At 48.2% G+C, this 57,671-nt stretch carries 54 protein-coding genes and 1 pseudogene (2 of these 55 cut by a window edge); 28 read left to right on the plus strand and 27 right to left on the minus strand.

Annotated features, from left to right (window positions below):
* The 26 genes and pseudogenes from FYJ34_RS01010 to rsfS all read left to right on the plus strand — a co-directional run.
* Positions 1–768: the 3' portion of a leucine-rich repeat protein gene (locus FYJ34_RS01010; RefSeq protein ID WP_154475443.1), read on the plus strand. 3,660 nt of this gene lie to the left of the window's left edge; only the last 768 of its 4,428 coding nucleotides appear in the window; its start codon lies beyond the left edge, outside the window; its stop codon occupies positions 766–768.
* Positions 769–862: 94 nt separating this feature from the next.
* The gene (locus tag FYJ34_RS01015; RefSeq protein WP_154475445.1) at positions 863–4,690 is read left to right on the plus strand and encodes a leucine-rich repeat domain-containing protein; all 3,828 of its coding nucleotides are present in this window, start codon (positions 863–865) and stop codon (positions 4,688–4,690) included.
* Positions 4,691–4,752: 62 nt separating this feature from the next.
* Positions 4,753–6,885: a hypothetical protein gene (locus FYJ34_RS01020; protein WP_154475447.1), complete on the plus strand. Its 2,133-nt coding sequence runs from the start codon at positions 4,753–4,755 to the stop codon at positions 6,883–6,885.
* A 100-nt stretch (positions 6,886–6,985) separates the two neighbouring features.
* Positions 6,986–10,837 (plus strand): leucine-rich repeat domain-containing protein, encoded by a 3,852-nt coding sequence (locus FYJ34_RS01025; protein WP_154475449.1) that lies wholly within the window; start codon positions 6,986–6,988, stop codon positions 10,835–10,837.
* Between the two features lie 192 nt (positions 10,838–11,029).
* Positions 11,030–12,295, plus strand: coding sequence for a glycosyltransferase (locus FYJ34_RS01030; RefSeq protein ID WP_154475451.1), 1,266 nt, complete (start codon positions 11,030–11,032; stop codon positions 12,293–12,295).
* A gap of 40 nt (positions 12,296–12,335) precedes the next feature.
* Positions 12,336–13,354: pseudogene (locus FYJ34_RS15125) on the plus strand (aminoglycoside phosphotransferase family protein).
* An 86-nt stretch (positions 13,355–13,440) separates the two neighbouring features.
* Positions 13,441–14,667: a helix-turn-helix domain-containing protein gene (locus tag FYJ34_RS01040; RefSeq protein WP_154475453.1), complete on the plus strand. Its 1,227-nt coding sequence runs from the start codon at positions 13,441–13,443 to the stop codon at positions 14,665–14,667.
* Between the two features lie 199 nt (positions 14,668–14,866).
* Entirely contained in the window at positions 14,867–15,973 is a 1,107-nt protein-coding gene (locus FYJ34_RS01045) for a putative NPN-dependent ornithine cyclodeaminase (RefSeq protein ID WP_154475455.1), read from the plus strand.
* 31 nt (positions 15,974–16,004) lie between these two features.
* Positions 16,005–16,889 carry a DMT family transporter gene (locus FYJ34_RS01050; RefSeq protein WP_235899174.1) on the plus strand — a complete coding sequence of 295 codons (885 nt, stop codon included), beginning with the start codon at positions 16,005–16,007 and terminating at the stop codon, positions 16,887–16,889.
* Between the two features lie 166 nt (positions 16,890–17,055).
* Positions 17,056–17,466, plus strand: a complete 411-nt coding sequence (locus tag FYJ34_RS01055) for a DUF3842 family protein (protein WP_154475457.1) — start codon at positions 17,056–17,058, stop codon at positions 17,464–17,466.
* 192 nt (positions 17,467–17,658) lie between these two features.
* Positions 17,659–19,266: an ABC transporter substrate-binding protein gene (locus FYJ34_RS01060; protein ID WP_154475459.1), complete on the plus strand. Its 1,608-nt coding sequence runs from the start codon at positions 17,659–17,661 to the stop codon at positions 19,264–19,266.
* A 16-nt stretch (positions 19,267–19,282) separates the two neighbouring features.
* Positions 19,283–20,266, plus strand: a complete 984-nt coding sequence (locus tag FYJ34_RS01065; protein ID WP_154475461.1) for an ABC transporter permease — start codon at positions 19,283–19,285, stop codon at positions 20,264–20,266.
* Entirely contained in the window at positions 20,259–21,092 is an 834-nt protein-coding gene (locus FYJ34_RS01070) for an ABC transporter permease (protein ID WP_330582489.1), read from the plus strand. The genes FYJ34_RS01065 and FYJ34_RS01070 overlap by 8 nt, the downstream gene beginning before the upstream one ends.
* An 8-nt stretch (positions 21,093–21,100) precedes the next feature.
* Positions 21,101–22,021 carry an ABC transporter ATP-binding protein gene (locus tag FYJ34_RS01075; protein ID WP_154475465.1) on the plus strand — a complete coding sequence of 307 codons (921 nt, stop codon included), beginning with the start codon at positions 21,101–21,103 and terminating at the stop codon, positions 22,019–22,021.
* Positions 22,011–22,625 carry an ABC transporter ATP-binding protein gene (locus tag FYJ34_RS01080; RefSeq protein ID WP_154475467.1) on the plus strand — a complete coding sequence of 205 codons (615 nt, stop codon included), beginning with the start codon at positions 22,011–22,013 and terminating at the stop codon, positions 22,623–22,625. The genes FYJ34_RS01075 and FYJ34_RS01080 overlap by 11 nt, the downstream gene beginning before the upstream one ends.
* A gap of 5 nt (positions 22,626–22,630) precedes the next feature.
* Entirely contained in the window at positions 22,631–23,383 is a 753-nt protein-coding gene (gene larB, locus FYJ34_RS01085) for a nickel pincer cofactor biosynthesis protein LarB (protein ID WP_154475469.1), read from the plus strand.
* Positions 23,376–24,713, plus strand: a complete 1,338-nt coding sequence (gene larC / locus FYJ34_RS01090) for a nickel pincer cofactor biosynthesis protein LarC (RefSeq protein ID WP_154475471.1) — start codon at positions 23,376–23,378, stop codon at positions 24,711–24,713. The genes larB and larC overlap by 8 nt, the downstream gene beginning before the upstream one ends.
* Positions 24,714–25,538: an ATP-dependent sacrificial sulfur transferase LarE gene (gene larE, locus FYJ34_RS01095; protein WP_154475473.1), complete on the plus strand. Its 825-nt coding sequence runs from the start codon at positions 24,714–24,716 to the stop codon at positions 25,536–25,538.
* A 116-nt stretch (positions 25,539–25,654) separates the two neighbouring features.
* Positions 25,655–25,963, plus strand: coding sequence for a 50S ribosomal protein L21 (gene rplU / locus FYJ34_RS01100; RefSeq protein WP_154475475.1), 309 nt, complete (start codon positions 25,655–25,657; stop codon positions 25,961–25,963).
* Between the two features lie 17 nt (positions 25,964–25,980).
* The gene (locus FYJ34_RS01105) at positions 25,981–26,313 is read left to right on the plus strand and encodes a ribosomal-processing cysteine protease Prp (RefSeq protein WP_154475477.1); all 333 of its coding nucleotides are present in this window, start codon (positions 25,981–25,983) and stop codon (positions 26,311–26,313) included.
* Between the two features lie 4 nt (positions 26,314–26,317).
* Positions 26,318–26,602, plus strand: coding sequence for a 50S ribosomal protein L27 (gene rpmA / locus FYJ34_RS01110; protein WP_154475479.1), 285 nt, complete (start codon positions 26,318–26,320; stop codon positions 26,600–26,602).
* Positions 26,603–26,678: 76 nt separating this feature from the next.
* Entirely contained in the window at positions 26,679–27,965 is a 1,287-nt protein-coding gene (gene obgE / locus FYJ34_RS01115) for a GTPase ObgE (RefSeq protein WP_154475481.1), read from the plus strand.
* A 21-nt stretch (positions 27,966–27,986) separates the two neighbouring features.
* On the plus strand, positions 27,987–28,280 hold the full coding sequence (gene yhbY / locus FYJ34_RS01120; RefSeq protein WP_154475483.1) for a ribosome assembly RNA-binding protein YhbY: 294 nt from the start codon (positions 27,987–27,989) through the stop codon (positions 28,278–28,280).
* A 36-nt stretch (positions 28,281–28,316) separates the two neighbouring features.
* Positions 28,317–28,943: a nicotinate-nucleotide adenylyltransferase gene (gene nadD, locus FYJ34_RS01125; RefSeq protein WP_154475485.1), complete on the plus strand. Its 627-nt coding sequence runs from the start codon at positions 28,317–28,319 to the stop codon at positions 28,941–28,943.
* A 93-nt stretch (positions 28,944–29,036) separates the two neighbouring features.
* Positions 29,037–29,603, plus strand: a complete 567-nt coding sequence (gene yqeK, locus FYJ34_RS01130; protein ID WP_154475487.1) for a bis(5'-nucleosyl)-tetraphosphatase (symmetrical) YqeK — start codon at positions 29,037–29,039, stop codon at positions 29,601–29,603.
* A 72-nt stretch (positions 29,604–29,675) separates the two neighbouring features.
* On the plus strand, positions 29,676–30,032 hold the full coding sequence (gene rsfS / locus FYJ34_RS01135) for a ribosome silencing factor (RefSeq protein ID WP_154475489.1): 357 nt from the start codon (positions 29,676–29,678) through the stop codon (positions 30,030–30,032).
* Positions 30,033–30,270: 238 nt separating this feature from the next.
* On the opposite strand, the gene lexA is transcribed toward rsfS, so the two are convergent.
* Positions 30,271–30,894 carry a transcriptional repressor LexA gene (gene lexA, locus FYJ34_RS01140; RefSeq protein ID WP_154475491.1) on the minus strand — a complete coding sequence of 208 codons (624 nt, stop codon included), beginning with the start codon at positions 30,892–30,894 and terminating at the stop codon, positions 30,271–30,273.
* A 184-nt stretch (positions 30,895–31,078) separates the two neighbouring features.
* On the opposite strand from lexA, the gene FYJ34_RS01145 reads away from it, so the two are divergent.
* Together FYJ34_RS01145 and FYJ34_RS01150 are read left to right on the plus strand one after the other, a co-directional pair.
* Positions 31,079–31,465 carry a LysM peptidoglycan-binding domain-containing protein gene (locus FYJ34_RS01145; RefSeq protein ID WP_154475493.1) on the plus strand — a complete coding sequence of 129 codons (387 nt, stop codon included), beginning with the start codon at positions 31,079–31,081 and terminating at the stop codon, positions 31,463–31,465.
* Between the two features lie 382 nt (positions 31,466–31,847).
* Positions 31,848–32,912: a tyrosine-type recombinase/integrase gene (locus FYJ34_RS01150; protein ID WP_154475495.1), complete on the plus strand. Its 1,065-nt coding sequence runs from the start codon at positions 31,848–31,850 to the stop codon at positions 32,910–32,912.
* A gap of 144 nt (positions 32,913–33,056) precedes the next feature.
* On the opposite strand, the gene FYJ34_RS01155 is transcribed toward FYJ34_RS01150, so the two are convergent.
* The 26 genes from FYJ34_RS01155 to FYJ34_RS01280 all read right to left on the minus strand — a co-directional run.
* On the minus strand, positions 33,057–33,704 hold the full coding sequence (locus FYJ34_RS01155) for a cytidylate kinase-like family protein (RefSeq protein ID WP_154475497.1): 648 nt from the start codon (positions 33,702–33,704) through the stop codon (positions 33,057–33,059).
* A 159-nt stretch (positions 33,705–33,863) separates the two neighbouring features.
* A complete protein-coding gene (locus tag FYJ34_RS01160) occupies positions 33,864–34,706 on the minus strand; it encodes an RluA family pseudouridine synthase (protein ID WP_235899444.1) in 843 nt (280 codons plus the stop codon).
* Positions 34,707–34,725: 19 nt separating this feature from the next.
* Positions 34,726–35,244: a signal peptidase II gene (gene lspA / locus FYJ34_RS01165; RefSeq protein ID WP_154475501.1), complete on the minus strand. Its 519-nt coding sequence runs from the start codon at positions 35,242–35,244 to the stop codon at positions 34,726–34,728.
* Positions 35,245–35,325: 81 nt separating this feature from the next.
* Complete coding sequence (locus FYJ34_RS01170) at positions 35,326–36,735, minus strand: TIGR04283 family arsenosugar biosynthesis glycosyltransferase (RefSeq protein WP_154475503.1); 1,410 nt, start codon at positions 36,733–36,735, stop codon at positions 35,326–35,328.
* 10 nt (positions 36,736–36,745) lie between these two features.
* Complete coding sequence (locus FYJ34_RS01175; protein WP_416389709.1) at positions 36,746–37,369, minus strand: TVP38/TMEM64 family protein; 624 nt, start codon at positions 37,367–37,369, stop codon at positions 36,746–36,748.
* A 46-nt stretch (positions 37,370–37,415) separates the two neighbouring features.
* A complete protein-coding gene (locus tag FYJ34_RS01180; protein ID WP_154475505.1) occupies positions 37,416–38,567 on the minus strand; it encodes a heterodisulfide reductase-related iron-sulfur binding cluster in 1,152 nt (383 codons plus the stop codon).
* 88 nt (positions 38,568–38,655) lie between these two features.
* The gene (locus FYJ34_RS01185) at positions 38,656–39,363 is read right to left on the minus strand and encodes a TVP38/TMEM64 family protein (protein WP_330582490.1); all 708 of its coding nucleotides are present in this window, start codon (positions 39,361–39,363) and stop codon (positions 38,656–38,658) included.
* Between the two features lie 29 nt (positions 39,364–39,392).
* On the minus strand, positions 39,393–39,935 hold the full coding sequence (locus FYJ34_RS01190; protein WP_154475507.1) for a Holliday junction resolvase RecU: 543 nt from the start codon (positions 39,933–39,935) through the stop codon (positions 39,393–39,395).
* Positions 39,884–40,900 carry an RluA family pseudouridine synthase gene (locus tag FYJ34_RS01195; RefSeq protein ID WP_154475509.1) on the minus strand — a complete coding sequence of 339 codons (1,017 nt, stop codon included), beginning with the start codon at positions 40,898–40,900 and terminating at the stop codon, positions 39,884–39,886. The genes FYJ34_RS01190 and FYJ34_RS01195 overlap by 52 nt, the downstream gene beginning before the upstream one ends.
* Positions 40,901–40,912: 12 nt before the next feature.
* Positions 40,913–41,491: a hypothetical protein gene (locus FYJ34_RS01200; RefSeq protein WP_154475511.1), complete on the minus strand. Its 579-nt coding sequence runs from the start codon at positions 41,489–41,491 to the stop codon at positions 40,913–40,915.
* Positions 41,488–42,189, minus strand: coding sequence for an HAD family hydrolase (locus tag FYJ34_RS01205; protein WP_154475513.1), 702 nt, complete (start codon positions 42,187–42,189; stop codon positions 41,488–41,490). The genes FYJ34_RS01200 and FYJ34_RS01205 overlap by 4 nt, the downstream gene beginning before the upstream one ends.
* Complete coding sequence (locus FYJ34_RS01210) at positions 42,173–42,910, minus strand: pseudouridine synthase (RefSeq protein WP_154475515.1); 738 nt, start codon at positions 42,908–42,910, stop codon at positions 42,173–42,175. Before FYJ34_RS01210 ends, FYJ34_RS01205 begins: the two co-directional genes overlap by 17 nt.
* Positions 42,907–44,316, minus strand: a complete 1,410-nt coding sequence (locus FYJ34_RS01215) for an RsmF rRNA methyltransferase first C-terminal domain-containing protein (RefSeq protein WP_154475517.1) — start codon at positions 44,314–44,316, stop codon at positions 42,907–42,909. Before FYJ34_RS01215 ends, FYJ34_RS01210 begins: the two co-directional genes overlap by 4 nt.
* A 114-nt stretch (positions 44,317–44,430) precedes the next feature.
* The gene (locus FYJ34_RS01220; RefSeq protein WP_154475519.1) at positions 44,431–45,879 is read right to left on the minus strand and encodes an aminoacyl-histidine dipeptidase; all 1,449 of its coding nucleotides are present in this window, start codon (positions 45,877–45,879) and stop codon (positions 44,431–44,433) included.
* 44 nt (positions 45,880–45,923) lie between these two features.
* Positions 45,924–46,523: an ATPase gene (locus tag FYJ34_RS01225; protein ID WP_154478743.1), complete on the minus strand. Its 600-nt coding sequence runs from the start codon at positions 46,521–46,523 to the stop codon at positions 45,924–45,926.
* Positions 46,523–47,017 carry a pantetheine-phosphate adenylyltransferase gene (gene coaD / locus FYJ34_RS01230; protein ID WP_154475521.1) on the minus strand — a complete coding sequence of 165 codons (495 nt, stop codon included), beginning with the start codon at positions 47,015–47,017 and terminating at the stop codon, positions 46,523–46,525. The genes FYJ34_RS01225 and coaD overlap by 1 nt, the downstream gene beginning before the upstream one ends.
* Positions 47,011–47,580, minus strand: a complete 570-nt coding sequence (rsmD, locus tag FYJ34_RS01235; protein WP_154475523.1) for a 16S rRNA (guanine(966)-N(2))-methyltransferase RsmD — start codon at positions 47,578–47,580, stop codon at positions 47,011–47,013. Before rsmD ends, coaD begins: the two co-directional genes overlap by 7 nt.
* A gap of 109 nt (positions 47,581–47,689) precedes the next feature.
* Positions 47,690–49,393, minus strand: a complete 1,704-nt coding sequence (locus FYJ34_RS01240) for an ABC-ATPase domain-containing protein (RefSeq protein ID WP_334296363.1) — start codon at positions 49,391–49,393, stop codon at positions 47,690–47,692.
* Positions 49,394–49,484: 91 nt separating this feature from the next.
* The gene (locus FYJ34_RS01245) at positions 49,485–50,186 is read right to left on the minus strand and encodes a pentapeptide repeat-containing protein (protein WP_154475527.1); all 702 of its coding nucleotides are present in this window, start codon (positions 50,184–50,186) and stop codon (positions 49,485–49,487) included.
* Between the two features lie 84 nt (positions 50,187–50,270).
* A complete protein-coding gene (locus tag FYJ34_RS01250; RefSeq protein ID WP_154475529.1) occupies positions 50,271–50,807 on the minus strand; it encodes a prolyl-tRNA synthetase associated domain-containing protein in 537 nt (178 codons plus the stop codon).
* Between the two features lie 231 nt (positions 50,808–51,038).
* Entirely contained in the window at positions 51,039–51,626 is a 588-nt protein-coding gene (locus FYJ34_RS01255; protein ID WP_154475531.1) for a putative ABC transporter permease, read from the minus strand.
* 147 nt (positions 51,627–51,773) lie between these two features.
* Entirely contained in the window at positions 51,774–51,950 is a 177-nt protein-coding gene (gene rpsU / locus FYJ34_RS01260; protein ID WP_004054229.1) for a 30S ribosomal protein S21, read from the minus strand.
* Positions 51,951–52,106: 156 nt separating this feature from the next.
* Positions 52,107–54,752, minus strand: coding sequence for an alanine--tRNA ligase (gene alaS / locus FYJ34_RS01265; protein WP_154475533.1), 2,646 nt, complete (start codon positions 54,750–54,752; stop codon positions 52,107–52,109).
* Positions 54,753–54,801: 49 nt separating this feature from the next.
* Complete coding sequence (locus tag FYJ34_RS01270; RefSeq protein WP_154475535.1) at positions 54,802–56,310, minus strand: 4Fe-4S dicluster domain-containing protein; 1,509 nt, start codon at positions 56,308–56,310, stop codon at positions 54,802–54,804.
* Between the two features lie 27 nt (positions 56,311–56,337).
* A complete protein-coding gene (gene asnA / locus FYJ34_RS01275; RefSeq protein WP_154475537.1) occupies positions 56,338–57,345 on the minus strand; it encodes an aspartate--ammonia ligase in 1,008 nt (335 codons plus the stop codon).
* A protein-coding gene (locus FYJ34_RS01280; RefSeq protein ID WP_154475539.1) for a homocysteine S-methyltransferase family protein crosses the window boundary here: on the minus strand, positions 57,336–57,671 show its end. It continues 2,082 nt past the right edge of the window; only the last 336 of its 2,418 coding nucleotides appear in the window; the start codon falls outside the window, past its right edge — the gene reads right to left on this strand; the stop codon is at positions 57,336–57,338. Before FYJ34_RS01280 ends, asnA begins: the two co-directional genes overlap by 10 nt.

Here is a 57,671-nt window from a genome sequence, read left to right on the forward strand (position 1 = left end):
TTTCTGGCAGAGAGTGTATTTCCCAATAATGCAGGGGTCAACGGAGACTATGTGGTAGCGTGCTATACAAAGAATCCGGAACACAAAAATCTGAAGGCTTCCGACAAATCTCATCGCATTGTATATCAGGGAAGCGAGTCCGCAGGGCAGTGGATACAGGACGGAACCGGCTGGTGGTATCGCTTGGCAGACGGGTCCTATCCGGTGAATCAGTGGGAGAGGATTGATGGACAATGGTATTACTTTAATGGATCCGGTTACGCTCTTTGCGGACAGTGGCAGAGCTTTGGCGGCACCTGGTACTATTTTGACGGAAGCTGTAAGGCGGTGACCGGATGGCAGCTCGTGGGTGGTGCCTGGTATTACTTTGATCAGGAGACCTGTGCCATGAAAACGGGTTGGATCAAGGACGGAAGCACCTGGTATTTCCTTTCCGGCAGCGGGGCCATGCAGACCGGTTGGCTGAATCAGGGAGGCGCCTGGTACTATCTGAATCCGGCAGGCGGACAGATGATGATCGGCTGGATCAGCGTAGGCGGACAGTGGTACTTTATGGACAAAGAGACAGGAGCCATGCGTACCGGCTGGATTAAGGATGGAAGTACCTGGTACTTCTTAAACGGCAATGGAATCATGAAAACCGGCTGGCTGCAGAGCGGAACCATCTGGTACTATCTGAAGGCGGACGGAGCTATGGCGGAAAGTACAGTAGTAAATGTAGGCGGAACCAATTATCGGTTTGACGGATCGGGTGTGTGGATTGGATAAGAGATTCAATCCGGGAGAGATCTTTGACAGACAAAAAGGTCTGATGGAAAAGGTCTCTCCCTGCACTTATGTCAGATAACAGCAGGGGGAACATATGAAAAACGAAAGAGAAACAGGGAAGAGGATCCTTTCAGCAGCACTGGCTGCGGCATTGATGATTTCTTCCGTATGGTTTACAAAAGAAACAGAAGTCCGTGCGACAAACTGCGGCGGACTGGAGGAAGTGGACGTATATGTCCCGGGAGCCGAGGAAGTAGTAAAAAATCCGGCGTTGCACTGGGCGGTTAGAGCGTCTTTGAATGCAGTGAAAGAGCATGTTAAGATTACGCCGGAGGTTATGGAAGAAGTTAAACATTTGTCTTATGCCCAACTGAATCATCCGGAAAATTTTTCCAAGTGGAAACAGCAATACTGGATCGATGATCTGTCGGGGCTGCAGTATGCCACCAATATGGAAATCCTTGAGATCACATCCACCGCTTTCAAAGAAGGAGCCAGCCTTTCAGATCTGTCTCCTATTGAGAATCTGACCAAGCTGAAAAATGTACAGTTTCCCAATGACAATCTCACAAATATCGACAAACTGAAGAAGCTGACCAATATGGAGATCCTGTATCTGGACAGCAACAAGATTCAGGATGTGTCAGCTCTTTCCGGGATGAAAAAATTGACACAGCTGTCTCTTAGCAGAAATGAGATAAAAAATGTAGAGATGCTGTCCGGGCTGAAAAATCTGAAGTATATCAACCTTTCCTACAATCAGATTTCCTCGCTTCCGGATCTGTCGGCACTTTCCAATGCGGAAAGCTTCATTGTTAGCCATAATCAGCTGACAGATGCCACGCCGATCAGCAAGCTGCATAATCTCAGGGCATTGGATCTGACAGGGAATCCGAATCTGACGAATATCAAAGCTCTGGCGACCTTGACCAATCTGGACAAAGCTAGGACTATGCTGCCGGAAGGAACCAGTAAAGAAGATCTTTTTGCGGCTATCGATATCAACAAGCTGTTCGCCAATTTCAGTATCAGCAACATGAAAGCTTCTGACGTAGAAGCAGTGGAAAAATCGCTGAGCGCCTATGAGAAACTGACACAGGAGCAGAAAACCTATATTCCTTCCGAAAAAATCCAGGCGATCCAAAGCAATCTGGAAAAGGTGAAAAACGGAGGGACGCCGGATGCCTATCCCCAATGGGATGCAGATAATGTAAAAGTTCCGGTACTGGATCGTCTGGAAATCCATGTGGTAGATAAAAAGGGAAATCCTTTGTCCAATATTTCCTTTATCAAGCATGCCATGGGAACCAAGGAATATGTTTCGGATGAAAACGGTCTTTTGACGATAGATCATAGGTTAAATGATGATTATTGGGATACTTATGTGGAGATCAAGGGAAGTGATTATGTTGCATCTCCTGCCCGTATCGACTATAAGACCAAAGACGGAAGAACCTTTACGGTAAACGGAAAGATGGTGACCGGTCTGGAGGAATACACTATAGTAGTGGTGCCGGCGGCAGAATATGTCAATAAAGACAACCTGCAAAAGGCAGTAGAGGCCACCAAGGAGGTGGAGCACGAGACGCAGTATACGGCAGATAGCTGGAAACCTTATAAAAAAGCACTGGAAGAGGCGAAAGCTGTCCTGGAGAATGTGGATGCTACTCAGCTGCAGGCGGATCAGGCGGCAGAAGCTCTGAGCAAGGCGACAGCAGCCCTGACAAAATCCAGTGTCCTGCGAGCCCTGAAGGTAACGGTAAAGGACAGCAACGGAAATCTGTTTGGAAGAGCCTTTAAATTCCAATTGCATCGAAACGACACCATGGAAGGCGCTTATAACGAATATTCGGACCCAAACACGTCTGTCGCTTATTTTATACCCACACGGGCGTATAAAAGCGGGCAGATCTGGCAGGTGCATGCCTGCACGGAGGAACCCTATGAGTTTCCGGTGATCAGCGTGGAAGCCGGGGAGCAAAACGGCGAGATCTACATTCGCAAGGTAAACGGTCAGGAAGTGACCAATGGATTTGAAATGAATATTACCCTGCAGCCGGCGGAAAAATCTACGGCTACAAGAAAACCGGATCCGACCGTTTTGAAAGAGAAGCTTGCGAAGACAAAAACTTTAAACAAAGCAGAGTACATCCCGTCTACTTTTCAGGTGCTGGAAACAGCGGCAGAAGCAGGAGAAAAGGCAGCCGCTGCCGGAAAAACACAGGAAGAGATAAACGCCGCTATAGCTGCTTTGGAGCATGCGTTTGCCGGATTGAAGATCCTTCCCAACAAGGCGGCGCTACGGGAAGAACTGAACATGAAAGAGAGCCATAGGGCTTCCTATTATACAAACACCAGCTGGAAAGCCTATGAAGATCAGTATGCGGCGGCTTTACAGGTATATGAAGACCCGGAAGCCGATGAGACTGCGGTGGAACAGGCAAGAACAGCACTTCTGGAGAAAAGGAATCATCTGGTAAACAAAGGCAATAAAAATCAACTAAAAAAACTGTTGGATGACTGCAGTGGACTAAAAGCAGAAGATTACGAAAGCGGATTCGATCTGTTTACACAGGAGTTAGAGAAGGCAGCCCGGCTTTACGAGCAGGAGGACGTTACACAGGCACAGATCAATGAACAGGTCAAAAAGTTAAATGAAGTGCTTGGCTATTTGATTCCCGTAAAACCCGCCGCCCCTGCCACCTGTGAATCCGGTGTGTTCAAAGCAAATATTCTGGATGCAAAGGGAAGACCGGTATCCGGCGTAAAACTTCAGTTCAGTAATGCGGAAGAGGGGGTATTTTCCGCAAAAGCTTCCGATAAAAACGGAGTGGTGGAGTTCCGCATCAGTTCTTATGATATTGGAAAAGAGATCACCGCACAATTGGCAGATACCAACTATACAACGGAAGATACCCATACGTTTACGGCCAAGGAAGGGGAAGAAGCCTATTACGCTGTGCTGGATCAGATAGACGGACAACCTTATCAGGATGGGATCAGTATCATCTATACAGTAAAAAGTCTGCAGCCGGCAGAAAAAAGCAGCCTGCAGGAAAAGATAGCGGAAGCAAAGACGGCACTGGAACAAGCAGGGAAATATACACCGGAATCTATTGCATCGCTTCAGGATGCTCTGCAGAAAGCGGAAATGGTGTATGCGGATGAAGAGGCTCTTCAAAGTGAAGTGGAAATTGCAAAAATCCGACTGTCAAATACCATATTGGGATTAAAAGAAAAAGAAGAGCCGGAACCGGAACCGCAGCCTCAGCCTCAGCCGGATCCCCAACCTGAGGTAGGGAAATGGCGCAGCGATCAGAACGGCTGGTGGTATCGCTTGGCAGACGGATCTTATCCGGTGAATCAGTGGGAGAGGATTGATGGACAATGGTATTACTTTAATGGATCCGGTTACGCTCTTTGCGGACAGTGGCAGAGCTTTGGCGGCACCTGGTACTATTTTGACGGAAGCTGTAAGGCGGTGATCGGATGGCAGCTCGTGGGTGGTGCCTGGTATTACTTTGATCAGAAGACCTGTGCCATGAAAACGGGTTGGATCAAGGACGGAAGCACCTGGTATTTCCTTTCCGGCAGCGGGGCCATGCAGACCGGTTGGCTGAATCAGGGAGGCGCCTGGTACTATCTGAATCCGGCAGGCGGACAGATGATGACCGGCTGGATCAGCGTAGGCGGACAGTGGTACTTTATGGACAAAGAGACGGGAGCCATGCGTACCGGCTGGATTAAGGATGGAAGTACCTGGTACTTCTTAAACGGCAACGGAACCATGAAAACCGGCTGGCTGCAGAGCGGAACCATCTGGTACTATCTGAAGGCGGACGGAGCTATGGCGGAAAATACAGTAGTAAATGTAGGCGGAACCAATTATCGGTTTGACGGATCGGGTGTGTGGCTTCCTTAGCCACGCACCAAAAGGAAACACTTTGAAACATTCTCAGATAAGACAACAGGGGGAAAATACAGATGAAAACAAAATGGATGCCGGTACAGATCAAAGGGATCCTGCTGGCAGCAGGCGTGCTTTTTACGGCAGGATGCATGGGAAACTCTGCCAGGGCAGAGGAGGGAATTCCTGTTTCCCAGGATACCTTTCCCAATGAAAGCTTTCGTAGCTATGTGGAAGCAAACATCGATACCAATGGCGACAAGAGTCTGTCTCCGGAAGAAAGAGCGGCGGTGACGGCCTTGGATTTCAGCGAGGAGGGACTGTCCCTGACCACGCTGAAGGGGATTGAATATTTCACGGAACTGGAATCCTTAAACTGTTCTTTCAGTGAAGTGGAAGAACTGGACGTGACCAGAAACTCCAAATTGAAAATATTGGACTGCTCCTATAATGAAAATCTGAAGGCGATTGACGTGACGGGAAATCCGGCGCTGGAGATCCTGTATTGCTATGAAACAAAGATCGCATCTTTAAATGTGACCGAAAATCCCGGACTGATCCGGCTGGACTGCAATGCAACCCAGTTGAAAGAACTGGATGTGACCAGAAACCCAAAGCTGTTTGCCCTGAATTTTTCCGGGACGGATATTTCCTCTATCGACGTGACTCAAAATCCGCAGCTATACGAGATCTACACGACACGCTCCAAGCTGGAATCTTTGGATGTCAGCCGGAACCCGGAACTGGTGCATATCTGGGTAAGCGGGACAAACGTAACAGAACTGAATGTAAAAAACAATCCGAAGCTGGCCATTTTGATGGTGGACAATACCGCCATTACCAGTCTGGATCTTAGCGGCAATCCTGGAATGCAGGAACTGTACTGCTACAATACCCAGATCAGCAGCCTGGATCTGACATCTTTTCCGGCATTTAAGACCCTGGAATGCTATGATACACCGATCGAACAGCTGAATCTGGGGAAGAATCCCAATCTGGTGGGGCTGGACTGTTCCAGAACCAAGATCCGATCCTTGGATCTTTCCCAGAACAAAAATCTGAAGAGACTGGAATGTGCAGAGACCAAGATCGGAAGTCTGGATCTGTCCAACCAGTCACAGCTTAGGACGCTGAATATCAAAGATACCCTGATCCAAAATCTTCAGACGCTGGATCTTCGCCACTGCAAAGAACTGGAATACCTTTTCTGTGACAGAGCCCAGATCAAGGAGATCCGTCTGGCTCCGGGTGCGCCGTTGTCCGACCTGACCTGCTCGGATAACGGGCTGACCGAGCTGGATCTGCGGGCATACAGTGGAATCTGGGGATTTTCAGCAGAACATGTAGCCAGACAGGTTCGGGACGTATATGGTCCTGTTACCAAAGGAGGAAAGATGTTCGACCTAAAGACGGTGGTGGCAGATCTTTCCAAGGTTACGGTGGCTTCGTCGGATCAGTATGCCTACGATCCGGCAACCGGCATACTGACAATGGAAGGAGAAGCCCCCACAGAGGTTCACTATACCTACCAGACAGGTGTTGAGAATGTTCTTATGGATGTTCTTTTGGAGGTGCATCCGTTGTATGGGGAATGGATTAAGGACGGAACCGGCTGGTGGTATCGCTTTGCAAACGGATCCTATCCGGTGAATCAGTGGGAAGAGATCGACGGACAGTGGTATTACTTTAACGGCGCCGGCTATGCTCTTTGCGGACAGTGGCAGGGCTTTGGCGGCACCTGGTACTATTTTGACGGAAGCTGTAAGGCGGTGACCGGCTGGCAGCTTATAAGCGGCGCCTGGTATTATTTTGATCTGCCAACCTGTGCCATGAAAACCGGCTGGATCAAAGACGGAGGCACCTGGTACTACCTTTCCGGCAGCGGAGCCATGCACACCGGCTGGCTGAATCAGGGCGGCTCCTGGTATTATCTGAATCCGGCAGGCGGACAGATGATGACCGGCTGGATCAGCGTAGGCGGACAGTGGTACTTTATGGATAAGGAGACGGGAGCCATGTGTACCGGCTGGATTCAGGACGGAAGTACCTGGTACTACCTTTCCGGCAGCGGAGCTATGCATACCGGGTGGCTGAATCAGGGCGGAGTCTGGTATTATCTGAAAGTAGACGGAGCCATGGCGGCAGACATCCTGTTAAACGTAGGCGGAATAAATTATCGTTTTGATAACAGCGGGGCATGGGTGGGATAGCCCTGCATCCGCGGAGTTTCCAAAAATAAAAAATGAAAAAAATACAGATCCGGATCTTTGATACAAGGATCCGGGTCAGGGGAAAGAGAGAGGTGACAGTATGAAATGTAAGTGCGGTATCGGAAGGAAGGTGTTTGCAGCCATCACAGCAGCAGCTGTAATCATCTCTTCTTCTATGATCGGGAGTGGTATGTCCGAGGTTTTTGCAGCCAACTGCGGCGGATTGGAGGAAGTGGATGTCTATCCGCCGGGAGAAAATGAAGTGATCCGGGATCCGGCCCTGCACTGGGCTGTCCGGGCTTCCTTGAACGCCATCAAGGAACCGATACAGATGACTCCGGAAATCTTAAAAGGGGTCAGACATTTGTCTTATGCACAGTGCAACCATCCGGAAAATTTTACTACATGGAAGCAGCAGTACTGGATCGACAATCTGGAAGGACTGCAATATGCCACAAATATGCAGGTTTTGGAAATTACCTCTACCAATATCAAAGAGGGGGCAAGCATCCGGGACCTTTCACCACTGGCAGATCTGACCAGATTGGAAAGTATCCAGCTGATCAGTGACAATATTTCGAATATTGATCCCTTGAAAAAGCTGACCAATCTGACTTTGCTGAAATTGGACAGTAATCAGATCGAAGACATTTCTGCGCTGGTCAATATGAAAAAACTTTCCACTTTGACGATACGGCAGAATCAAATCAAAGATGCGAGTGTGCTGACCGGGCTGACGGCTCTTCAGTATGCGGATCTGTCATCCAATCAGATCACTGCCCTTCCGGATCTGTCCAACCTGAAAGCTCTTAAAACACTCCTTTTGGGCGGAAATCAGCTGACGGATGTTACTCCTATTGGAAAGCTTAGAAGTCTGGAAGAGCTGGATCTTTCAAAAAATCCCAATATTACAGATGTAAGAGCACTGGCCGGACTGACCAACCTGGTAAAGGAACGGACACTTCTTCCGGAGGGACTGAACAAAGAAGATCTGTTTGCAGCCATTCATGTCAATCAGCTGTTTGGGAAATTCAGCCTCAGTAACATGACTTCCGGCGACACAGATGCGGCAGAAGCCGTGCTGGAAGCCTATGACTCCCTGACAGAAGAACAAAAGACATACATCCCCTCTGAAAAAATGGAAGCAGTAAGGAGTAATCTCCAAAAGGTAAAAAGCGGAGAGGCTCCTGACGCCTATCCCCAGTGGGAAGAGGGAAATGTCAAGGTACCGGTACTGGACCGCCTGATTTTCAAAATCGTGGATAAGACAGGAAAACCTCTTTCGGGGATTTCGTTTACAAGGCATTCCATGGGAACCACCTCATTTGTTTCAGACGAGTCAGGAATCCTGACGATTCCCCACAGACCCTGGGATGAATGGAATGATCCGTGGGTGGAGATCAGCGGAACTGATTATGTAGCGTCTCCGGCAAGAGTGGAATATCGCCTGAAAGGCGGAAAGACCTTTACGGTCAATGGAAAGGAAGTCACCGGACTGGAAGAATTTGTGATTGTAGTCACGCCCAAGAATGAGTATGTGGATAAATCTGTCCTGGAGGATGCCCTAAAGAAGTCGTCTGAGACAGAAGAGGAATTTCTTTATACCGCAGCGTCCTGGGATGCATACCGACAGGCCTACGATGAGGCAAAGTCTGCCCTGGAAGATATGGAGGCCGGACAGGAGAGGGTCAATGTGGCTGCACAGAATCTGACGGCTGCCTTTCAGGGACTGACAAGGACAGACGTGGTGCGCGCTTTGAAGGTGAAAGTGACGGATAAAAACGGACATCTGTTTGCCAGAGCATTCAAGTTTCAGATCCGCCACAGCGGTACAGGAGCCAACGCCTACAATGAATATTCTGACGGGGCTACGGGAATCGCCTATTTCCGCCCCACGCCTGCCTTCAAAGCCGGACAGAGCTGGGATATTCTGGCATGCGTAGAAGAGCCTTATGAAATCTCCACTGTGAAGCTTACGATCGGAGAAAAGAACGGTGAGCTCTACATCAAACAGGTGAATGGCAAGGAGGTTTCTCCCGGATTTGAAATGACGGTGACTGTGAATCCGGCCACAAAGGCTACCGCTGTACGTAAGCCGGACAAGACGGTGCTGGAGGCAATGACGGCACAGGCAAAAGAGAAAAAAGCTTCCGATTATCTGCCGTCTACCTTCCGGGCCTTGACAGAACAGATCGCACGGGCAGAGGATGCACTGCAAAAGACAAATGCTTCCCAGGAGGAATACAACCAGGCTGCCGCAGATCTGAGGAAGGCGGAAGGATCACTGAAGAAGGTTCCGAATAAGGCGGCATTGGCAGAGGAAATCTCTTTGAAAGACAGCTATACTTCCGCCTATTATACCGCCTCCAGCTGGAAAAAATATGAAGAGGTGTATCTGTCGGCAAAAGCTGTTTATGAGGACAAGGAAGCAGATCAGGCACAGGTGGACAGAGCCTGCGGGGAACTGAAAGCAGGGAGAGAAGCGCTGGCCAGAGCTGCCGATAAGGCGGCTATCAAAGTATTGATAGATGCCTGCGCCAACCTGAAGGCGGAAAATTACGAAAGTGGATTTAAAGAACTGGTGGAGGTCCTGAATGCAGCAAAGAAGATCTATCAGGATCCGGATGCCACACAGGAAGCGGTGGATGCAGAGAAAGCAAAACTGGAAGATGCTATGCTGAAGCTGGTACCGGTGACTCCTAAAAAGCCGGAAACCTGTGAACCGGGGGTATTTCGTGCGAAAGTCGTAAACGGGAAAGGGCAGCCGCTTGCAGGAATTAAGTTTTCAGTGGAAAGTGAAGGAGAAAAGCTGGATCTGACACCATCGGACAAGCAGGGGCTGATCGAAGTATTTTTGATGCCTTTTGATGCACAGAAGGACTTTACGGTAACATTGTCCGACGACAGATACACGACTTCGGATACACATACTTACCGGGTAAAGAAAAAGGACGGAGTCTACGGCGGATTTTTGGATACGGTAGACGGAAAGCCTTATGAAGACGGACTGACTTTGACCTACACGCTGAAAGCCTTAAAAGAGGCAGATAAGACGACTTTGAAAAAACAATTGGAGGAGGCCGCTTTACTGGAGGGGAAAAAGGAGAGGTTCACAGAAGAGTCCTTTGCAAATTTCCTGAAGGCATTGTCTCAGGCAAAAGCAGTGAATGAAGACTTTGAAGCGCTTCCAAAAGAAGTGAACGCGGCGGAAAAAGCGCTGAAGCAAGCGATAGAGCAGCTGGAGAAACGGATGGTACCGCCGGCCCTGAACGAATGGAGGATGGACGGAACCGGCTGGTGGTATCGCTTGGCAGATGGGTCCTATCCGATGAATCGATGGGAGAAGATCGACGGACAATGGTATTACTTTAATGGATCCGGTTACGCTCTTTGCGGACAGTGGCAGAACTTTGGCGGTACCTGGTACTATTTTGACGGAAGCTGTAAGGCGGTGACCGGATGGCAGACGATTGGCGGGATCTGGTATTTCTTTGATCAGGAGACCTGTGCCATGAAAACCGGCTGGATCAAAGACGGAAGCACCTGGTACTATCTTTCCGGCAGCGGAGCTATGCATACCGGGTGGCTGAATCAGGGAGGCGCCTGGTACTATCTTTCCGGCAGCGGAGCTATGCATACCGGGTGGCTGAATCAGGGAGGCGCCTGGTACTATCTGAATCCGGCAGGCGGACAGATGATGACCGGCTGGGTCAGCGTAGGCGGACAGTGGTACTTTATGGACAAGGAGACAGGAGCCATGAAAACCGGCTGGATCAAAGACGGAAGCACCTGGTACTATCTTTCCGGCAGCGGAGCTATGCATACCGGGTGGCTGAATCAGGGCGGAGTCTGGTATTATCTGCAGGGAAGCGGAGCCATGGCAGAACAGACAGTACTATCCGTTGGCGGGATCCGGTACCGGTTCGGTGCAAACGGAGTATGGATCGGATAAGATGCAGCAGACAAAATAACATACAAAAATATTCGATGTCCTGATGGCATCTTACAGAAAATGCGATAGCAATCCTACGGCAGGAAGGGTTGCTATCTTTTTTGAAATCAGATAGAATGAAAAATATTGTTGGCAAAGAAAGGCGGCTTCCTGCAGCCGGAACGAGAACAGACCAAGAAAGAGAGTCCGACTATGATCAGTGTAGTAATGTGTACCTATAACCGGGAAAGATTTTTGAGAAGGGCAATCGAAAGCGTACAGAACCAGACATGGACAGACTGGGAGTTTCTGATTGTGGACGATGGTTCCACCGATGGCTCCCTGGAAGTCCTGCATTCTTTTCGTGATGAGCGGATACGGATTTTTTCTGCCGGGAGAAATTCCTTTTACTGTCACACGGTCAAAACGGCTCTGCAGGAATGCAAAGGAGAGTATATTGCCTTCATCAACAGTGACGATGCCTGGTATCCTACCAAGCTGGAGGAACAGATGCAGATCATGGAAACCCACAGGGAATACGGCGCCTGCTTTACCAATGTAACTCTGGTGGATGATGAAGGAAGGGATATCACGGCGCAGTGTCCACAGATGGCAGGGGTTTTCTCCACGATCTTTCACACACAGAAAGACTATTTAAAGCATTTTCTTTTGCATGGAAATACGCTGTGCCATCCCTCTTCCCTGATCAGAAGGGATATTTTTGAACGATCAGGAGGACTGCAGATCCTGTTTTCACAGGTGGCAGATCTGGATCTGTGGGTCCGCATCGTTACAATGGCTCCGATCTATGTGATCCCCAGACCTCTGGTCTGGTTTCGCTGGGACGTGAAGTCACAGGATCAGGTCAGCAGCTCTACGACCAGTCATCTGATCCGGACGTTCAACGAGGAATGTATTATCCGGAAGGAATTGATAGAAAGGCTGTCGGACAGGGAATTTCGGGAATATTTTCAGGAACTGTTTGAAAATCCGGAGTCGGCGACTCCGCTGGAGCTGGCATTTGAAAGGGCGTTTGTGCTGTCCAAATGTATGAGGGACGGCTGTGACCTGAAGCTGTTGGGGTACTGGAAGATCCGGGAAGTCCTGGAGGAAGAAGGGGCAGTAGATCTTTTGTATACACATTTTCATAAAACGATCTACGACATCTATGCATGGGGGAAGGAACATTTCTATGTAGACCCGTGGATCTGCCAGAAGCTGGCGGAGGGAGAACAAAAGGAAGCGATCCTTCGACAGTGTCAAAAAGAAACAGAGGATTTTCGGAAGCTGGCAGAAGATTATAAGAAGCATTCGGACGGCTATGCGGAGGCTTATAAAAAAACAGAAGCAGAGCGTCTGATCTGGAAGGAAAATTCCCGTCAACTGGAAGAGAGGATCCGTATTTATGAAACTTCTACCATCTGGAAGATGACGAAGCCGCTCAGACAGTTTCTTGACTGGCTGAAAAGGGGGAAATAAAAAAAGGTAAAAAATGAAAGAAAAAGGAGGCGTCCTATCTGTGGATCGTATCAAACAACTGGACACTTATGTAAATCGACCGGAGTTTAAGGAGCAGCTACGGATACCGGAAAACGAGGTGGTGGTGCTCCATCCTCTGGCACAGGGAGAATATAACATCAACTATTGGTTTTTCCATCCTGAAACGAAAGAAAAGCTGGTGCTGCGGCTGAATACCGGCAGCCAGATGCATCTGGAGGATCAGATCGGATATGAATATAAGGCGTTAAAGCTTTTGGAGCATTCCGGAAGAACCCCCATTCCCATCTGTGTGGATGGGAGCAGGCAGCAGCTGCCCTGGGGCATCCTGGTAATGAAATTTCTGGAAGGAAGAGCTCTGGATTACCGGAGAGATCTGCACCTTGCGGCGGAAGCCCTGGCGGATATACATAGTGTATCTGTCCCGGAGGACACGCATCTTCTTTCGCCCGGGAATCCTCTGAAAGCGATCCTGGAGGAATGTGAGGAAATGGTACAGACCTACTATCGCTCTTCGCTGGGGAAGTAGCTGTAAAACGCCAGATAGAGCAGCTTCTTCAGGCAGGCTGGGCATACCTTCATAGAGGTGGATCTGAGAACACCTACCAGTGCTGCATCAATACAGAATTAAATGCAGGAAACTTCCTGATCCATCCGGAAGGGAAGATTCCTGCCTATGTGATAGACTGGGAGAAACCTCTGTACGGAGATATCGCTCAGGATCTGGGGCATTTTCTGGCTCCCACCACCACTTTCTGGAAGACGGATGTGATCCTGGAAAAAGAAGAAGAGGAGCAGTTTCTTAACAGGTATCTGCAGGCAGCGGACGGTCGGTTCGACACATCCTGTCTGAGGGAAAAGCTGGATCTTTACATTCCCATTACCTGTCTAAGAGGGGTTACCTGGTGCGCGATGGCCTGGGTGAAGTACCAGAATCCGGATCGTCCGATCCGAAACAGAGATACCTATCAAAAAATCTCCTCCTATCTTACAGAGGAATTTTTAACAAAGATCCGACAACGGATCGGCGCATCCAATTAGGGGAAGGAAGGCGCCGGATTTCTTTTTTATACATATTATTGAAAAGCAGATAGTCTGTAGGAAAATTATTGAGAGGAAGTGGGGAAATGACAGTCATTCCGATTCAGAATATCTATACCTTTGACCGTATGAACAACTGTGTATGTGAGTTTAATGTGGAGGTATTTGAACAGGCAACCGAACCCTTGATCCATCCCATGGCACGGCTGTGGCTGGTAAACGAGGGGATAGGGACCGTTCGGATCAACGGCAAAGAATACCTCCTGACAAGGGGAAGCCTGGTGTCTGTTCTGCCGTGGCAGATCACAGAGATCACAGAGGTGAAAAGACCCTTTCAGTTTTATGTTGTACAATACCATTTTGAGCGGATCAACGAATTGATCAAAACGTTTTTCAATCCGGGACATACGCAGATCTCTTTCATACAGACGCTTCGGAGGATGCCGGTGATCACCTTCGGAGAGGAAGTGTACAAAGAAGTGCAGCATATGTTTCACCAGATCAGGCAGGAAACACAATACCTCCACCGGGAAGAAGAAACGCAGGGAGAAGAGGCGCTTGGCAATGTCTACGTTATCAATAAGCTGATAGAGATCCTGGTGTCCTTTGGGCGCAGCAGCAGGAAGGCGCCTTCGAAAGAGCCGGCAGATATCAGCGAGATCTTCCATTTTATGTACACACATCTGAATGAAAAGATCACAGTTCCCATGCTGTCCAAAATGTTTTATCTGAGTGAGTCGGCCATCCGTTCCTACCTCAAAAGTAAAACAGGTTTATCCTTTTTTGACCTGCTGAATGAAATGCGGGTGGGGAAAATGATCAACTACCTGCTCTATACGGACCTGACGGTGGGAGAACTGGCCCAGATCCTGGGATTTGCAGATGATGCGCATATGTGTAAAATATTCAAGGCGCGGATGGGACTCAAAACCAATGAGTTCCGAAACGTCTATCAGATGGTAGGAGATGCCTGCTGCATTGCCGACAGAAAAGAAATGTATGAGCTGGTAAGCTATATTTACCGGAATCATACGGAGGATCTGCAGTTGTCCTCCATCAGCCGGCGGTTTCATATGTCCCCCAAAGATATCAACCGCATCCTGGCTTACCAGGTGGAAATGAATTTTAATGAATTTTTAAATGTGATCCGTATCAATCATGCGGCCCATCTGCTGCTGACCAGCAAAAAAAACGTGCTGACCATTGCGCTGGAGGTGGGATATCAGACAGAAAAAACCTTTACCCGGAATTTTTTACAGCTGAAAGGGAAAACGCCGGGAGAGTTCCGAAAAAAAGTACATTTGAAAACCTAGAAAAAGCGGAGAAAAGGCGCTGCCGGATCGTTTAAAAGAGGCAGACACGAAATCATCTTGTGCATGCGAACAAAATCAAACAAAAGATACAGAAATAACACAACAAAATGTCCGATAAGAAAATGACAAATTTGTTAAAGTGTTATCATGATTGTTTATAGGCCTATGAACTACATGTACAACAAAGGAGGAAAGTGTTATGTCAAATTTTGAAATGCCAAAGTATCATCATCCGGACTTTACACAGGAAATGTTTGTAAATGCGCCGGATGCCGTGTATGAGGAGGCAGAAAAAGACGGGGTAGTGCCTGAATATTATCACAGTACATCTATGTACCCTGAATACTTTAAGATCAACGGAGAATGGAAGCTTGCGGAAGAAAGCCGTATGGATTCCTGTGTGATCCTTTGTGATGACGGGCACCTGGCAGTGGTAGAATCAAGAAATATCAAAAAAGGGGACAAGGTACTTCTTGGAAGAAAAGAAAGGTGCGAGGAAGGCGTGTACATGCACTGTCACGGATTCGAGGAAGCCGGAGAAAAACTGGACGATCAGTTTGTATTCCGTCAGGGAAGAAGCCGTGAGACGTCCTACGCACGGGACTATGACAAATTGTTTGAATTGTTAAAGCATGAAAAAGAAAACGGCGGAAAGATCGTATGGGTAATGGGACCGGCATTTGCTTTCGATGCAACTGCAAGGGCTTCCATGCAGGCCCTTGTGGAAAACGGATATGCTCACGGGCTTCTGGCAGGAAACGCTCTGGCTACGCACGATCTGGAAGGAGCTCTTTTGCATACGGCGCTTGGCCAGGATATTTACAGCCAGCAGTCCCAGCCGAACGGACATTACAACCATCTGGACGTTTTGAATAAAGTAAGAAGAAGCGGATCGATCCCACAGTTCATGAAGGACTATAACCTGAACGACGGCATCATCTGCAGTTGTGTAAACAACGACGTACCCATCGTACTGGCAGGCTCTATCCGGGATGACGGACCGCTTCCGGAAGTGTATGGCAACGTTTACGAGGCGGCCAACGCAATGAGAGGGATCGTAAAGGAAGCGACAACGGTGATCTGTCTGGCGACCATGCTTCATACTATCGCTGTGGGCAATATGACGCCGTCTTTCCGTGTACTGAAAGACGGAACCATCCGTCCGGTTTATCTCTACACGATAGATGCAGACGAATTTGTTGTAAACAAGCTTCTGGACAGAGGAAGTCTCTCGGCAACGACCATGGTAACTAATGTTCAGGATTTCATTACCCGTGTTGCCAAAGGTCTTGGCGTAATGGAATAGTTTCCCGGGTAAAGGAATGGAGAAAAGAGTTATGATGAAGAAGAATAGTATGCTGGGGAAATTGGCTCTATTGTTCGTAGCAGTTGCCTGGGGAAGTTCCATGGTTGTGATCAAAGGTTCTACGGACACATTGTCGGCAGGCGCGCTTCTTGCTTGTCGTTTCACAGTGGCAGGCGCGCTTTTGGCGCTGGCAAATATTAAAAAAATCAAACAGATTGACAAAGACTATATCAAGAGCGGTATTTTTATCGGGGTATGTCTGTTTATGGCATATTTTACACAGACCATCGGCGTTATGCTGGAGATGCCGGGGAAGAGTCACTTCCTTTCTTCGGCGTACTGCGTGTTCGTACCGTTTCTTGGCTGGCTGATCCTGAAAGATAAGCCTAAGATTTTTCACATTATCGCTGCAACGATGTGTGCAATCGGGATTATCCTGGTATCTGTGGCGGGAAATTTCAGCATCAGCTACGGGGATAGTATTTCTATCCTGAGTTCTGTGTTCTGGGCATCCCAGATCATTGCTATTGCAAAATGGGGAAAAGGAAAGGATCCTGTCCTGATCACCATGCTTCAGTTTGTGGTATGTGCCGTTTTGGCATGGGTCTTTACGCTGTTTACGGAAAATCCGGCAGCGATCCAGTGGGATATGGGAGCAGTCGGAGGAGTGCTGTACCTTGGTATCGTGTGTTCCGGAATCTGCTTCCTGTTGCAGACCATTGCACAGAAAACAGAGAATCCTACCAGCGTTTCCATCATCCTGAGCTTTGAAAATATTTTCGGGCTTGTATTTGGAGCAGTTTTCTTCGGCGAGAAGTTTACGCCGCGCTCCATTATGGGATTTGTATTGATCTTTGCCGCTATTTTGATAGCGGAAACAGAGCCATCTTTCCTGAAAAAGAAAAAAGCAAAGTAGAGGGAAGAAAAAGGTTTCCTGGGATCCTTTGAGATCCTGTACGTCAAGAAAGGAGCGGCGGTCAGAAGGCCGCCTGCGCCCTTTCAAAAAATTATCGGTCTTTCCAACCGCCCGTTGTTTTGCTATACTGTATCAGTCAGAAAAAGAAAGAAATGGGGGATCAGAGATGAAGCTATTGGTAATAGACGCACAGGGCGGAGGTATGGGGAAACAGCTGGTATCAGCGATCAAAAAAGAGTTTCCTCTGGCGGAGATCACAGCGGTGGGAACCAACTCCTTGGCTACGTCCAACATGTTAAAAGCAGGAGCGGATCATGCTGCAACGGGGGAAAATGCAGTAGTAGTAGGCTGCAGAAGGGCAGAAGTCATTATAGGGCCGGTAGGGATCGTGATCGCAGACTCCATGTATGGGGAAATTACGCCCAGAATGGCAGAAGCCGTGGGGCAAAGTGAGGCAAAGAAGTTTTTGCTCCCCATGAGTCACTGTAACAATACCATCGTGGGAGTGGGAAATACTTCCATGGGGTTTTTGATGGCATCCGTCATCGAAGAGTTAATTCAATATTTTCACTGCTAGAAAGCAGCACCATAGGAAGGGGATCCCGGCTGAAAACAGCACGAAGCGTAACGGAAGTACAGAAGTATTTCAACAGCAGGCAGCCGGATACAAAGTTCTATGGAGCACACAAAATAAGAAATGTCAGAAGGCATAAGAACATCCAGAAGGGTGGTTCGTATGCTTTTTTTCATTTCAGAAGAGAGGGAATCTATGAAAAGAAAAATCGTGAGTATCATATGTATAACGGCAATGGTAGCGCTGGTTGCGTTTGGCTGCAAAAAAGCGCCGGAGAACAAGGAGGCTTCCGTCGGAAAGGAAGAGGGAGTAAAGGCGTACGTGGGGACGTATCTGTTTAAAAAGAGTCTGGATCCTATCAAGGGGGCTATGGCCTATGGCTATCCGTTTATTAACAATGCTTTGATCAAAGTGAACAGCCAGTCAGAATATGTAGGAGACCTGGCAAAAAGCTGGGAGATCAGCCAGGATTTTCTGACTTATACCTTCCATCTGAAGGAAGGGATCAAATTTAGCGACGGAAGCGACTTTCATGCGGAGGATGTGGTATTTACCTATGAAACGGTGCAAAAAAATCAGGCGGACAATGAAAATGTAGATCTGACGCATCTTGAATCGGTATCAGCCCTTGACGAAAACACAGTGGAATTCCGGTTAAAAGAAGCGTATTCTCCGTTTTTGGATACTACGGCGCTTCTTCAGATCGTACCGTCAGATGCATATGACAGCAAAGCCTTTGACACAAACCCCATCGGAACAGGGGCTTACAAAGTAGCGCAGTATGACACAGACCAGCAGATCATCCTGGAGACAAACGAGCATTACTTTGGAGAGAAACCTTCTATCGAGAAAGTCACATTGGTAAATATGGACATCGACGCTGCCTTTGCAGCCGCAAAAGCAGGAGAACTGGATCTTGTTATGGTGGAAACAAGCTATTCCAAAGAAAACGTGAAGGGAATGACCTTGCAGAAGCTGGAAACGATGGATGTAAGAAATGTCAGCCTTCCGGTTCGTCCGGTAACGAAGATGGAGAATGCGAAGGGAGAGACGGTGACCGTCGGAAACCCGGTAACTTCCGATCCGGCAGTAAGAAAAGCACTTTCCATAGGAATCGACCGGCAGAAGATCATTGAGCATGCCTTTGACGGAATCGGGATCCCGGCTGTAAACTTTACAGACAATCTTGTGTGGGCGAGCACCGATACCTATCCGGACAAGCAGACGGACGAAGCCAAAGCGCTTTTGGATGAGGCAGGCTGGAAGGTAGGAAAAGACGGAATCCGTGAGAAGGACGGGCAGGCGTGTGCCTTCCACCTGTACGCAGCGGCAAACGATACAGACAGATATCACCTCTGTGTGGCGCTTGCGGAAAATGCAAAAGAACTGGGAATCGACATCCAGGTAAAAACAGCTACCTGGGACGAGATCCTGACCCTGCAAAACACAGAGCCCATCATATGGGGCTGGGGACAATATTCTCCGACAGTCCTGTCTTCTTTGTTTCAGTCAGACCTGTTCCTGACGGGAGGATATGATAATGCGTCAGGCTATGAAAATCCGCAGGCGGACGCCAAGATCCAGGAAGCGCTGACTGCCGACACACAGGAAAAAGCCATCGCCTCATGGAAGGAACTGCAAAAGATCGTGGAGCAGGATTACACCAATCTGTTTCTTGTAAATATCCAGCACTGTTACTTTGTCAGCGACAACTTGGATATTTCCGTAGATACACAGATCCCACATCCCCATGGCCACGGGGCGCCTGTGATCTGCAATATGGCAGACTGGAAGCTGAAATAGAACCGGAGAAAAGGCTATGAAACAAGGAAAAAAGTTATTAGAAGAAAGTATAAGGATGTTGCTGCTTTTAATAGCGGTCAGCATTGTGGCGTTTTTACTGATCACAAAGGCGCCTATCGATCCACTTGTTTCCTACATCGGTACAAATTCAACACTGTCGGAGGAGGCAAAAGCAGAGATCGTAAAGGAATGGGGATTGAAAGATCCCCTTCCCCAACGATTTTTTATCTGGGTCAAGCATGCGGTGCGTGGAGATCTGGGAAGATCCATCACCTATAAAAAGTCGGTCAGCACGGTGATCCGGACAAAATTTTCTTATTCCATCCTACTCATGATGCTGGCATGGCTCTTTTCCGGCGTCCTAGGATTTGTCATAGGGATCTTCTGCGGGATGCGCCAGGGAGGGATCCTGGACAAATTAATAAAAACTTTCTGTCTTCTGATCAAATCGGCGCCGGTTTTCTGGATCGGACTTTTGGCTTTGACAGTCTTTGCAGTCTGGCTGGGCTGGTTTCCTATCGGAATGGCAGTTCCTACGGGGAAACTGGCCTCAGATGTTACGGTGGGAGACCGTATCCGCCATCTGGTCCTGCCGGTATTTACGCTTACGCTTGTGAGCATCAGTGAGGTTGTATTATATACACGGCAGAAGGTGATAGAGATCAGGAACAGCGATTTTATCCTGTATGCAAGGGCCAGAGGAGAAAACAACAGACAGCTTGTCCGACGTCATATTTTACGAAATGTGGCTCTTCCGGCTATCACGGTACAGTTTGCTTCTTTTAACGAACTATTTGGAGGGATGGCGCTTGCAGAGACTGTATTTGCCTATCCCGGTATCGGAACGGCAGCAACTGCCGCAGCTACCAATGCAGACGTACCGCTTCTTTTGGGAATTGCCGTATGCAGCGCAATATTTGTATTTGTGGGAAATCTGATCGCCAACCTGCTGTATGGTGTGTTTGATCCCCGGATCAGAGAGGGGGAGCAGCGTGGATAAAAGACAGATTTGGAACAGGCGGATCCTGGTGGCTCTTTTGGTGTCCGCTGCAGTCGTATATCTGGCAGGGATCTTTTTCTGGGGGATTTCTATGGATCCTTCCTGTTATGATACAAATTATGCGGACAAATTTATATCTCCGGGATCAAAGCATTGGTTTGGCACGGATTTTGTGGGAAGAGATATGTTTTACCGATGTATCAAAGGATTGTCCAACAGTCTGATCGTGGGGATCCTGGCGTCGGTCGTCAGCTCTGTCATTGCTTTGGCGGCCGGAATTGCCTCCGCTGTGCTTGGCGGCCGGGTGGACCGATGTGTAAATTGGTGTGTGGATCTGTGTATGGGTCTGCCTCATCTTGTACTTTTGATACTGATCTCTTTTATGATGGGAAAGGGGGGCAGGGGAGTCACGATAGCGGTAGCTCTGACCCACTGGCCTTCCCTGACCAGGATCGTCCGCTCGGAAGTGATGCAGATACGATCCTCACAGTATGTGCAGGCGTCATACCGATTGGGGAAATCAAAGATCTATGTGGCAGTCCGTCATATTCTGCCGCATGTTCTTCCGGTATACATGATCGGACTGATCCTGTTGTTTCCCCATGCGATCATGCATGAGGCCGCCATCACCTTCCTTGGGTTTGGGATGCCTGCAGAAATGCCTGCCATCGGCGTGATCTTATCAGAGGCGATGAATCATATCACAACAGGAAAATGGTGGCTTGCCCTGTTTCCCGGATGTATGCTTCTGATCGCAGTGATTCTATTTGACGTGATCGGAGAAAATCTTAAAAAACTCTGGAATCCGGGAAGCGCACAGGAGTAGGGGGAGAAATGAAAGAGAAAAGTATTTTAACGGTAGACGACCTGGTTGTGTCGTTTCATATGTATAAAGGTTTGTTTCGGAAAGAGCGTCTGGAAGTCGTGCATTCTCTTTCTTTGGATGTCAATCGGGGAGAGATCGTGGCTGTGGTAGGCTCCAGCGGATCCGGGAAAAGCCTTCTTGCCCATGCCATCATGGGACTTCTTCCCGATAATGCAGCGGTGAGTGGAAGGATTTGCTATGACGGAAAAGAGCTGACGCAAAAGACCAGAAAAGCTCTTCTGGGAAAAAAGATGACGTTCATCCCACAGTCTGTAGACTATCTGGATCCTGTAATGAAGGTGGGAAAGCAGGTGATAGGAGTCTATTCCACAAAGGAACGCCAGGAGGAACTGTTTGAAAAATACAAATTGCCGAAAGAAACAGAGGAGATGTATCCGTTTCAGCTTTCAGGAGGAATGGCAAGAAGAGTACTGGTCTCATCGGCAGTCACGGAGATGCCGCAGCTTTTGATCGCAGATGAGCCCACGCCGGGGCTGGGAATTGAGATGGCCATGGATACGCTGAAGCATTTTCGGGAGATTGCAGATCAGGGGGCGGGGGTGCTTCTGATTACCCATGACATTGACCTGGCGTTTTCGGTGGCTGACAGGATCGCTGTGTTTTATGCCGGGACCATCCTGGAATCTGCTCCGACGGAAGACTTTCTTGCCGGTGCAAAAAAACTTCGCCATCCTTACAGCAAGGCGTTTATTTCCGCACTTCCGCAAAATGAGTTTCAGGCCATGGAAGGTGTCCAACCCCATGCGGCCTGCCTGCCAAAGGGATGCCTGTTTGCGGACCGTTGTCCGAATGTGACGCAGGAATGTTTGGAAGAGATTCCCATGAGAAGCTTACGCGGCGGAAAGGTCAGGTGTGTACATGCAACTTAGCGCAGAAAATATCAGTTTTCGATATACAGAAACATCTCCCTGGATCTTAAAGGATGTCAGCCTGAAGGTAGATACGGGGGAAAGAGTGGGGATCGTCGGGCCCTCCGGATACGGGAAGAGTACACTGGCAAAAATTCTGGCGGGATACCAGCGTGCAGAGGTCGGGCAGGTTTTGATCGATCAAAAGCCTGTACAGACAAACGGATTCTGTCCGGTACAGCTGATCTACCAGCATCCGGAGCTGGCGGTCAACCCCAGGTGGAAAATGGAAAAAACCCTGAGAGAATGTTGGGATCCGGATGAAGAGGTCCTACGGTGCTTCGGCATTGAAAAGGACTGGCTGAAAAGATGGCCGCGGGAGCTGTCAGGAGGAGAATTACAAAGGTTTTGTATTGTACGGCTGCTAAGTCCCAAGACAAAATTTTTGATCTGTGATGAGATCACAACGATGCTGGACGTTATCTCCCAGGCGCAGATCTGGAACAGACTTCTTATGCTGTCAGAAGAACGCAGCTACGGAATGGTGATCGTCACCCATAATATGGAACTGGCAAAACGGGTCTGCACAAGAATCATTGATTTAAGGGAAATAAACCGGAGGTAGGGAAAATGGATACAAAGAAGATACTGGAACAGGTAAAAGAGGGAGAACTCTCCATAGAAGAGGCGGAAGAATGGTTTCGCAGACAGCCGTTTGAAGATCTAGGCTATGCAAAGCTGGATACACACAGAAAGCTGCGCTCCGGATGTGCGGAAGTGATCTTTTGCAGTGGAAAAGCAGACGATCATCTGTTAAGCATCTATGAACGTCTTTATCTGGCAGAAGGAGAAGTGCTGGGAACGAGAGCCGACAAAGAGCAGGCGGCGCTTGTCCAGGGAAGATTGAAGGAAGTCGTCTATGATCCTCTGTCACGTATTTTAAAAATCGAAAAGAAGGACAAGGAGTATGTGGGAAAGATCGTAGTGTGTACGGCGGGGACGGCGGACATTCCGGTGGCGGAAGAAGCGGCGCAGACGGCAGAATTTTTCGGGAATCGGGTAGAACGACTGTACGATGTGGGAGTAAGCGGACTGCACCGTCTTCTTTCCCGGGTAGAAACCGTTCAGAAAGCCAACTGTGTGATCGCAGTGGCGGGAATGGAGGGGGCGCTGGCAAGTGTGATCGGAGGGCTGGTAGACAAGCCGGTGATCGCAGTGCCTACCTCTGTCGGCTATGGGGCAAGCCTGAATGGGATTTCGGCACTTCTGACAATGATCAATTCCTGTGCCAACGGCATTGCTACCGTAAATATTGATAACGGCTATGGGGCTGGATATATCGCATCACAGATCAACAGACTGGGGGTATACAAGAATGGGTAAACGAAAACTATATCTGGAATGCTACGCAGGGATTAGCGGCGACATGACAGTGGCAGCTCTGCTGGATCTGGGGGCGGATCCAAAGGTGTTGGACGAGGCATTAAACAGTCTTTCCATCAGCGATCAGTTTCAGACCAGGATCAGCAGAGTGTCAAAATCAGGACTGGATGCCTGTGATTTTGAAGTGGTGCTCCGGGAGGACAATCATGACCATGATATGCAGTATCTGCATGGCCACAGCCATGGGCAGGAGCATTCACACAGCCATGATCAGGAACACACACACAGTCATGATCAAGAGCACACACACAGTCATGCGCAGGGACATTTACACAGCCACCAGGCGAAGGAAGAGGGCTGTGGTCACTGTCACCGAAGCCTGACAGAGATCCAGAAGATCATCTACAACAGCTCCCTGACAAACCGTGCAAAAAAGCTGGCGGAAAGTATGTTTGATATTCTTGCGAATGCAGAAGCGAAGGCTCATGGAACATTAAAAATAGAGGTACATTTCCACGAAGTGGGCGCCGTGGACTCGATCGTAGATATGATTGCCGCTGCCGTTTGCATAGATAATCTGGGAATTGATGAGGTGATCATCCCGGCGCTTTATGAAGGAATCGGAACCGTTCGGTGTCAGCATGGAATCCTGCCTGTTCCGGTTCCTGCCGTCGTCAATATCGTCAATACAGAAAACCTTACCCTGCACATTACAGAAACAGAAGGGGAGTTTGTCACACCTACAGGGGCAGCGATCGCAGCAGCGATCAAGACAGATGACAGACTTCCTGAAAAATTCCGTATCCTGAAGACGGGGATTGGGGCAGGAAAGAGGACCTATGAAAGACCCAGCATCCTGCGGGCAATGCTGATCGAAGAACAGAAACAGCCGGCTGCCGGATCGGACTGTATCGTAAAACTAGAAACCAATATAGACGACTGTACGGGAGAAGCGCTTGGATACGCAATGGAACGGCTGATGGAAGCGGGAGCCAGGGATGTTCACTATTTTCCGGTTTTCATGAAAAAGAACCGCCCCGGTTATCAACTGAATGTGATCTGCACCCAGGAGCAGATTCCCTCCCTGCAAAAGATCATCTTTGAGGAAACCACCAGCATCGGTATCCGGATCCAGCATATGGAAAGAAGTGTTTTGCCAAGAGAGATCCAGACACGCGACACGTCACTGGGAGAAGTGCAGGTAAAGATCTGTCACCTTCCATCCGGACCAAGGATCTGTCCGGAACATGAAAGTATTGCAAAAATCTGTAAGGAAAGTGGAAAATCCTGGCAGGAAGTATACCGCCGGATCATTGAGGAATGCCGATAGATGAAAACATATGAAGAAAAAAAGAAATTCCTTCATGAGAGAGCGGCTTCTCTTATGAAAGAAGACCTTGTACTTGCTTTTTCAGGAGGCGTAGACAGCAGCCTTCTTCTGAAGATATTTTGTGAGGCGGCGAAACCTTTCCGGACGACGGTATACGCCGTTACCGTACATACGGAGCTGCACCCTCTGAAGGATATTAAGATCGCCAGACAGGTGGCAAAGGAGGCGGGGGCGCAGCACTTTGTGGTCTACATCAATGAGCTTCAGGAGGCCGATATCCGGTTCAATCCCAAAGACCGGTGCTATCGCTGTAAAACGCTGCTGTTTGGCAGACTGAAAGAAAAAGCAAAGGAACTGGGGGCGGATACGGTGGCAGAAGGAACCAACGAAGACGATCTGCATGTGTACCGTCCGGGTATCCGGGCTTTACAAGAACTGGGCATCATCAGTCCTCTGGCAGAAAGTGGGTTTACCAAGGCAGAAGTACGGAAGCTGGCACAGGAGTACGGCATTTCTGTGGCAAACCGTCCGTCCACCCCCTGTATGGCGACCCGTTTTCCCTATGGGACGGAACTGGATTGCGAAAAGATGCGGCAGGTAGAAGAGGAAGAAGAATGGCTGAAGACCTTTGGATTTTATAATGTAAGGATCCGGGTGCATGACGATACCGCAAGGATTGAAGTAGATGAAAAGGACCTACCTTTGCTGCTAAAACACAGAGAGAAGATCGTCAGGCGGCTGAAAAAATCCGGTTATACTTATGTGACGGTGGATCTGGAAGGATTCCGTTCGGGAAGTATGGACATTCAGGATAGACATTCATAAAAAAAGCTTGCTTTTATAAATTGTAGATGGTAGAATACAAGAGTATGCCGCACAATGAGGTTTTAAGATTCTTCGGAACACCGAAATTGGCGAGTAATGATTATAGGAGGTGCCATATGTACGCGATTATAGCAACAGGTGGTAAGCAGTACAAAGTAGCAGAAGGCGATGTCATCAGAGTGGAAAAGCTTGGTGTGGAAGCTGGAGAAGCTTATACATTTGATCAGGTTCTGGCAGTCAGCAACGATGGATTGAAAATCGGAAATCCGGTAGTTGAAGGCGCTACTGTTGAAGCTACTGTAGTTGAAAACGGTAAGGCGAAAAAGGTCATCGTTTACAAGTACAAAAGAAAAAGCGGATACCATAAGAAAAATGGTCACAGACAGCAGTACACTGCAGTGAAGATCGAAAAGATCAACGCTTAATTATTTGGAGAGCATCCATGATTCAGATAACCCTTTACAGAAATCCACAGAAAGAGTATTGTGGGTTCCGGTCTTCGGGACACGCAGGATTTGCCAGGGCAGGACAGGATATTGTCTGTGCGTCCGTTTCCGTCTTGATCATTAATACGATCAACAGTATAGAAACGTATACAAAGGATAAGTTCTCTGTGGTTTCTGATGATAGAAAAGGGCTGATCGATTATCAGCTAAAGGACCGGCCGTCAAAGGAGGCAGAGCTTCTCTTAAAGGCGATGGCGCTGGGACTGCAACAGCTGGCTGATGATAAACACTATGCAAGATACATTGATTTAACATTCGAGGAGGTGTAGCACAATGATGAAATTAAACCTTCAGTTTTTCGCTCATAAAAAAGGTGTGGGTTCTACCAAGAACGGACGTGATTCCGAGTCCAAAAGACTGGGAGCCAAGAGAGCAGACGGACAGTTTGTAAAGGCAGGAAACATTCTTTACAGACAGCGGGGAACCAAGATTCACCCGGGTGTGAATGTAGGACGCGGCGGAGATGACACCTTGTTTGCACTGGCAGACGGAGTTGTGAGATTTGAGAGAAAAGGAAGAGATAAGAAACAGGTTTCTATCTACCCGGTAGCTCAATAACAGAAGAGATCAAGAGTGTTGCAGGATAACTACTATCAGTTATAAAGCAGCACTCTTTTTTGAAAGGATGGAAGATATGTTTGCAGACAGAGCAAAGATATTAATAAGATCTGGTAAGGGAGGAGACGGGCATGTAAGCTTCCGAAGAGAACTCTATGTCCCCAACGGAGGGCCGGACGGAGGAGACGGCGGACGCGGGGGAGATGTGATCTTCGAAGTGGACAAAGGACTGAATACCCTCCAGGACTACAGACATAAACGAAAATATCTGGCAAAGGACGGACAGGAAGGCGGCAAAAGAAAATGCCACGGGAAGGATGCTTCCGACATTATCTTAAAGGTTCCGGAGGGAACGGTGATCAAAGAGGCAGAGTCGGGAAAAGTCATTGCAGATATGTCGGGAGACAATTGCAGGCAGGTAGTCCTTAAAGGGGGAAGAGGCGGCCTGGGTAACCAGCATTTTGCCACGTCTACGATGCAGGTCCCCAAATATGCACAGCCGGGACAGCCGGGACAGGAACTGACGGTGCTGCTGGAGCTGAAAGTCATTGCCGACGTTGGTTTGATTGGTTTCCCAAATGTGGGGAAATCCACTTTCTTATCCAGAGTTACCAATGCAACTCCCAAGATCGCCAATTATCATTTCACCACACTGGCTCCCAATCTGGGAGTGGTGGATTTAAAAGACGCAAAAGGCTTTGTGATCGCCGATATTCCGGGGTTGATCGAGGGAGCCTCTGAGGGAGCCGGTCTGGGACATGAATTTCTAAGGCACATAGAAAGAACCCGCCTTATGATCCATGTGGTAGATGCTGCCGGTACGGAAGGGCGAAGTCCCATAGAAGATGTTTACAAGATCAATCATGAGCTGGGCAGCTACAGTGCAAGCCTGATGGAAAGACCGCAGGTCATTGCAGCCAACAAGACAGATCTGATCTTTGCAGGCGGGGAAGAGGATCCGGTAGAGCTTTTGAAAAAGGAATTTGAACCGCAGGGTATAAAAGTGTTTCCTATTTCCGGGGCGACCGGCGAAGGGCTGTCAGACCTGCTGTATTATGTTTCCAGGGAACTGGAGAGTATGGATCAGGCGCCTGTCATATTTAATCAGGAATATTTTCCGGAGGAGGAATTGATCTACGAAAATCTCCCCTATACGGTAGAAGTAGAAGATGGAATCTATGTAGTGGAAGGTCCCAAGATCGAAAAAATGCTTGGATATACCAATCTGGATTCGGAAAAGGGCTTTGCATTTTTCCAGAAGTTTTTAAAAGAGGCGGGGATTTTGACAAAGCTGGAAGAAGCAGGCATAGCGGAGGGAGACACGGTTCGTATGTATGGTCTCCAATTCGACTATTACAAATAAGAAAGACTGAGGAGAGAAGAGATGACGACAAAGCAAAGGGCTTATTTAAAAGGCCTGGCAATGAATCTGGACCCCATTTTCCAGATCGGAAAAAACAGCATGACTCCGGAGATCACGGCTGCAGTAGAGGAAGCGCTTGCGGCAAGGGAACTGATAAAGATCAGCGTCCTGAAAAACTGTGCGGATGATCCCAGAACTCTGGCAGAGATTCTGGCAGAGCGGACACATGCGCAGGTTGTCCAGGTGATCGGGAAAAAGATCGTGCTGTACAGAGAAGGAAAAGAAAAGCAGAAAAGGATCCAGCTTCCCAAATAAGCAGGCATGAAAAAAAGAGAAGCAGGAGAAGAAACTATGAAGATTGGAATCATGGGAGGAACCTTTGATCCGGTACATAACGGACATCTGATCCTGGCAGAAGCGGCGTTGATGCAATATCATCTGGACACTGTCTGGTTTCTCCCAAACGGGCATCCGCCTCACAAGCAGCAAAACACGATTGAATGTACCATAGAAGACCGGATCCACATGCTGGAACTGGCAATTGCAAAGCAGCCTTCTTTTGGACTGGAATTATATGAAACGCAGAAAACAGATATTGCATTTTCGGCAGATACACTGGAATATCTGGCCAGGACCCACGCAAAAGACCATCTTTACTTCATTATAGGCGGAGACTCTCTTATGACGATAGAGTCCTGGGTCCGCCCGGAAGACATTTTCAGATACAGCACTGTCCTGGCTACCTACCGGAACGAATTAAACACAAAGGAAGGACTGATCCGGCAAATTTCCCATCTTACTGAAAGATATCGGGGAGATATCCGACTATTTGAGACGCCCATCCTTCCCATCTCTTCCAGAGAGCTTCGCAGACAGATACGAAGCGGGCAGCCCGTATCCGGAATGCTCCCGCCGGAGGTGGAGGCATATATCCGAAAAAAGGGGCTATACGGGGCACGGGATAGTCTGTCGTTGTGAGAGGATATAACGGATAGGTAAAGGTAAAGAAGAAACAGGAGAAAGAAAAAGGCTGTGATACAGGAACCAGAACCAAGATGGAAGGAGAGTACGATGCACCAGACGATCAGGCAGATTGAGGAAAAGCTGAAGGGACAAATGACCTATTCCCGATACAGGCATACACAAGGGGTTATGTATACCGCTTCCGCCCTTGCCATGCGGTATTCCTGCAATATCCGAAAGGCAATGCTGGCCGGCCTTCTCCATGACTGCGCAAAGTGTATTCCGGCAGAGGAAATGCTTCGGTTATGTGAGAGATATCAGGTATCTCTTTCCTCTCACGAGAAAGCGCATCCCCCTTTGATCCATGCAAAGCTGGGAGCGGCGCTGGCAAGAGAAGAGTACGGGGTAAAAGAAGCGGAGGTATTGGATGCGATCACCTGGCATACTACAGGCAGAGCAAATATGAGCCTTCTGGAAAAAATCATCTTTGTGGCAGATTATATTGAACCAAACCGTCCGGCTTTTGAAGGGATCGATCTGGCGCGAGCCGCTTGTTTTCGGGACATAGACGAGGGAGTCTGGCTGGTGTCCGGGCAATCTCTTCGCCATCTGAAACAAAGAGGGATCTCCATTGACCGGAAAACAGAAGAAACCTACGAATTTTATCATCGCTAGAAGAGACTGAAAAGTGTTCCGATAAAAACAGATTGGCGATACAGACAGTTGAAGAGCAGGGAGGGAAACAGATTGAAGGAAATCAAGAAAATGGCAGCAACCATTTATCATGCATTGGATGAAAAAAAAGGAGAACAGATCCTAATTCTGGATGTTTCACAGATTTTTTCCTTTGCAGATTATTTTGTCATTACCAACGGTTCCGGAAGTACACAGATCCAGGCGTTGGTAGATGAAGTGGAGGAAAAGATGCACAAAGCAGGATTTTCTCTGAAAAGCAAGGAAGGACGTAATATGTCCACCTGGATGCTGCTGGATTACGGAGATGTGATCGTACATATTTTTGACAGGGAAAGCAGAGAATACTATCACCTGGAAAGGATCTGGTCCGATGCAAAGGCAGTGGATCCGGAAGAAATCCTGTCCTGATACAGAAAGTTGTAAAAACGCTGTAACCTTTGTTATTTCAGGCTACAGCGTTTTTTATGAGGGGGAGTCTATATACCTTGGGTTCATTTCGTTTTCACGACAGAAGAACGAAACTGTAGAAAACAGGTACAGACCACCCCTCTTGTATTTATATGATTGTATTTATACGGGTTGTATTTGTCCTCGCCTGCAAAGAGCAGCTCTGTCCTGCTGGCTGCAATGACCTGTGGTTTTTCTATCAGGAAACATGAAAGCGGAATACGCCGATCACCTTGCCCAGGATATCACAGTGGGGGACGATGATGGGTTCCAGCGCGTCGTTCTCCGGCTGAAGCCGGAACATCCCATTGCTTTCTTTATAAAAACGCTTTACGGTAGCGCTGTCGTCGATCAGGGCGACTACGATTTCTCCATTTCTTGCTACCGGACATTGTTCCACCAGGATCAGATCTCTGTCCAGAATCCCGGCCTGAATCATGCTGTCACCTCGTACCTTCAGCATATAGGTGGGATTTTGGGGGATATATTCCGTAGGAACAGGAAAGTAGTCCTCGATATTTTCTTCGGCAAGGATCGGTTCTCCCGCAGCCACCTGTCCCACGATGGGAACATTGGCCATTTCCCGGCGCATCAGCATAAAATCATCGTCCAGAATCTCGATAGCTCTTGGCTTGGTAGGATCCCGGTGAATGTACCCGTTTTTCTCCAAAGACTCCAGATGTGCATGGACAGAGGAGGTGGATTTCAAATGAACTGCCTGGCAGATGTCTCTTACGGCAGGCGGAAATCCCCTTTCTACGATCTGCATTTTAATATAATCTAATATTTCCTGCTGTTTTGCACTGATCTTACCCTGAGCCATAATATCCCTCCACACATCCGTTTTCGTGTTTTCATTTTAGCATAGGCAAAATGAAAAGGCAAACACTTATTCAGAAAATATGTTCGATTTTTTTGCAAAACAGATTGACAAACACCTGTTCTGGTGATATGATTCAATAGAACAAACGTTCCGAACATTTGTTTCTAAAGGAGGGAGAGAACTTATGAGGAATACATCAGCAACAGGCCACGTGTCGGTCACCCGAAATTATCGTCCGGGAGCTGCCCAGAAAAGGAGAGAGGCGGCGATTAAAAGGACCGTTATACTTACTATGGGAATCATCATTATCATTCTTTCCCTTATTTTTATCAACAGGATGAATGCTCTGGATCACAGCTTTGCAAGGGAAGTCAATCGCCAGAAGTATTATAAGAGCGTTTCCATTCAGGATGGAGACACTTTGTGGGAGATCGCTTCCCAGAATATGTCCGATGAATATGCATCCGTAGAGTCTTATGTAGAAGAGCTGAAGAAAGTGAATGATCTGGCATCTGATCAGATTTCTATCGGACAATATCTGACTGTTCCTTATTATGTATCGACCAATTAACAGATTCACGAACCAGGAACGAATCAATCAATCGATCGATCATCGGGCAGACAGATGGATAACCAGGATATGTAATAAGAAACAGAAAATCTGTTTCTATTATATATAAGTATTATACTTACCCCATACAGAGCTGATCGTCAGAGAAGAAGATTTTCTGCGATCAGCTTTTCCCATGCTTGTAGCCATGTCAAAGGAAATACATCTATACGTCAAATACTGATTTTTTTAATAGATATAGACATACGAAAGCAGACATGCTATACTATCCATGATTATCAGGGTGTATTCCTTGATTTGTGTGTGACTGATGAAAACTGTCTATTCTGTTGCGATCCATACAGGGTCCTTATTGAGCCTATCATCAAAGGAGAATTTTTATATGGCCATTGAAAAAAACTATCATGAAAGCACACAGCTTTCTTATACGCTGCGGTTGCGGGAACTGCTCAAAACCCTGCCGCCTTTTGCCAAAGATTATTTTCGGGCGATCGAGCCGACTTCCTCTGCCAAAACCAGGATCAACTACGCCTATGATATTCGTGTTTTCTTTCATTTTCTGATGGAGGAAAATCCTGTCTATCGAAATTATTCCATGAATCAGTTCCGTCTGGAAGATCTGGAACGGATTGAGCCTGTGGATATTGAAGAATATATGGAATACTTGAAGGCTTACGTCCGAACGGACGATAAAGAATTATTGACCAATCAGGAAAAAGGATTATCCCGAAAAATGTCGGCTCTCAGAAGCTTTTACGCTTATTATTTTAAGCGGCAGGCTATTGAAAAGAATCCCACCTTGCTGGTGGATATGCCAAAGCTGCATGAAAAAGCCATTGTACGACTGGATGCGGACGAAGTAGCTTCTTTGTTGGAATATGTAGAGCACTGTGAGTTTCAACTGTCAGGTCAGGCGCTTCTTTATTATAAAAAGACAAAAGAACGGGATCTGGCTATTATGACCCTCCTTCTGGGTACAGGAATCCGTGTATCCGAATGTGTGGGCCTGGATCTCACCGATGTGGATTTTAAAAATAACGGAATCACCGTCACCAGAAAAGGTGGAAGTCAGATGGTCGTGTACTTTGGAGAAGAGGTAGAAAAGGTGCTGAGACAATATATAGAGGGCAGCCGTTCAGCCATTCAGCCGGCTGCCGGCCACGAATCCGCCCTGTTTTTGTCTACTCAGAGAAAACGAATGGGGGTTCAGGCTATTGAAAATATGGTAAAAAAATATGCCAGACAGGTCACTCCACACAAAAAGATCACGCCTCACAAGCTTAGAAGCACCTACGGTACCGCTCTTTATAAAGAAACAGGCGATATCTATCTGGTGGCAGACGTCCTTGGCCACAAAGATGTAAATACCACCCGAAAGCATTACGCTGCCATTGATGAAGATCGTCGGAGAAAGGCTGCTTCTGCCGTCAAGCTCCGGGAAGACTGACAACGGATAAAACCGCCGTAACCCTCTTGTGTTGCCACGGGGCTGCAGCGGTTTTCATTTCCTTTTATCACATTATCACAAGCTTTTTAATTGCAAAAACATCTTTTTCTTGCCAATCTCTAGGTTGCTTTCTATTAAGTCGCTTTAAATACCGCTTTTTCTGCTCTGACGACTCCTCTTCCACTCCAGCATTTCCTTCAGGACGTGGACCGTTCCCTCTATCCCGAGAAGAGAGCTGTCCAGGCAGCAATGATAATGTTCTGCCATTCCCCATTTATTGCTGGTAAAATAATTATAATAAGAAGCGCGTTTCTTATCTTCTTTCATGATCAATTCCCTGGCCTTTCCCCGGGAGATCTCCATGGTATCTGCAACCCGTCTGACACGGTCATCCAGATCAGCGCGGATAAATACGTGAACGGCATTTTTTTGATCTGCAAGGGCATAGTCCGAACAGCGCCCTACCAGAACACAATTCCCCTTTTTTCCGATCTTCTGGATCGCATGGAACTGAGCCAGAAAAATCTTATGGTTCAGAGGCATATCTGCCTGGATGCTGGTAGGATACCGCATGGCATAAAGATCCATCGCCAGCGTGTAGAGCAGACTGCTGGTAGGTCTTTCGTCATGGGTTTCAAACAGTTCTTTTGCAATATCACTTTCCTCTGCAGCTATTTCCAACAACTGCTTATCATAGAAGGCAAGATCCAGTTCTCTGGCAATACGCTCTCCTATCTCACGCCCACCGCTTCCAAACTGTCTTCCGATTGTCAATATGATCGGTGTTTTCATAGGATCACTCCTCTCCCTGTTTCCGGTTCCGGTAGAAAGTTTCCGGTTCTGACAGAAAAATTGTTCTGTTTATACAGAAACATTCCTGTGATTTTCCTATATTATATCATATTTTCACGAAAATGTAGGTTTTATTTTAAATATAGTTTTTATTTGCTTTTATTTCAAAGAGTTCAGCAAGTGTACAAAGTATGCGGGAAGAGGTGCCTGAAATTCCATATAATCCCCGGTTCTCGGATGCTGGAATCCCAGGATTTTTGCGTGAAGAGTCTGTCCCTGGAGTTTTGGAAATTCTGATTTTCTGGGACCATACACCAAATCTCCCAGAATGGGATGCCCAATACTTGCCATATGCACGCGGATCTGATGGGTCCGTCCGGTCTCCAGACGGCATGCGATGTGCGTGTAGCGCTCAAAACGCGTTAAAACCTGATAATTTGTGGCGGCAGGCTTTCCATGTCTGGAGTGGGTACTCATCTTCTTTCGCTCTATGGGATGGCGTCCGATGGGAGCTTCCACTCTTCCCTCCTCTTCTTTTAAGCGGCCATGTACGATGGCTTCGTATACACGGCAGATAGAATGTTCCTTTAATTGGCGGGAAAGACTTTGATGTGCCATATCATTTTTGCAGACCACCAGAGAACCTGTGGTATCCATATCGATGCGGTGGACGATCCCAGGGCGCAAAACTCCATTGATTCCCGACAGATTTTCCCGGCAGTGATACAGAAGTCCGTTGACTAAGGTTCCGGACGTATGTCCATTGGCAGGATGAACCACCATCTGCTTTGGCTTGTTGATCACAATAATATCCGCATCTTCGTACAGGATATCCAATGGGATGTCCTCCGGCAGAACGTCCAGTTCTTTTGCCTCCGGAAGGGTGAACTCAATAACATCTCCGGCATTTATCTTATAGTTGGCCTTCACAGGAATATGATTAACAAGGACCTCTTTCTCCTTCAGGAGCTTTTGGATATAAGATCTGGAGAGCTCCTCCATCTGCTGCGCCAGGTAGGCATCAATCCGTTTTCCGCTTTCCTCTGCCAAAAATTTCTTCAAAATCTTCCTCCTTGTAATAACATAGAACAAAAAAGACTAACAGGAATGCTGTTACCGTCACATAGATATCCGCCACATTAAATACCGGGAAATCAATGAGCTTGACATAAATAAAATCTACAACATATCCCAGGCGCACCCGGTCTATCATATTTCCCAAAGCTCCGGCCAGCAGGATGGTCAGGCACATCTTTAATGGCAGGAACCGGGGAGATCCGGAGGCCTTTCTGAAAAACCAAAAGACTGCCACTATCAGCAAAAGGCCGCTGATCAAAAATAAGATCCGCTGATCCTGCAGCAATCCAAATGCCGCTCCTCTATTCTCCAGATAGGTAAGCTCCAGTACTCCGGAAATCAGAGAAATATCTTTTTGTCCTTTTAGATGAAGCACCACCAGGTATTTGCTCCACTGATCCAAGAGGATCAGGATGGCGGCAAGGACCGGATAGCTCCAGATCGGTATTGTTTTCTTCTTCATACAGTATGGTTCTCCTCTTTCTTTTACCAATTTTATTGAGTTTTATTCTGGTTTCCGGCGTTTATCGGATGCTGTCATGTATTACCGGACATCTCCGTACAGATCTGCCAGCTTTTTCACACTGACTCCCTGACGATACCAGGCGCGCAGACGATACATCTTCCACATCAGCAGAAGCTTGGGGATAATTCCTTTGGGGAATCTTCTGCCGGAGGTAACCAGTCTGTGTGGGGTGAGTCTTACAGGGATCTTTTGCGCACGCAGTGTCAGGGAGAACTGGTAGTCCTCCATAATCGGAAGCTCCGGAAACATTCCCAGTTCAAAAAAGAGGGAGCGTTCCAGAAAAATTCCCTGATCCCCAAAGGGAAGTCCTCTTTTTTCTGCACGGAAGTTTGAGAGCCGGCTGCAGATGTGCATCAATATATTTCGTGAAGGGAACCGGATTCCAAAACATCCCACCGGATTTTGCGCAATGACCTCCAGAATCTCCCGTTTTGGAAAAGGCGGCAGTAAACTGTCACAGTGGAGAAAGAACAAAATATCTCCCGTACTCTCCTTCGCTCCCAGGTTCATCTGAAGGGAACGGCTTTTGGAGCAGTGAAGCACAGGATATTCCTCTCCCAAAAGAGAAAGCGTAGCGTCTTTGCTGCCACCGTCCACAAAAATGATCTCGTGAAAGGCTTCTTTCGTTGCCTGGATCTCTTCCAGCTGCCGCTTCATCTTCCGGATGGTATCTTCTTCCTGGTAGATGGGAATGATCACAGAAATACGCAGCAAACCAAGTACATAAAAAAACGTATACTGGGTGGGAAGTCTTTTGGAGCTTCGGGCTCTTTGCAGGTAGCCAAGCAGGTCTTCAAAAACATCCATATCCTCTCTGGTTCCTGTAAATCCCACCGAAAATCCCGCTTCTTCGATCCGAGAGACGGTCTGTTCCAAAACTGCAGAATGTCCGTAAGAAGACAGTTCGAAAGCTTCCCGGACAGGCTGCTTCATCCCTATCAGATAATAGCCTCCATCTTTCGTTCGCCCAAAGACCACGTCCTGATCCAGCAGTCTTTCAAAGGCGGCTTCCAGATCTTCCCTGGACAATTCCGGTACATCTGTCCCTATCAGAACGCAGCTTTCATAACCTGCCTCCAAAACCTGGCAGATAGACTGAAACATTCGTACCCCCAAAGTTTCTCCCTTTTGCGGGAAAAACCCTTTCAACTGTTTGGACCATGGCTGTCCGAAACTGTTTTCTTTCAGAAACGGTTCTTCCGCGGCCTTCTCTTCCCAAAGCTGTTTTAGCAGTTGTTCTTCCTGGGCGGTATCCGAGGCATGAAACACATAGATGTCTGCGTCTATCCCTCTTAAAGTCCTTTGAATATCCAAGAGGAACATTTTATGAAGAAGGGAGCATTCCTCCGGAGAAAGTCGGGGCATCATCCGTGTCTTTGTTTTACCGGGAACCGGAGCTCGTGTAAATAGGATCACAGCACGTTTCATTTCGTATCGGTCACTTTCTTGTTCTGTCTGTGTACAATTTTTTCAACAATACCACCAAAACTGAGAGGGCAAATAAAATGAGAAGTCCCATTACAAAGAGTCTGGCGCCTCCTGTCAGCATTCCTCCCACATAGGAATAGACGATGGTTGCCGGAAGCTGCCCGATTCCGGTTGCCAGAAAGAAGGAGCCAAAAGACATGGAAGTCAGTCCGGCTGCGTAGCTGACAATATCAAAAGAAACAAAAGGAAGCAGCCGGCAGATCAATATGGTATGTTTCCCATATTTTTCAAAGTAGCCGTCTATGTGCTGAAGTCCCGCCTTGCTGGTGAATTTTTCGGCAGCGTCCCGTCCCAGGGCTCTGGAAAGAAAGAAGCAGAGAGCGGCTCCTGCCATGGCGCTGCTCCAGGAAAGGACTGCCCCCTTCCACCACCCAAAAAGACTTGCGTTGGCAAAGGTGATAAGAAAGGCAGGCAGTGGCGCAGCCACCGATTGAAATACCATCAGAAGAAAAGAGATCAACGCTGCATAGATTCCATAGGATGCTACAAATTCCTTTACTTTCTGAAAATCTCCGCTTGCAAACATCCGGATCACATCAGACAGTTTTTCCCGAACGGCAGGGTGCAGCAGCATCGCAGCTCCCACCAGTAAAAATCCAATACAGATATACCTTTGCTTTTTATGCTTCATGTTCTGTTTGACTTTGCATTCCCCGGATACAAAGTCCTCTCCTTTCTTTTTCGTTTTTGCCCTCAATTTCCTTTCTGCTTTGATGCCTGTCCCTGTTGGCTGTCCGAATCTTTTCCATATCCGGAACCTTCTTCAGGCGATAGTATTTCAATCTTGCCCGGTTCCAAAGAGAGTGTCTGGTATCTGCCTGCTCCTTCCTGCCAAGGATTTCCACAAGGAGGTGGGAGGCATCCTTACAGCCGCCTCTGACAAAATTTCCGGAGCAGGTGGCACAGTAGGTAGAAAGCGGCTCCTTTCCCACCTTTCTGCGAAGCTGAAAAGCCAGTTCCGGCTCCCTGATGCTGGCGCATCCTCCCATGCCGCAGCACTGTACGGACTGGATGATCTCTTCCGGATTGGCAAGAAACGGACGGATCTGCTTTAGCATTTCCTTTTTCTCTCTGTCCGGACAGGGAAGAAAGAGTCTGTTTTGAGACACCTTTTGGCCCCATCCCCATTCGGTCAACTTTTCATAGATACTGACCACCCTGACCGTCAGCTTCGGTTTCAAAAAGCTGTAGCAGTTAGGGCAGAGTACGATGATCTCCTGAATGTTTCCTGATGCAAGAAGGTTTTCCAGGTTGGTTAGCTGCTCTGCCGTCTCTTTTTCCAGTCCCAGCTCGTCTACCGGCTTTTTGCAACAGTCCAACAGAGTCCCGATCCCCTTTTCCCGATACAGCTTTTCGGCCAGGTACCTGGTAGTTTCCGGGTAGAATGATGGGAAATTACATCCGGGAAACAGAACGCTTCCCGCTGTCAGATTTTTCGTATTGCGGAACCGGTAGGACTCCTTTTCCCAAAGAAGGAGTCCGTAACCGACAGACTTTAAATGCGAACGGCCGGTTTTACAGTCAGAAATCCTCTGCTCCAGAAGGATCTGCCTTCCGTCGATCCCCATGGGACAGACGGCGTAGCACTTCCCACACAAAAAGCAGTGGTATGCCAGATCCTTTACCTTGGGATCTCCGATATCCAGATGATATTTCGTCAGAAATTCGCAATGTCTCTGACAGTTTTTACAATGAATGCAGGCCTCCTGCCGCGTTCGGTTTTTCGATAGTTCCGGCAATTTCGACCCGCTTTCCTGTGCTTGTCTATCCATTTTCTCTTTTCCTTCTATCTGTGTGCTTCTCTTCTTGATCTTCTGGTACTTCTTTTGCTTTTGTTTTCGATGTTAGCTTTCTTATGATCTATTTTTCTTTTATCTCTTTTTCATCAATGTGGTAATTCTTTTTCAGCCTCATACTCAGAAGTGAAACCAAAAGAACCAACACCAACGCAGCTCCAAAATATAAAAACCGATGTTTCCCCGCAGTGATCCCGGCCGCTCCGATGGTATAGGCTGCCGTTCCCGGGATCATAAACAAAAAGGTCCCAAAGGCGTAAGTGCGAAAAGGCATATCTGTGATCCCATAAGCAAAATTCTGGAGATTGAAGGGAAATAAAGGGATCAGTCGGGTGATCATCAGCAGAACCAGCTGATGGTCGCCGGATTGGTCAAACAGCCACTTTTTCAGAAGTGCGTTCTTCATCACCACCGGCTTCAGACTGTCCCGCAGAAAATACCTTCCTGCCCAAAAGGAAACCATAGCTCCCAGAGTAGTCCCCGCCAGGCAGCAAAGTGTGCCAAGCCACGGGCCAAACAGCATTCCTCCCAAAAGTGCAAACGTGATTCCCGGAAGAGCCAAAGCCACGCACCCTACTATGGTAAACAGCAGATATACTCCCACTGCCGCCGGGAGATTATCCTGTACCAGATCCCGCAGCCCCTTCAGATTGTCCAGATCTTTCCAGTAACGGCTCCATCCAAAAATTTGATTACAAAGAAACAGAATCAGCAGACAAAGTAAAAACATCCAAAGTTTTTTCTGCTTCTTCCCTCTACTCTCTTTTTTCACAGGCCTCTCCTCTCTTGGTTTTTGTCCGTTTATGTTTCAGCATCCAAACGTTCCAGATCTTTGCTGAGAGGATTTAGGTAAGGCAGATAATATCCCCTCTCCGGCTGTAGAAAGAATTCCGGATCCAGTTCGTCGAATCGAAAGCTTTTCCGACCGCCTGCTTTGGATCGGTCCCAGAAGTATACGACTTCCTCCAAGCGCATATAATACGCCACATTCCTTGTCGAATAGTAGATCAAAAGAAAGGAGACTCCCTTCTGGTTTTGGAAATCCTGCATAAATTCCACCTGATGTGGATGAATGTTCTGTAAAGGAAATGTATCGGACACACATTCCTTAGCGTCAAAACAGACGGGGATCCCCTGAACGGCTCCGATGTAGTCTACCGTACTGCGTTCCTGAAAATAAGCCAGTGTGATCTGCCGATGTTCCTTGTCCATGCGCACCGGCGTAATCGGAGTGGGAATCTTCTGGATCAGCGCCAGCCGTCTGTCCCGATACCATTCGTTGGTACGATTGATCATTTCTTCCAGTGTAGAGCCGCGAAGGCCTCTTGTTGTCCATGTTCCCATACTGTCTCCTTTATCAGTGCTCCAAAGCTGTCCGGAACCGGCGCTTGAAAACTTTTTTGTGAGAGATGCGCCAATTCCTGCTTGATGACCGGAAAATGCATTTCATAAGCGTGCAGGAGCTGACAGCGGATCCCATATCGCTTTTTTAGCTGCAGGTTCCATTTGTCGTCGCCGTATTTCCCGTCGCCGGCCAGAGGATGTCCTGCCGAAGCCAGATGCGCCCGGATCTGATGGGTTCTTCCCGTCACCAGATGCACCTTTAACAGCGTCATTTCCTGATTCCATGCGATGGGATCATACTGCGTCACAATTTCTTTTTCTTCTTCCCGGCCGATCCTGACCTGATTGCGGAGGGTGTCCTTCGTTAAATATCCTGTCAGCACTCCTTGCTCCCGAATCCTTCCCTTTACCAGACAAAGATAATACTTTGCAAGGGTTCTGTCCTTTAGAAGAGCGGATAAGGTCTGCAATCCCGCAAGAGAAGTTCCTGCCAGGATCAGACCGCTGGTATTTCGATCCAGACGATTGCATACGGAGGGGCGAAAGGTCTGTAACTCTTTTGCTGTCAGTTTTCCCGTAGCCATCAGATAGTCTATGACATAATCCGACACGGACACATCCTGTGGGGCGGCTTTTTGGGACAGCATTCCCACAGGCTTATTCAGTACGAGAATATGTGCGTCCTCATAAATGATCTGAGGAAGACTTCCCTGATATCCTTTGGGGATTCCTGACTGCTTTGGACCAACCAGGAATTTTTGGATGGTCTCCTCTGACAGAAACAGGCAGATCACATCTCCCCGGGACAGGATCTCTTTGCCGCTGGCTTTCTTTTTGTTCAGTACGATATTTTTCTTTCGCAGCATCTTGTAAAGAAAACCGGAAGGCGCCTGCTCCAGATATTTTCGCAGCAGCTTATCCAATCGCTGTCCTGCCTCGTTTTCTGTCACTTTCAACTCTCGCATCCATTTCTCCTTTTACATAGACATGTCTGTTACAGACTGAATCAGCTGTCTGTAAACCTCCTGCCTTTCCCTGGTGGCTTTTGCCACGTCTGCCATGGCGTTCATTCCCTCTACCCTGGAAAGAAAGGGCGCCCGGTCTCCAAAAAATCTGACGGTGAGATTCGTGTGGCCGGATTGTTTCAAAAATTCCTTCAAGAAATTTTCCGTCTCCTTTGTCCTCTCTTTTTGCTCTGTTAAATAGCCGCACAACAGGGCTTCATACACCACGACCGCTCCCACAGAGACCGTTTTTCCATTGACGGCGATCATCAGGTCATAGCATTTCTCCAGAAGCTTTCCTTTCTCCTCCAGTTCCCGGAACAGCTCCTCAGAAAGCCCCTTGTGAAAAAACAGGGAAATTCCGCGGATTGCCAGGATCAGAGCAGGAATATATGCACTGAGGGCCAGCAGCGTCATAAGATTGGTCAGCGTATGCGTATGATAGTATCCGGCCAAAAGCAGTAAGGCGGTACCTGCCGTACTCAGAAGAACCAAGTTCAGGATCTTTCCTCTCCGTTTTCTGATATTTCCAAACTGTCCTTTTGTCTTCATCTATATTTTCTCCCATCCAGCAGATTTTCTGTCAGGATCTCATATGTTTCCTGCTCGATATCCCGAAAATCCTGGATAAAATAATCTGCCAGCTCTTTTTTCTTTTCCAGTTGTAGCAAAGAAAAATCGTCCGCTACTGCACAGACTCTCATACCGGCATTTTTTCCTGCCAGGATTCCCATGGGAACATCCTCAAATACCAAGCATCTGTCGGGGCGGATCCCCAGCTCCCGGGCCACCAGAAGATAGACATCCGGCGCCGGTTTTCCTGCCTGCACTTCTCCTGCTGTCCTCACCACATCAAACAGATGAGACACCTGAAGCGCACGCAAGGTATCGTCCACCAGAGATTTGGCATTGCTGGTTGCGATCCCGATCTTTTTTCCTGCCTTTTTCATCTTCCGGATAAAATTTAAGACGCCCTTTTTTAAGGTGACCTGGGTGGTGTATGCCTCATAAGCCATATCGATCCACTCTTCTATCATTTCCTCCCGGCTGCAGGTCAGATTCGGAAAACTTTCCAGAAAATAATCGGCCACTTCCTCACAGCTCATGCCCTCTATGATCTCGTGGAATCCTTCCGGCTGGCGCAGACCGTATTTTTCCATGTAGCGATCGTCCAGTCCCGGCCATACCCACATGGAATCGATCAAGGTTCCGTCCATATCAAAAATAATTCCGTCAATGTTTGTCAGCATAGGTTCCTCCAAGTTCTTTTATCTCTTTCGGCGTAAGCAGACGACAGTCTCCCGGTTTCAAAGAGTCATCCAGCTGCAGGCTGCCCATACTCTCTCGCTTCAGGTAAACCACCTGGCAGCCACAGGCAAGAAACATTCTCTTGACCTGATGATACTTTCCTTCGCAGATAGTAAGCCGTACTCTGGAAACTTCACCCTCTTCCAGAATCTCCAGGCTGGCCGGAGCCGTTTTCTCTTCTTTTTCAGCAGTTCCGATATTGATGCCTTCATAGAATCTTTGTCGGATATCTTCCGGAAATCTCCCCTCTACTTTTACGTAGTAACATTTAGGAACATGATAGGAGGGAGACAGAAGCCGGTGTGCCATTTCTCCGTCATTCGTAATCAAAAGCAGTCCTTCCGTATCCTTATCCAGTCTTCCCACCGGAAACAGATCCTTGCGTTTTGTTTTGCCGACACAATCCAAAACCGTCTTTTCCTTTTTATCCCTGCTGGCGGAAAGCACGCCGGCAGGTTTATTCAGCATATAATATTCAAAAGCGACAAAGGGAACTTCCTCTCCCTGAACCGTGACAACATCGGTTTCTGTGTCCACCTTCGCTTCCGGTCTTGTCGTGGTCGTGCCATTGACGGCCGCCTGCTTCTGGCGGATCAGTTTTTTAACGTCCTGACGGCTTCCTTTTCCCATTTCCGCCAGATATTTATCTAAACGTATCTTCATGAAAGCCTCCACCCGGCCAAATATTTGTTCTTTAAGGTTCCTCCGGAAAGCTTCCCCCATCCCAGAGAGTACCCGTCCACGCAGATCAGATACCATCCCTTTTCAGAAGGTGAAACGAGATCGGAAACCTCCAGGGTCTCTCCCTTCAGGTATTTTCGGACTCTTTCGTCTGCACAGGAAAAATCCAGTATTTTTTGATAGTCTTCCTTTTTCAGATACATGGCGAATGCCTGACTTGGCTCAAACCGGCGCTTTTTCCAATCTCCCAGGAGAAGCCCTGTCCTTAAGAATCTGGCTCCGCTAAGATCAGGAACTTCCGAAGGCATATAGTAAACCTTTTCCCCATGGATTTCCAGACGATCTTGGGAAAGCTCCCAGTTCACATCTTGCCAGAAGGAAATAAGTTCTTCCGGCACCTCCCGAACCCTGCCTCTTTGAGATTTTTGAGCGAGAGATCCGGATTTTCGAGGGCTTCCGGAAAGATCAAAAGCCTTCTCCCTCTTCTGAAGCAAAGCCAGATAATGCCCTTCTCCGTCCAGCCTGTGGGGAAAAATGCGGACTGTTTTTTTCAGGTCTTCCATCTGCGTATTAGAAAGTTGGGGAATCCCTTCTGCAAACCCGTCATACGGCACAATTGCCTGTATGGTAAATTCCGGGCACTCCTGCAGCAGAAATTCAATGGCCTGTTCATTTTCCCTCTCATCGAAGGTACAGGTGGAATACAGGATCTTTCCTCCGGGGCGCAACATAGCCGCTGCCTGGAGGAGGATGTGCTTCTGGATCTTAGAAAAGTAATCCGGTCCGTGTTCTTCCCAGGCACGTACCATCTTTTTGTCCTTTCGGAACATTCCCTCTCCCGAACAGGGAGCATCTATCAGAATCTTATCGAAGTATTCCGGAAAATACTGCGCCAAATGCCCCGGCTCTTCACTGAGCACCAGAAGATTCCCGATACCGAACAGTTCCAGATTTTTCAGAAGGCCCTTGGCTCTGGAGCTGCTGATATCATTTGCCACAAGCAGTCCCTCTCCTTTCAGCTTCGCTCCCAATTCAGTGGCCTTCCCGCCCGGTGCCGCACACAGATCCAACACACGTTCCCCCGGAACAACCGGAAGACGATTGGCAGGTGTCATGGCGCTTGGCTCCTGGAGGTAATACAGACCGGCCGCATAGTAAGGGTGTTTCCCCGGAGAAACGGCTGTCCCTTCATAGTAAAAGCCATTCTCAATCCATGGAATGGGCGTGATGGGAAAGGGACAGATCTCTTGGAAGGCTTCTACAGAGATCTTCCGGGTATTGACCCGAAGTCCGTAAAATCTCGGCTTTTTATAGCAGTCCATATATGCATCAAACTCCTCTTTTAAGAGGCGTTTCATTTTTTCTTCAAAAGAAACCGGCAGTTTCATCAGATACTCCTTTTTTCTATCAGTTGAACAGGTACATGACCCATAAGATTATAGCATAAAATTATACAAAACAAAAGACGGAGAAACAAAGTGTTCTCCGCCTGTCTGACTCATTTATCTGCAGTTTTTCAAAATTGTTTTCAGATATTCCCAGGTTCTCTGTGTGGATGCGATACTCAGTCTTTCCTGGAAAGAATGAACATCGAACATGTCCGGTCCAAAGGATACGCAATCCAGATCCGGGCGATTTCCTACAAAAATCCCACATTCCAATCCCGCATGAACCATGGAAACCTCCGGTTCCTTTCCGTACAGTTCCCGGAAGGAAGCAACCATGATATCTCTTAATTCTGAATGAAGCTGAAACTGCCATGCCGGATATTCGCTGGTAACAAAAGGCGTACCGCCACTGGCAGTCACACACTGATCCAGCTCTTCTTTCAGCTGTTCCTTCCGGCTCTCTACCGAGCTTCTGAGAAGGTGTGCCGTCCTGACAGAGGCTTCCTTTGTTTCCACGATTCCCAGATTTAAAGAAGTTTCCACAATGCCTTCCAGCTTTCTGCTGTATTCGATCATTCCATTGGGAACCAGAACGAGATACTGGATCACAGACTCTGTTTCCTGGAAAGTAGCTGCCATGGCTTCTCCTTCCAGGAAGGAAGCGTCCACCGCCAGATTTGGTTCTTCTCCCATAAATTCGTGATCCCAGATTTCTTTCATCTGAAGAGCCAGATCTGTGATCTTCTGTGCCGCTTCTGTCTCCGACACCAGAACTTTGGCCGTTACATCCATGGAAATAACATTGTCTTTGCTTCCGCCGTCGATCGATATCAGTCGGAAAGGAGTGTCCAGATAAGCTTTTCTGAGGAAACGACCCATCATCTTGTGTCCGTTGCCTCTCTGCTTATGAATCTCCATTCCGGAATGTCCGCCACAGAGTCCATGGATCCGCACCGAAACGATAACTCCGTTTTCGCTGGTCCGGGTGAGGGGGAATTCTGCCTCATACTGGATCCCGCCGGCACATCCTGCCGTCAAAATACCTTCCTCTTCCGAATCGATATTGATCAGACGACTGCCCTTCAGCTGGTAAAGGTCTACCGTCTTGGCGCCTCCCATTCCCACTTCTTCGTCTGCTGTGATCAGAACCTCCAGGGGTGGATGGGCAATGTCGTCGCTGTCCAAAACGGCCATCGCCATTGCTACTGCGATTCCATTATCTCCTCCCAGGGTGGTATCCTTGGCCTTTACAAATCCATCTTCCACATAGATCTGCAGGGGATCCTTTTTAAAATCATGATCTGATTCCGGGCGCTTCTCACAAACCATATCCATGTGTCCCTGCAGGATTACAGGAGCGCTGTTTTCATATCCTTCTGTCCCCGGCTTTCTGATGATGACGTTGCCCGCCTCATCCTGAACCACTTCCAGTCCCCGTTCTTTTGCAAATGCCACACAGTGATCACTGATACGCTGAATGTCAAATGTTCCGTGGGGGATCCTGCACAGCTCCTCAAAAAAGCCGAAGACCTTTTGCGGCTGCAACTCTTCTAATACACCCATCTTTCTCCTCCTTTTGTCTTACTTTATTTGATTCCTCTTGGGAATTATTCGTAATCGTCTGCGTCCTCCTCGTAGGTGACATCAAGGTTGGAGGGCTCTTCCTGTTCCGGGATCTCCAGCTCGGAACGGTTGGAACGAACCATGTCGTAGCATTCCTGCAGAGAGGTTACCAGGCCGTCATACTTGGTGGTGTAGCTATCCAGGGTATGAGCGATAGCGCTTTCTGCGTTAGCCAGCAACTCGTCTGTATAACGCATGGCTCCAATGCGGATATCGTTGGCGTCTCTGGTCGCATTGTCCAGGATCTCCTGCGCCTGTGCGGTAGCCGTCGTCACGATCTCGTTGGCCTGTGTGTACGCCTGCTGCATGATCTCATGCTCACTGACCAGCTCGTTGGTGTGGATCTGGGCGTCCTCGATCATATCCTGGGCTTTGCTTTGGGCATCTGCCAGGATCGCATCCTTGTTGGCAATGATCTTCTGATAGCGCTTGATCTCATCCGGCGTGCGCACGCGAAGCTCCCGAAGAAGCTCATCCATCTGATCCTTGTTTACGATGATCTTCGTCGTTGAAAGCGGCTGAAACTTACAACTGTCAATATACTCTTCAATTTCTTCAATAATCTGCTCAATACGGCTGCTCATCATTTACACTCTCCTTTTGTATTCCTCTTTTCCTTCATCATATCCATGACCAAGGTGGGTACGAACTGTGAAATGTCTCCTCCAAAGGAGGCGACCTCCTTTACGGTGGTAGAACTTAGATAAGAGTACTCCAGACTGGTATTTAAAAAGATAGTCTCGATCTCATCCGCCAGCTTGTGATTGGTCTGCGCCATCTGTAATTCGTATTCGAAATCGGTGATCGCCCGAAGTCCGCGAATAATGATGTCAGCCTCTCTTTCTCTGGCAAATTCTACCAATAATCCCTCAAACGGGACAATCTGTAGGTTAGGTATCTCTTTTGTTACCTCACTTAGCATTTTAACACGTTCATTCACAGAAAACAATGGAATTTTCGCTTTGTTGTTCAGTACTCCCACGATCAATTCATCCACCATTTTCGCGGAACGGCGAATGATATCCAGATGTCCGAACGTGACCGGATCAAAGCTCCCCGGATAGATCCCTCTTAGCATATTTCCTTCCTCCCCTGCGGCTCCAAAAATACGTGCTGATTTGTTTTGTACCGTTTGGCTTTCAGCAGAACATATCCCATTTTCTCTACATCCTCAAAGGTTTCATCCAGTGACGCCTCTACGATAAGGATCCCTCCGGGAGCAAGAAGCTCTGAATCTTTCAGATATTCCAGGACTTTCCTTTCCAGCCCCTTTCCATAGGGAGGATCCATGAAGATATAGTCAAAGGATTTTTCTCCTTCCAGCCGGTAAAGGGCTGTCATGACATCGGAATGCAGCGTCATGGCTTTGGAAGTCAGAGAGGTTTTTTCCAGATTGTAACGGATGCAGTCCATTGCCCGCCTGTCCGCTTCTACAAATACTGCTTCTTTGGCTCCTCTGCTTAATGCCTCTATCCCTATGGCGCCGCTGCCTGCAAACAGATCCAAAAACCGGCAGTCATACAGATAAGGGGCAATCATATTAAACAATGTTTCTTTTATACGATCCGTAGTCGGTCTGGTGTTAAAGCCTTCCATACACTTGAGCGGGATCCTCCGCGCCGTTCCGGATATGACTCTCATAAAACTCCTCCTGTCTTCCTGGTTTCCTCTTGTTCTCTATCATTTTCTCCGGAGCTTCTACAGAAACTGTTCTTCGCTTTCCTGCTTACAGAATCCTGTATTTTCCGTTCTATCTGATTTCCAGCGGTCTGTATCTGTTTAAGCAGGCGTAGATCTCCTGCTTTCGCGGCATGGCGAGGTTTCCCGGCAGCGCATGTCCCAGCAGGCCGGAAAATCCTTCTCGTTCCAGGATAGCCCATGTTTCTTCCACGCTTTGGTGCAGCGACTTTTTTCCGTTAAAAACAGACCGCTCCATATAGAGCAGGATCTGTCCCAACGCCTGCAGTTGTTCGGGATCCTTCAGCTGCTCTACATACCGCATATCGATGACCTCATGGTTGATACAGATAGAATCCAGACCCTGTACCTTCTGTTTGATTCTGTCTCCCGCATTCAGTTTTCTGTCCGGAAAGACTTTCCGCTCCGAATAAGAGATCGAAGGACAGTCCTCTGGTATCTCAAGCCCCGGATAAGCGGCTGCTTTTTCTTTTGCCATTGCTGTAATGTGGATTGGCTCGTACTTGTCCATCTGGATCACTTCATCCGCCACCTGAAAATACGAACCTGAACTTCCTGCCACCAAAATAGAAGAAATCCCGTGGGTCTGATACAGAGACCGTACTCTTTCAATAAACGGAGTGATCGGCTCCATTTCCCGCTGGATCACCTGCTGCATCAGTTCATCCCGAACCATAAGATTTGTAGCACTGGTATCCTCATCAATGAGGAGCAGTCTTGTCCCGGCCTCGATACTTTCCGTGATATTGGCGGCCTGGGAAGTGCTTCCGCTGGCATCTTCGGTGTAGAAGCTTCTGGTGTCCTTTCCGTTGGGCAGTTCCCCGATGAACATGGAAATATCCGTTCCCCGTATACTCCGTCCGTCTTCGGAACGGATCTTTACGGCAGAAGCTTCTGTGGCAACGTACTCTCTCCCATCTCCCTCTATGTGGGGGTAGACGCCGGCCTCCAGGGCTTTCAGCAGAGTGGATTTGCCATGGTATCCGCCTCCTACGATCAGTGTAATGCCTTCCGGTATTCCCATTCCTTCCACAACTCCCTTATGGGGAAGTTCTATCGTCACCTTCATGGCATCCGGCGTATGAAAAGGAATTCCATCCTTCATAGGACGGCTGGAAATCCCCGATTCCCGGGGAAGAATGGAGCCGTTGGCAATAAATGCCACCAGTCCTCTTTCCTTTAGGCCGGACTGCAGGAAAGTGTAGTCATCTGCGAGAAAAAGCACTCTTTCCAGCCGTTTTTTGTCGGCTGTGCGAAACAGCAGGGCCTTGTCCACACACTTGGGAATAAAGTCAAACAGGATTCGTACCAGTTCATCGCTTTGAATGGTTCTTCCTCTGGCGGGAAATCCCACCTCAAACCGTAAAAGGATCTCTCCGTCGTCCGGTCGCACCTGGCAGGCCGTTCGTTCCAGCACCTCCTGCCGGCACCTGGTGATGGAGATCAAGCCGCTTTTTCCCGATCCCTTTGCCTGAAAAGAGTAGCTCTGAATTTCCTTTCCAAAGCACCGCAGAAGATAATCGGCAAAGGCAATCCTTCTGTGCTTTTCCTGATAGCAGTCCTGCGGAAACCCAGCAGTTCTTCCTTTTACACGGATACTCAGCCGGGACGGCGCTGCAAAAGGATCTCCCTGCACATGGTCGATTCCCAGCAGATATTTTCCAAACTGGTATTGTCCCTTAGTTCCTTTATAAGCCGGATAGCTCCTGTGATTGATTTCCTGCAATAGTTTTCTTAAATCTTCTGATGTTTTTATCATACTTCTTATGAATGCTTCCTTTCTTTTTCAATTGGTGCAGGTGGCTTTTTCCGGCCATTGTCCGGATCTGCTTTCGGCCACGATCTGCCTAGTACGCGATGGCTTCTTCCCTCGTCATCCAGAAATGAATGCCCGTGGTGGAATCCATCCAGCGATCCTCGTTAAAATCCGCCACCTCCACAAATGTTCCTTTCCGATATACAAAATTTTCATCCACCAAAGACCAGGCCTCTTCAAATTCCTGCGTCTGATCAAAACTTTTGATGGTAAGGACCTTGGCTTTGCTGCATCTGCAGGAAGGCAGGGTTGCCGATGTCCGTTTGGCATCCGCCGGTATCAAAAGCTGTACCAGTCTGTCATTGACGCATTTTTTATAACCTAAAAAGGCTCCTTCTTCGGGGCATCGCAGCCGGAACCATCTGGTAGAATCATCAGAGATCACTCCTTCCAGGCAGGCGTGTTCCAGTACGGCGCCGTAAAGATCCGCTCCATTGATCCGGCAGCCCTGCATATTGCAGAAGCGAAAAGAAGCCGTTCGCATATTGGCTCCGGTCCAGTTGGCTCCCGCCATGCTGCATCCGTCAAACAGCGCATTTTCCACATTCGCGCCGGAAAAATCCGCCCCATCCAGCCGCACGTTCCGAAAAACCGCCCCTTTCAAATCGACTCCTGCAAAGTTCTTTCCGGAACTGTCCTGATCCTGGAAGAAAGCTCCTGTTCTTCCGATTTTCTCCTTGGAGGAAGGCGTTGTTGTCTCGTCTTTCTTTTCCGGAGGATTCTTTGTCACCATCAGTCCCTCACTCCCTTACTGTGTAAGCTTGGATAAATTTCTGTTTTTTCTTCTCTCTTACGGTAACCGGTCTGCAGAAAGGATCTACAGGTCTACGATCCTTGCCCGATGATGGATCGCCGGCAGAAATTTCTGCAACAGATCCTTTGTTTTAAATTTCAAATGGCTGGTGTTGATCCCCGGATTACAGCCAAACCATTCTGCCTCTGCCACTTCCTTGTCGATGATCACCTGTACGTAATCGTCTTCATCCATTAACAGACCTGCGACGCTGGCAGATCCCGGCGTCGTCCCCAAATGCTCCAGCATCTTTTCCGAAGGAGCAAAGGACATCCTGGAAACGCCCAGCTTTTTGCTGAATTCAGATGTTTCAAAAGGCTTGTCAGCCGGCATCACCAGTAAAAAAAAGGTGGTTTTCTTCTGGTTGCAGAGAAATACGTTTTTTCGGATCTGTGTCCCGATCACTTCGTCGATCCGGGCGCACTCCTCCATGGAAGCTGCCGGATCATTGTCCACCTGCTGGTAGGGAATGTTCAGCTTTTCCAAGGTATCATACATCATCCGCTCCAGTTTCCCTCTCGGATCCTTTGGAGCCTGATTTCTTACTTCGCTGATATACATAGATTCTTCCTCCTTCGTCTCTGATCTTTTGTATGTTCTGTGATCTCCGCCGCAGCGTCCGTTCCTGCCGGGGCTTCTGTCGGACTGCCTGCATCAAACCGGGCAGAGGATTTTGCAATGACAGAGTTTTGCAATGACAGAGATAGCATATGGCTATATAATATCACAGCCAAGGGGGAAATGCACCGAAATCCTCCTTGGCTTTTTGTTTTCCGTATATGGTTTGAGGAATCAGGAAAATCTTCCCCAGAACTTTTCCTTCCAGATGCCGAACCTTTCAGACACATCCTCTTTCTTTTCCTGATATAGGGTGTAGCTAAAATCCAGCCCGTAAGCCAGCAGCAGAACACTACCCAGCACCTTTCCCCAGGACAGAGGCACTCTGTCAATGGCTGCCGACACAAAATTGTGAAGGAAATAGAACAGGCCCAGTGTATACACGCCCCAGGCAATGGAGCTTTCCAGACAGATGACTCCTTTATAATTAAATGGCTTGTCGTGGTAATCCCACCAGATCTCCCCGAAGATCTTGTCCATTATGTAAGCCGTTATCAGCTCCAACGTAGTTGCCAGCACCATTCCAAAGAAAAACAGTTGTAACGGATTGGAGCTGTACGGCCGCAGAAGGATATAGACCGTCAGCGCCCCTACTCCGTAGATCGGACACATCGGACTCTTGGCGAACCCCCGGTTTGTCAGTCTTCTGTTGCAAAATGACATGTAGATAGACTCCAGTACCCATCCTAAAAAGCTGTATGCCAAAAACCACAGCACCACATGATACATACTCCAGCCAAACACCACTTTATTCCACCACATATTTCCTCCCATGACTTCGTTCTCTGGTTTCCTTTTTTCACAGATACGTAACGCCGCACCAAAGACTTTTGCATAGCAGAAAATCCCCCTGAACTTCCTGCTACACAAAAATAGAGTGTCTCATCAACACTCTATTTACTGCACATATTAGTTATACTTACGCTTTCTGGCTGCTTCAGACTTTTTCTTGCGTCTTACGCTGGGCTTTTCGTAATGCTCTCTCTTACGAATCTCCTGCTGAATACCAGCCTTTGCACAGTTTCTTTTGAATCTGCGTAAAGCACTATCCAACGTTTCGTTTTCTTTTACGATTACATTTGACATAAACTCACACCTAACCTCCCCTCCAGCCTTGTATTGTGCATCATACGACTGTTCGGGTATTTTTACTGCACTAGAAAGATTATACCATATTTTTCCTGTTCGTCAACACATTTTGACAATTTCTAAAATTTCTTATTCTCTTGTTCTCTTACGCTCTTACAGATCTTTCAGCTGGCTTCGCAGGATCTCTTCGGCCTTTTCCATGGCTTCCGCCATGCCCGCCGGATTTTTCCCGCCTGCCTGTGCCATGGAAGGACGTCCGCCTCCCCCTCCGCCTACCAAAGGTGCGACGGATTTGATCAGGTTGCCGGCATGCGCTCCCTTTTTCACGGCATCGTCTGTCGCCATTGCTACCAGGCTGACCCTTTGGTCTTTTTCGGAGAGAAGAAGGATGACTGCTTCCTTTAACGTCTCCTTGCACTGGTCCCCGATCTCCCGAAGGCCATTCATGTCCATTCCGTCTGCCCTTGCGGCAAGAAAACGGATTCCGCCTACTTCTTTTACCTGATCCAGAAGATTGCCGGACACGTCCTTTGCCTGCTGGCTTTTATAAGATTCTATCTCTGCATGAAGCTTTTTATTTTCTTCTAAAAGAGAAGCCGTTCTTTCTGTTACGCGATCCTGAGAAACCTTCAGCAGGGAAGCCGTTTCCTGCCAGGAACGTTCTATCTCTGCATAGTATTCCAAAAGCCCTTTGGCTGTCAGCGCCTCGATCCGGCGGACACCGGCAGCGACTCCCGTTTCCGACAGGATCTTAAATGCCAGGATCATTCCGGTATGGGATACATGGGTTCCGCCACAAAGTTCAATCGAAAACTCTCCCATCCGGACGACTCTTACCATGTCGCCGTATTTTTCGCCAAACAAAGCGGCGGCTCCTGTCTTTTTTGCCTCCTGGATGGGCATGGTTTCTACAGAAACAGAAAGATTCTCCAGGATCTGACGGTTGACGATCGCTTCTATACGAACCAGTTCTTCTTTCGACAAAGCGGAAAAGTGGGTAAAATCAAACCTCAGCCGCTCTGCATTTACCAAAGATCCTGCCTGTTCCACATGGTTTCCCAATACAGATTTTAACGCCTTGTGCAGCAGATGGGTGGCGCTGTGGTTGTTGGCTGCCAGCATTCTTCGCTCTTTGTCAATAGCCAGATGCACCCTGTCCCCCTTTTGGAAGGCTCCTTCTTTCAGATAACCGACATGGCCGATCTTTCCACCGGAAAGCTTTTTCACATCTTCTACCACAAATCTTCCTGTATCTGTACAGATCCACCCCGTATCTGCCTCCTGTCCTCCGCTGGTGGCATAAAAGGGCGTCTCTTTTACAAAGACCGTTCCTTTTTCTCCCTGAGAAAGCCGGTCTGTGATGTGATCCTCCGTAGTCATCACCAGGATTTCCGAATCAAATTCCGTGTTTTCATAGCCCACAAAGGAGGAGGTGACAGACGGGTCAATGGATTCATAGACCGTCATATCTGCTCCCAAAAGACTGGTCTTCTCTCTTGCTTTTCTTGCCGTCTCCCGCTGGATCTCCATGGATCTGGAAAATCCTTCTTCATCTACCGAAAGCCCTTGCTCTTCCAGGATTTCTTTTGTCAGATCCAGGGGGAAGCCATAGGTATCATAGAGGCGGAAGGCTTCTTCTCCCTTCAGGATCGTTCTTTTTTCCGCTCTCATTTCTTCCCGAAGATCTGCAAGGATCGTCAGTCCCTGGTCAATGGTCTTTGCAAACAGCTCTTCTTCCTTGGCGATCACCTCATAGATAAAGAACTGCTTTTCCGCCAGCTCCGGATATCCGTCCTTTGATCCTTCCACTACCGTTTTCGCCAGATCTACCAAAAATTCTCCGGAGATTCCCAAAAGCTTCCCATGCCGGCAGGCTCTCCGGAGCAGACGGCGCAGTACATAGCCCCGGCCTTCGTTAGATGGCATGATACCGTCGGAGATCATAAAGGTTACGGAACGGATATGATCCGTGATGACGCGGGTGGATACGTCTGTTTCCCCGCCCCTTCCGTACTCCTTCCCTGAAAGTTTGCATACATGATCTCTCAGAGCTTTCATGGTATCAATATCGAACATGGAATCTACTTCCTGCACAATGCAGGCAAGACGCTCCAGCCCCATTCCGGTATCGATATTTTTTTGTTCCAGCTCTGTATAATGATTTTCTCCATCGTTGTTAAACTGGGTAAATACGTTGTTCCAGATTTCCATATATCTGTCGCAGTCGCAGCCTACCGTACAGTCTTCCCTATCGCAGCCATATTGTTCGCCTCTGTCATAGTAGACTTCGGAACAGGGACCGCAGGGACCTGCCCCATGCTCCCAAAAGTTGTCTGCCTTTCCGAAGCGGAAGATCCGATTTTCTGGAATCCCGATCTGATTGTGCCAGATATCCCAGGCTTCGTCATCCTCCAGATACACGGAAGGATATAGCCGGTCCTTATCCAGGCCGATCACCTCTGTTAAAAACTCCCAGGTCCAGCCGATGGATTCCTTTTTAAAATAGTCTCCAAAGGAAAAGTTCCCCAGCATTTCGAAAAAAGTACCGTGACGCGCTGTCTTTCCTACATTTTCGATATCGCCTGTACGGATACACTTCTGACAGGTGGCCACACGCCTTTTGGGCGGAATTTCCTGCCCTGTAAAATAGGGTTTCATCGGTGCCATCCCTGAATTGATCAACAACAAACTCTTGTCGTTGTTGGGGACCAGGGAAAAGCTTTTCAGGATCAGATGCTCTTTGCTTGCAAAGAAATCCAGGAACATCTGTCGCAGTTCGTTTACTCCATAACTTTTCATCTCTTTTTCCTCCCATTCCCGGTTTATGTCCTTATGATACGGTGTTTGTCTATTTCAATTCGATTTCCTTTAATTCCTTTGGAGGAACCTTTCTGCTGGATCCGCTGACGAAGGTTTCCACTTTCTTCTGGGCCTTGGCAATAGGAATATTGGTTCCCGCTCCGGCAACGCATCCTCCGGGACAGCCCATGCCCTCCACCAGATGCCCGTTCAGCCGTCCTACCTTGGCAAGAGACAGCATCTTTTTACATTCTGCCAACCCCTCCGCATGCTGGATCTTTACCTCCACTTCCGGATAGTACTCTGCGATACAGTCCTCGATGGCCTTTGCCACTCCGCCGGAAACTGCGTACCCTCTTCCGGCGCCGGTAGCATTATGGAAGGAGGACTCCGCCTCATACTCTGTCAGATCGATTTCCATGGCGTCAAACATTGCCTGCAATTCTTCAAATGTGATCACAAAATCCACATCACTTCTCACCGTAGTGCGCATAGCCTCCAGTTTTTTGGCAGCGCAAGGACCGATAAAGACCACCTTGGCATTGGGGTGTTCTTTTTTGATGGTTCTGGCGGTGGCCACCATAGGCGTCAGTTCCTCTGATACCTGATCTACAATATCCGGAAAATATTTTTTTGCCAGCATCGCCCAGGAGGGACAACAGGAAGTCAGAAGAAACGGAAGTTCCCCTGTCGTAACCTTGTCCACGTAATGATGCGCCTCTGCAATGGCTCCGATATCTGCGCCCAAAGCCACCTCATAAAAATCAGAGAATCCCATTTCCTTCAGTGCCGCCTTCAGATTCCTGGCTGTAATGTTGTCGCCAAACTGTCCCACAAATGCCGGCGCTACTTCTGCAATGATCTCATTTCCTTCTTTCAGGCTCTTTGCCAGTTGGAAAATCTGGGATTTATCAGAGATAGCCCCAAATGGACAGTGTACCATGCACATTCCGCAGGACACACATTTGTCGTTCTGGATCTCGGCTCTTCCACAGTTATCTGAACCAATGGCTCCTACTCCACAGGCCTTCGCACAGGGCCTTTCCTTTTTTGCAATGGCGTCATAGGGACAGACGGCCTTGCATTTCCCACATTTGATGCACTTTTCCTGATCGATAAAGGAACGTCCCTTTCTCATGGAGACGGCTCCCTTGGGACAGACCTCCACGCAGGGATGTGCCAGACATCCCTTGCACATATTGCTGACCTCATACGTATTTTCCTCGCAAGCCTCACAGGCAGAAGGAATCACCTGCATGAGAGGAGGCTCATAATACTTTTCTGAAATATTGCTGTCCTCCAGCCCCGCTGTCAGATGAACCGGTTTGTTTTCGGGACGCAGGGAAAGTCCCATTGCCAATCTGAGCCGTTCCCTGACGACAGCCCTCGCCCGGTACACGCTTTCCCTGTAGGTAGTCTCATCATTGACCATTTTGTAAGGAATCGCCTCTATATCATCATTGAGATGCTCCTTGTTTTCCTGAAATCCCAATGCGGCAATTTCTTTAAACACTTCGTTCCGAAGCTTTCTGACGGTTGTGTTCAATCCTCGCATCATCGCGGACAGCCCTCCTTCTTCCTTCTCTTATAACAGAATCATCCCGTGCTTTTCACAGGTCTCTCTCATCTTCTGAGGCCAGATACTGGCCTGGACTTCACCAATATGCGCCCTTCCTAACAGCAGCATACAAAGCCGGGATTGTCCGATTCCACCCCCGATGGTGTACGGAAGTTCTCCGTTCAACAGCATCTTGTGATAGGGAAGCTCTCTGCGTTCTTCACATCCGGCTTTTTTCAACTGCTCTTCCAGCGCCTTTTCATCCACCCGGATCCCCATACTGGAAATCTCCAGCGCGCACTGGAGAGGCTCGAACCAAAAGAGAATATCTCCGTTCAGCGCCCAGTCATCATAGTCCGGCGCCCGTCCATCGTGAGGGATTCCATTTGCCAGCCGGTCGCCGATCTTCATAAGGAAGACGCAGCCATGCTCCTTTGCGATCAGGTTTTCACGTTCCTTGGCTGTTTGATCCGGGTAACGCTCCAAAAGCTCTTCCGTGGTCACAAAGGTCACCTTGGAAGGAAGCTTGGCTGCCGCTTCCGGATATTTATACCAGACCTCATGCTGCATATGCTTGATGATCTTGAACAGGTTGCGAACTGTGTCCTTCAGGGTCTCTACCGTTCTTTCTTCTTTGGTGATGACCTTTTCCCAGTCCCACTGATCCACATAGCAGGAATGAAGGTTATCCAGTTCCTCGTCCCTGCGGATGGCGTTCATATTGGTATATAGTCCTTCTCCCGGTTGAAATCCATATTTATGCAGCGCCATACGCTTCCATTTGGCCAGAGAATGGACGACCTCCATCTCTTCTCCTGCGATCGCTGCCATATCAAAGGATACCGGCCGCTCCACCCCATTGAGATTGTCGTTTAATCCACTGCTCTTTTCTACAAACAGGGGGGCGGAAATCCTTTCCAGATTCATTTCCTTTCCCAGCTCCTTCTGGAAGGTATCCCGGATGTATTTGATCGCCTCCTGCGTTTTTCTCACACTCAAATGTGGATCATAGTTGTTTGGAATGGTTATTGCCATGCTGTTTCCTCCTGCTTCTGTTTTCCTTCAAATAGTCTCTGTGTATAGTATACAGACTGCATGGCATCTTTTCCATAAAAATCTGCTCCGATGCTGTCTGCATATTCCTGATTTAGTACGGCTCCTCCTACCATGACTTTACAGTCCGGTTTCTTTTCTCTTAGAAGCCGTATGGTCTGCTCCATGCTGACTACGGTAGTCGTCATAAGAGCGCTTAGGCCCACCAGATTTACCTGCCGCTTCAGCGCTGTTTCCACAATCGTCTCCGGCGCTACGTCCTTGCCCAGATCGATCACGTCAAAGCCATAATTTTCCAGCAGGACCTT

The sequence above is a fragment of the Suipraeoptans intestinalis genome (assembly GCF_009696485.1).
GTDB lineage: Bacteria > Bacillota > Clostridia > Lachnospirales > Lachnospiraceae > Suipraeoptans > Suipraeoptans intestinalis.

What these genes read in the sequence shown, in the direction of transcription:
- FYJ34_RS01015 (WP_154475445.1), top strand. Translation starts at nt 863, where the DNA reads ATGAAAAACGAAAGAGAAACAGGGAAGAGGATCCTTTCAGCAGCACTG.
- FYJ34_RS01020 (WP_154475447.1), top strand. Translation starts at nt 4,753, where the DNA reads ATGAAAACAAAATGGATGCCGGTACAGATCAAAGGGATCCTGCTGGCA.
- FYJ34_RS01025 (WP_154475449.1), top strand. Translation starts at nt 6,986, where the DNA reads ATGAAATGTAAGTGCGGTATCGGAAGGAAGGTGTTTGCAGCCATCACA.
- FYJ34_RS01030 (WP_154475451.1), top strand. Translation starts at nt 11,030, where the DNA reads ATGATCAGTGTAGTAATGTGTACCTATAACCGGGAAAGATTTTTGAGA.
- FYJ34_RS01040 (WP_154475453.1), top strand. Translation starts at nt 13,441, where the DNA reads ATGACAGTCATTCCGATTCAGAATATCTATACCTTTGACCGTATGAAC.
- FYJ34_RS01045 (WP_154475455.1), top strand. Translation starts at nt 14,867, where the DNA reads ATGTCAAATTTTGAAATGCCAAAGTATCATCATCCGGACTTTACACAG.
- FYJ34_RS01050 (WP_235899174.1), top strand. Translation starts at nt 16,005, where the DNA reads ATGATGAAGAAGAATAGTATGCTGGGGAAATTGGCTCTATTGTTCGTA.
- FYJ34_RS01055 (WP_154475457.1), top strand. Translation starts at nt 17,056, where the DNA reads ATGAAGCTATTGGTAATAGACGCACAGGGCGGAGGTATGGGGAAACAG.
- FYJ34_RS01060 (WP_154475459.1), top strand. Translation starts at nt 17,659, where the DNA reads ATGAAAAGAAAAATCGTGAGTATCATATGTATAACGGCAATGGTAGCG.
- FYJ34_RS01065 (WP_154475461.1), top strand. Translation starts at nt 19,283, where the DNA reads ATGAAACAAGGAAAAAAGTTATTAGAAGAAAGTATAAGGATGTTGCTG.
- FYJ34_RS01075 (WP_154475465.1), top strand. Translation starts at nt 21,101, where the DNA reads ATGAAAGAGAAAAGTATTTTAACGGTAGACGACCTGGTTGTGTCGTTT.
- FYJ34_RS01080 (WP_154475467.1), top strand. Translation starts at nt 22,011, where the DNA reads ATGCAACTTAGCGCAGAAAATATCAGTTTTCGATATACAGAAACATCT.
- larB (WP_154475469.1), top strand. Translation starts at nt 22,631, where the DNA reads ATGGATACAAAGAAGATACTGGAACAGGTAAAAGAGGGAGAACTCTCC.
- larC (WP_154475471.1), top strand. Translation starts at nt 23,376, where the DNA reads ATGGGTAAACGAAAACTATATCTGGAATGCTACGCAGGGATTAGCGGC.
- larE (WP_154475473.1), top strand. Translation starts at nt 24,714, where the DNA reads ATGAAAACATATGAAGAAAAAAAGAAATTCCTTCATGAGAGAGCGGCT.
- rplU (WP_154475475.1), top strand. Translation starts at nt 25,655, where the DNA reads ATGTACGCGATTATAGCAACAGGTGGTAAGCAGTACAAAGTAGCAGAA.
- FYJ34_RS01105 (WP_154475477.1), top strand. Translation starts at nt 25,981, where the DNA reads ATGATTCAGATAACCCTTTACAGAAATCCACAGAAAGAGTATTGTGGG.
- rpmA (WP_154475479.1), top strand. Translation starts at nt 26,318, where the DNA reads ATGATGAAATTAAACCTTCAGTTTTTCGCTCATAAAAAAGGTGTGGGT.
- obgE (WP_154475481.1), top strand. Translation starts at nt 26,679, where the DNA reads ATGTTTGCAGACAGAGCAAAGATATTAATAAGATCTGGTAAGGGAGGA.
- yhbY (WP_154475483.1), top strand. Translation starts at nt 27,987, where the DNA reads ATGACGACAAAGCAAAGGGCTTATTTAAAAGGCCTGGCAATGAATCTG.
- nadD (WP_154475485.1), top strand. Translation starts at nt 28,317, where the DNA reads ATGAAGATTGGAATCATGGGAGGAACCTTTGATCCGGTACATAACGGA.
- yqeK (WP_154475487.1), top strand. Translation starts at nt 29,037, where the DNA reads ATGCACCAGACGATCAGGCAGATTGAGGAAAAGCTGAAGGGACAAATG.
- lexA (WP_154475491.1), bottom strand. Translation starts at nt 30,894, where the DNA reads ATGGCTCAGGGTAAGATCAGTGCAAAACAGCAGGAAATATTAGATTAT.
- FYJ34_RS01145 (WP_154475493.1), top strand. Translation starts at nt 31,079, where the DNA reads ATGAGGAATACATCAGCAACAGGCCACGTGTCGGTCACCCGAAATTAT.
- FYJ34_RS01150 (WP_154475495.1), top strand. Translation starts at nt 31,848, where the DNA reads ATGGCCATTGAAAAAAACTATCATGAAAGCACACAGCTTTCTTATACG.
- FYJ34_RS01155 (WP_154475497.1), bottom strand. Translation starts at nt 33,704, where the DNA reads ATGAAAACACCGATCATATTGACAATCGGAAGACAGTTTGGAAGCGGT.
- FYJ34_RS01160 (WP_235899444.1), bottom strand. Translation starts at nt 34,706, where the DNA reads ATGGAGGAGCTCTCCAGATCTTATATCCAAAAGCTCCTGAAGGAGAAA.
- lspA (WP_154475501.1), bottom strand. Translation starts at nt 35,244, where the DNA reads ATGAAGAAGAAAACAATACCGATCTGGAGCTATCCGGTCCTTGCCGCC.
- FYJ34_RS01170 (WP_154475503.1), bottom strand. Translation starts at nt 36,735, where the DNA reads ATGAAACGTGCTGTGATCCTATTTACACGAGCTCCGGTTCCCGGTAAA.
- FYJ34_RS01175 (WP_416389709.1), bottom strand. Translation starts at nt 37,369, where the DNA reads ATGCTGCTGCACCCTGCCGTTCGGGAAAAACTGTCTGATGTGATCCGG.
- FYJ34_RS01180 (WP_154475505.1), bottom strand. Translation starts at nt 38,567, where the DNA reads ATGGATAGACAAGCACAGGAAAGCGGGTCGAAATTGCCGGAACTATCG.
- FYJ34_RS01190 (WP_154475507.1), bottom strand. Translation starts at nt 39,935, where the DNA reads ATGGGAACATGGACAACAAGAGGCCTTCGCGGCTCTACACTGGAAGAA.
- FYJ34_RS01195 (WP_154475509.1), bottom strand. Translation starts at nt 40,900, where the DNA reads ATGCGAGAGTTGAAAGTGACAGAAAACGAGGCAGGACAGCGATTGGAT.
- FYJ34_RS01200 (WP_154475511.1), bottom strand. Translation starts at nt 41,491, where the DNA reads ATGAAGACAAAAGGACAGTTTGGAAATATCAGAAAACGGAGAGGAAAG.
- FYJ34_RS01205 (WP_154475513.1), bottom strand. Translation starts at nt 42,189, where the DNA reads ATGCTGACAAACATTGACGGAATTATTTTTGATATGGACGGAACCTTG.
- FYJ34_RS01210 (WP_154475515.1), bottom strand. Translation starts at nt 42,910, where the DNA reads ATGAAGATACGTTTAGATAAATATCTGGCGGAAATGGGAAAAGGAAGC.
- FYJ34_RS01215 (WP_154475517.1), bottom strand. Translation starts at nt 44,316, where the DNA reads ATGAAACTGCCGGTTTCTTTTGAAGAAAAAATGAAACGCCTCTTAAAA.
- FYJ34_RS01220 (WP_154475519.1), bottom strand. Translation starts at nt 45,879, where the DNA reads ATGGGTGTATTAGAAGAGTTGCAGCCGCAAAAGGTCTTCGGCTTTTTT.
- FYJ34_RS01225 (WP_154478743.1), bottom strand. Translation starts at nt 46,523, where the DNA reads ATGAGCAGCCGTATTGAGCAGATTATTGAAGAAATTGAAGAGTATATT.
- coaD (WP_154475521.1), bottom strand. Translation starts at nt 47,017, where the DNA reads ATGCTAAGAGGGATCTATCCGGGGAGCTTTGATCCGGTCACGTTCGGA.
- rsmD (WP_154475523.1), bottom strand. Translation starts at nt 47,580, where the DNA reads ATGAGAGTCATATCCGGAACGGCGCGGAGGATCCCGCTCAAGTGTATG.
- FYJ34_RS01245 (WP_154475527.1), bottom strand. Translation starts at nt 50,186, where the DNA reads ATGGTGACAAAGAATCCTCCGGAAAAGAAAGACGAGACAACAACGCCT.
- FYJ34_RS01250 (WP_154475529.1), bottom strand. Translation starts at nt 50,807, where the DNA reads ATGTATATCAGCGAAGTAAGAAATCAGGCTCCAAAGGATCCGAGAGGG.
- FYJ34_RS01255 (WP_154475531.1), bottom strand. Translation starts at nt 51,626, where the DNA reads ATGTGGTGGAATAAAGTGGTGTTTGGCTGGAGTATGTATCATGTGGTG.
- rpsU (WP_004054229.1), bottom strand. Translation starts at nt 51,950, where the DNA reads ATGTCAAATGTAATCGTAAAAGAAAACGAAACGTTGGATAGTGCTTTA.
- alaS (WP_154475533.1), bottom strand. Translation starts at nt 54,752, where the DNA reads ATGAAAAGTTATGGAGTAAACGAACTGCGACAGATGTTCCTGGATTTC.
- FYJ34_RS01270 (WP_154475535.1), bottom strand. Translation starts at nt 56,310, where the DNA reads ATGATGCGAGGATTGAACACAACCGTCAGAAAGCTTCGGAACGAAGTG.
- asnA (WP_154475537.1), bottom strand. Translation starts at nt 57,345, where the DNA reads ATGGCAATAACCATTCCAAACAACTATGATCCACATTTGAGTGTGAGA.